Raw genomic sequence first — 49,158 nt, 5'->3', positions numbered from 1 at the left:
CCACCGGCTCAAGGGAACCTCCAAGTGATAAAAAAGATCCTGATCGCCAACCGTGGTGAGATTGCCGTACGCATCGTACGAGCCTGCGCCGAAATGGGCATTCGCTCGGTTGCGATTTTTTCCGACGCCGATCGCCATGCCTTGCATGTGAAGCGTGCGGACGAGGCCCACAGCGTCGGTGCCGAGCCACTGGCCGGCTACCTGAACCCGCGCAAGCTGGTGAACCTGGCCGTGGAAACCGGCTGCGATGCGCTGCACCCCGGCTACGGTTTCCTGTCGGAAAACGCCGAGCTGGCGGAAATCTGCGCTGAGCGCGGCATCAAATTCATCGGCCCGTCGGCGGAAGTCATCCGGCGCATGGGCGACAAGACCGAAGCGCGGCGCAGCATGATCAAGGCCGGCGTACCGGTGACGCCCGGCACCGAGGGCAACGTCTCCGGCATCGAAGAAGCCTTGGTTGAGGGCGACCGCATCGGTTACCCGGTAATGCTCAAGGCCACCTCCGGTGGTGGCGGTCGCGGTATCCGTCGCTGCAACAGCCGCGAAGAACTCGAACAGAATTTCCCCCGGGTCATCTCCGAAGCCACCAAGGCGTTCGGTTCGGCGGAAGTGTTTCTGGAAAAATGCATCGTCAATCCCAAGCACATCGAAGCGCAGATCCTTGGCGACAGCTTCGGCAACGTCGTGCATCTGTTCGAGCGTGACTGCTCGATCCAGCGCCGCAATCAGAAGCTGATCGAGATCGCGCCGAGTCCGCAGCTGACCCCGGAACAACGCGCCTACATCGGCGACCTGTCGGTTCGTGCGGCCAAGGCTGTGGGTTACGAGAATGCCGGCACCGTGGAGTTTTTGCTCGCCGAGGGCGAGGTGTACTTCATGGAAATGAACACGCGGGTGCAGGTGGAACACACCATCACCGAAGAAATCACCGGCATCGACATCGTCCGCGAACAGATTCGCATCGCTTCCGGCCTGCCACTGTCGGTAAAGCAGGAAGACATCCAGCACCGTGGCTTTGCGTTGCAGTTCCGTATCAACGCCGAAGACCCGAAGAACAACTTCCTGCCGAGCTTCGGCAAAATTACCCGTTACTACGCCCCCGGCGGCCCGGGCGTGCGCACCGACACGGCAATCTACACCGGCTACACCATTCCGCCGTTCTACGACTCGATGTGCCTGAAACTGGTGGTCTGGGCGCTGACTTGGGAAGAGGCGATGGACCGTGGTCTGCGGGCGCTGGACGACATGCGTCTGCAGGGCGTGAAGACCACCGCCGCGTACTACCAGGAAATCCTGCGCAACCCGGAATTCCGTAGCGGCCAGTTCAACACCAGCTTCGTTGAAAGCCACCCGGAACTGACCAACTACTCGATCAAGCGCAAACCCGAAGAGCTGGCCCTGGCCATCGCCGCCGCCATCGCCGCCCACGCAGGCCTATGAATGAAGCAGCTGCGAGCTTTCAGCTGCAAGCGGCAAGTAAAAGCACATTGGCTTTTTCTTGCTGCTCGTAGCTTGAAGCTTGCCGCTATGAGGAGATACCAATGACTAAGAAGATCTTCGTTACCGACACCATCCTGCGCGACGCTCACCAATCGCTGCTCGCCACCCGCATGCGCACCGAAGACATGCTGCCGATCTGCGACAAGCTCGACAAGGTCGGCTACTGGTCGCTGGAATGCTGGGGCGGCGCGACGTTCGACGCCTGTGTGCGCTTTCTCAAGGAAGACCCGTGGGAGCGCCTGCGCCAACTGCGTGCGGCGTTGCCCAACACCCGTCTGCAAATGCTCCTGCGCGGGCAGAATCTGCTCGGCTATCGCCATTACAGCGACGACGTGGTCAAAGCTTTCGTCGCCAAGGCAGCGGTGAACGGCATCGACGTGTTCCGCATTTTCGATGCGATGAACGATGTGCGTAACCTCCGCGTGGCCATCGAAGCGGTGAAGGCTGCCGGCAAACACGCACAGGGCACCATCGCCTATACCACCAGTCCGGTGCACACCATCGATGCTTTCGTCACCCAGGCCAAGCAAATGGAATCCATGGGTTGCGACTCGGTGGCGATCAAGGACATGGCCGGTCTGCTGACTCCATACGCCACCGGTGAACTGGTGCGCGCGTTGAAAGCCGAGCAGTCGCTGCCGGTGTTCATCCACTCCCACGACACCGCTGGCCTGGCCGCCATGTGCCAGCTCAAGGCGATCGAAAACGGTGCCGACCACATCGACACCGCGATCTCCAGCTTCGCCTCGGGCACCAGCCACCCGGGCACCGAATCAATGGTCGCTGCGCTCAAGGGCACCGAGTACGACACCGGCCTGAATCTGGAGCTGCTCCAGGAAATCGGCCTGTACTTCTATGCCGTGCGCAAGAAGTACCACCAGTTCGAAAGCGAATTCACCGCCGTCGATACCCGTGTGCAGGTCAACCAGGTGCCGGGCGGGATGATTTCCAACCTCGCCAACCAGTTGAAAGAGCAGGGCGCTCTGAACCGCATGAGCGAAGTGCTCGCAGAAATCCCGCGCGTGCGTGAAGACCTTGGCTTCCCGCCGCTGGTGACTCCAACCTCGCAGATCGTCGGCACCCAGGCATTTTTCAACGTACTGGCCGGCGAGCGCTACAAGACCATCACCAACGAAGTGAAGCTGTATCTGCAGGGCGGCTACGGCAAGGCACCGGGCGTGGTCAATGAAAAACTGCGCCGTCAGGCGATCGGCAGCGAAGACGTCATCGACGTGCGCCCGGCCGATCTGCTCAAGCCGGAAATGACCAAGCTGCGTGCCGATATCGGTGCACTGGCCAAGTCCGAAGAAGACGTACTGACCTTCGCCATGTTCCCGGACATCGGCCGCAAGTTCCTCGAAGAGCGTGCCGCCGGCACCCTCACGCCGGAAGTGCTGTTGCCAATCCCGGAAGCGGGCGCCGTTGCTTCGGCGGGCGGCGAAGGCGTGCCGACCGAGTTCGTCATCGACGTCCACGGCGAAACCTATCGCGTCGACATCACCGGTGTCGGCGTCAAGGCTGAAGGCAAGCGCCACTTCTATCTGTCCATCGACGGCATGCCGGAAGAAGTGGTGTTCGAGCCGCTCAACGAATTCGTTGGCGGCGGCAGCAGCAAACGCAAACAGGCCTCGGCACCAGGCCATGTCAGCACCACCATGCCGGGCAACATCGTCGATGTGCTGGTCAAGGAGGGCGACAGCGTCAAGGCTGGCCAGGCGGTACTGATCACCGAAGCGATGAAGATGGAAACCGAAGTCCAGGCCGCCATTGCCGGCAAGGTCACCGCGATTCATGTGGCCAAGGGCGACCGGGTCAACCCGGGCGAAATCCTCATCGAGATCGAAGGCTGAGATAACAGTCGCGATCCAACGCTTTAAACCTCGGGGGAGCATGTGCTCCCCTTTTTTTTGCCTGTGATTTTCCGACCTTGTCAGGTCATTGCCAGGGATCACATATGGGAGCGAGCCTGCTCGCGAATGCGCCAGGTCAGCCAATAGCATCTTTGCATGATCCACAGCTTTCGCGAGCAGGCTCGCTCCCACAGCAGGCGTGCTTGATCCGTCAGAACGCCATGCGCCATTGACCCGCTACGCCATACGTTCGGCTGTCATTACCTAGCTCACCCGTTAAGCCCACGCCCAGTGTGTGCGCCGCCGAAAGATCAAGGTCGAGCCCCGCATCCACCGCGAGGCTGTTCCGATCAAGTTCCGCCCCGGTCACTTCAAAGCGCTTGCCGCCCTTGCGCAGTTGCTGGCGGGTGCCACTGTCGATGTCACCGTAGGTATGTTTCCAGCCTGCGCTCAATCGCGGGGTCAAATGCATGCCGTTATCCAGCGTATTGACCTGCGCAACACGCAGACCGAAGGTGCTGCTGAAGTTGTCGCGGGTCTGGCCGTAGATTTTCAGTGCCGCGTCGCCGCCCTTTTCGTTGTAGCTGTCGCGCTGATAACGCTGATAGCCGAGGCTGGCGTAGGGCTCGAGGGTGACGCTATCCCGGCCCAGATTGAACCCGACTTCGGCGAATGCCTGTTGAGTATGGGCGTCGTAGTTGCCCTTGAGACGATCGCTGAAACCCTTGAACGCGACCCGCCGTGTGCTGCTGCCGTCATGGCTGGCGTAGGTCGCGCCGAGGCGCAGTGACAGCGGGCCATCCTGACGCATGGCGTAGGCGCCCAAGTGCCAGTTGTCGAGGTCGCCGTCGTACTGTCGGGCATCGAATTTCGTCTGCGATTTGCCGGCAATCAGGCCGACATGCCAGTGCTCGTCGAGTCGCCAGTCAGCGCCCACGACCAGCCCTTGCGTGGCATGTTGGAGGATGCCGTCAGCGTCGCGATCAACCTTGCCGCCGTGGCCCAGCGCCTGAATCCACACCCGCCCGGAGTCTTCGCTGCCTGCGGCCTGACGCGGTGAACTGCGCGAGCCGTCAGTAGAGCCGGAACGGTTGTCCAGTTGGCGCATCGCCGAGAGCATGCTCGTACTGACCGGCGTGATACTGCTCAGCGTGGCTTTGGCGAGGTTGGCATTGCTGCCTGCGGCAAGTTGATCGAGGGCGATGGGCGCGGTGGTTTTATCGCTGGTCAGCAGTGCGGCGACGGCCCTGTTGGTGCCGATATCGAAAGCTTGAGTGGAAGCCCCTCGATTATCCAAGCTCTGCGCAATCGAACGAGCACTGCGTGTTCGGGCCAGTTGTTCGAACCCTACATCGTTGCGCACGTAGTGCAGGTTCACCGCGCTTGGCTCATAGGAGAGCGTTGGTGTCATGTAGGCCAGATTGGTGGTGACCTCACCGAACTCGCCATCAATGACGTTTGCAGACAACAGCCGATACTCATTGGTACGAGCGTAGTCGCCCGGTACGCCATAAATCTCGACACGCGCACCTCCCAGGCTCGCGGTGCCCTGAACATGCACGGGATCTGAGCCGCGGTCGGCAGATACGGCGTAAGAAAACACAGCGTCCTCATGGAGCGTCAGATTGCCTTTGATATTAGGAGAGCCGTGTTGCTGGCTGGCAAGCAGGGTTCCTGCGACATATAGCCCCGTCACGTGTCCATAACCGCCAAAAACCGCTCCCGGGTCGACATCTACACCATTGATCGATGCGTAGTTGAGCAGCACGGCGTCGGCTTTGACGTCAGCATCACCCTCGAAAGCGTGACGCAGGGTCCACTGTCCACGTGCGATACGCATGGCTGAGAAATTGCGCGTCTCACCGATCTCGCCGCCTTCTACGGCATTGAACAGCAACCCGTTCGCACCTTTGCCACCGTCCAGGCGGCCGTCCCAACGGGCGCCCTTATTGATCACCAGCAGGTCATCTCCATCGCCCAGTTGCAGGGATACGCCGCCGATATTCTCGAGCGGGCTCGAGACAAAAGAGCGCTGCGTCGTGATCGCCAACATGTCGCGTTCAAACGGGTCGACAAGATCGAATTCCTCATCGCCGGTTTCCACCACTACGAACTCTGGAAACTCCAGCCCTTCATAAAAGGCCGGACTGAAATCCTCGATCGCAACCGTCGCGCGTACGGCATCGACCGAAGGCGCGTCAGAGGCCTGCGTGGGCGACGGAGAAGTGTGCTCCAGCGGGCCGATGAATTCCTTGATCGCAAACAAGTCATCAGGATCCACTTTCGGTGTGGGTGTTTTCTTCTTTCGAGGCTTGGCGGTTTTGTCTTCGCTGATCTGCGCAGAAACCTGGACGTCGGGCAGCTGTTCGATGGACGCCTCGGCAGATCCGATCGTCAGCGCGATCGCCAAAGCGAGGTGATGGGGACGGTATTTGTGTAGGGCAGGCATCGAGTTCAACCTCCTTGTATGAAAGGCTCAACTCTATTGCTGCCTTGAAAAAAACGATGTCGGTCGGTTCCTGATGCTGTGCAGGCTACATCGGATCGTTCTGTCGAAAATCCTCGCGGGATTTCGCAAACAGAGCTTTTACGCAGCATCGCCGGTTCTTTTTCCTACGGCTTGGTACTGTTGGCGCATTCTTATCGGAGTGAGGTCAGGCGCTTACCTGCATTATTTTGCATGCACCCTGCCAATGGCTAAGATAGAACTGCATTTTGTTGCAGATATCCTGCAACTGAAACTCCGCGAATGCACTATATTGCATTTATAGACAGTTTTCTGTCCTCCAGCTGCATTTAAATGCATACGGAATCAACATGTACAACCTGACACTCCAGATCTTCACCGCCGGGCAATGGCACGACGCGATGATTCTTGACTTCGATGATCCGGAAAAAGGCTTCGAAAGCCGCTGCAGTTTTGGCTATGAAGCGGACTATCTGGTGGAAAACATCGAGTTGATCGGGTCGCCTTTTTCCCAAGCCGTGAGTGCCCTGTATCCGCTGGATTGGGAAGGTCGGCGCGCGAAGACACCAGCCTTTGTCCACGACATCGCACCGGCGGGCGCAGCCAAGCGGTTTCTGCTCGCCCGCCTGGGTCAGGAAAGACCCGCCGAGATCAGCGCCGATCTGTTTCTGCTGGGTCGCAGTACACCGGCTCCCATTGGCAACATGCGAATAAAGGAATCGGCGGAAGCAGTCGATGAGAGGAAGCCGATCGGATTCAAGCGCGAGGAGGTCATTAGCCGCGACAACCGCTTTCTTGAATATGCCTACGAGCTGGGCGCGGCCATCGGTGGCGCGACGGGGGCAGGTGGGGAAGCTCCGAAGCTATTACTGGCAGAGAACAGCGCCGGGCTTCTGTATCCCGATGCGGTACTGGACGATGAAGAAGTGCGACAGCACTGGTTTGTGAAATTCGCCAGAAACAGGGGCGGGCAGACCGACCAGGACATCCTGCGCAGCGAATTCCATTACTACAAAGCGCTGCAAACATTGGGCATCGAAACGGTCGCGGCAGAAGGCCTGGCCTTGGAAGAGGCGAACAAACCGAGTTTGTGGATGCGGCGTTTTGATCGACAAGTGAAAGATGGGGCGGTGTCGCGCTTTGCCGTCGAATCGATTTATTCGCTGGCAGAAGTGACGACGCCAGGCAGCGCCATGAATCATCTGGAAGTGATCCGCATGCTCGCCGGGCTCTGGCGCAAAGCGGGTCAGGCCAGCCAGATTGCCGGCCTCGTCGCCGATTATCTGCGTCGCGACCTGATCAATAAAATCCTCGGAAACTCAGATAACCACGGTCGTAACACGGCGATCATCCGGCAAGAGAACGCTTTCCAGCTCGCGCCGATTTATGACCTCGCCCCGATGGTCATGGATGACGAAGGCGTGACTCGTACGACCAAATGGCCAAGAGAATTGGAGCGGGCGGGCGATGTCGATTGGCGAGGTGTCTGCCGCGTATTGGCCGATAGCGCAGATCCGCACGATTCGTTGGCGGGGCTGGATGCCTCGGCGCTGTTCGAAGGCCTGCGCGCGGATGCCCGCCGTCTGGCCGCACTGCCGGATATTCTTACGGCCAGCGGTTTGCCCGCCAGAACCATGAATCACCCAAGCGTTCATCTGAAAAATCTCGAGCAACGTTTGAAAGAGTGGGACCTGCAATGAGTCTGACCGTCCTCGAGCGCACGGCGCTCATCGAAAGCATTCAGCAATCACTGGCCGAAGGCACTCTGGAAATCGGTGACGCCGTGCGCCGTTTACGGGTCGAAGTCACCGGTCTGCATCAGTCCCAGTTCGCGAAGATGTGCAAGATTTCAGTGCGCACGCTGGTGCATATCGAACATGGCGAAGGCAATCAGACCCTGAAGTCGCTGAACGCGGTGTTCCGCCCGTTCGGCATGAAAATGGGCGTAGTGCGGATTCGCCGGGACACCATTTGAATGCACCTCAACTACGGCGCACATACGCCTTGCCGTAATGCCGCTCCATCCGTGCCTGAATCAGCTCCAGCCCGATCGACATCAGCCAGTAGATGATCGCCGCCGTGGTGAGCATTTCGATGTAGCGATAGCTTGAGCGCCCGTAGGACTGGGCGAGAAACATCACTTCCCAGACGCCCATTACCGAGATCAGCGACGAGTCCTTGAGCATCGAGATGAACTGGTTGGTGGTCGGCGGAATGATTGTGCGCATGGCCTGGGGCAGGGTGATGCGCCAGAAGATCACGCTTTCGCGCAGGCCAAGCGCCAAGGATGCTTCGCGTTGGCCGTGATCGACGCCGAGGATGCCGGCGCGGAAGATTTCGCTCAGGTAGGCGCCGTAATTCAGCGACAGGGCAATGATGCCGGCGACGATGGCGCCGGGGACGATGCCCAGTTGCGGCAAGCCGAGGTAGATCAGCAGGATCTGGATCAGCAGTGGCGTGCCGCGAAAGAACGAGGTGTAGAAACTGGCGATGCCAAATGCCACGGCGCTGTTCGACAGGCGCGCCAGCGCGGTGATGAAACCGAGCAGCGACGAGGCGATGATCGAGCATGCGCAGAGAAACAGCGTCAGCGCTGCGCCTTGCAGGAAGCCGTTCGGCGCCAGCTTCAGGCCAACGAGGTTGGGCAGCTTGTCGAGGATGATCGCGAACTTCAGGTCGAAGCTGAGGAAGAATCCGGCAAACAGGCAGAACAGCGCCGCCCACGTCAGGTACAGGCGCGTTCGGAAACCAAAGAGCTTTTGCAGGCGTGTTTCAGCCACCGGTTGCGGTGGCTGGGGCGGGGTCGGAAAGGAAGTCATTGGCTGATATCGGCGCCGATCCATTTCTGCGACAGCTTGCTCAGGGTGCCGTCCTGTTTCAGTTGGGCAAACACCTCGCGCACCTTGGCGTCCCACTGCGGATCACCCTTTTCGATGGCCACCGAGTTGGGTTCCGAGTACAGCGGTTCACCGGCCAGTTTGAAGCGCTGGTCCTGATTCAGGCGCGGCTGTGCGGTGACCAGATTGGTGAGGATCGCATCCAGGCGCACGCCGGCGCCCAGGCCCAGATCCTGGAAGGCGACGTTGTCGGTGTCGTACGGAGCGATCTGCACATCCTCGAACGGATACTCCAACTGCGTATCCTCGGCGCCTTCGATGACCAGGTTCTTGTTCAGATAACTTTCGTAGCTGGAGGCGCTGGTCAGGCCGACCTTTTTGCCGCTCAGGTCCTTGGCGCTGTGGATGCGCTCGTCCTTGGCGTTGACCACGATCACCGCTGGTGAGGCGTAGTACTCGACAGGGAAGTCGAACACTTCGGCGCGGGCCTTGCTCGGGGTCATCGAGCAGATGCAGATGTCGTAGCGCCCGCTCCAGCGGCCGGCGGCGATCACGTCCCAGGACGGCGTTTCCAGACGCAGTTTGACGCCAAGCTTGTCCGCCACCGCTTTGGCAACGTCGACATCGAAACCGTCGAGTTGATTCTGCTCATTGAGAAACGAGAAGGGCGGATAGCTTTCCATGAGCACGCCGACCAGCTCTTTTTTCTGTTCGACACGGTCCAGCGTCGCGCCGCCGAAGGCTTGGGTGGAGGCCAGAATGGTCAGGCCCAGGGCCAATAGCGGTTGGAATTTCACAGTCGCTTCCTGTTGAAAAAAGAGGTTGTTATTAACCGAGTGGTGCGTATTAAATAGTTATAAGAACGACTCTGATAGTGAGTTATTTTCATAAGCATATGAGTGAAAAGCATATGGGCGCAGCGAACAGGGTCATTCTCGATGGCGGCATGGGCCGCGAGTTGCAACGCGCCGGCGCGCCGTTTCGCCAACCGGAGTGGTCGGCACTGGCGCTGAGTGAAGCGCCGCAGGCGGTCGAGGCGGTGCATGCCGCGTACATCAACAGCGGCGCCGACGTGATCACCAGCAACAGTTACGCGGTGGTGCCGTTTCACATTGGCGAGGCGCGCTTTGCGGCTGAAGGCCAGGCGCTTGCGGCACTGGCGGGGGAGTTGGCACGGCGGGCGGTGCAGGCATCCGACAAGTCAGTGCGTGTTGCCGGTTCGTTGCCGCCGCTGTTTGGTTCGTATCGTCCGGATCTGTTCGAAGCGGATCGCGTGACCGAGCTGCTGACGCCGCTGGTCAATGGGCTGGCCCCGCATGTTGATCTGTGGCTGGCGGAAACCCAGAGTTCGATTATCGAGGCGCGGGCCATTCACGCCGGGTTGCCGAAGGACGGCAAACCGTTCTGGCTGTCGTTCACCCTCAAGGATGAAGACACCGATGAAGTGCCGCGCCTGCGCTCCGGTGAGCCGGTAGCCGAAGCGGCTGCGGTGGCGGCTGAACTCGGCGTCGAAACCCTGCTGTTCAACTGCAGTCAGCCCGAAGTGATTGGCGCGGCCATCGATGCGGCGCGCGCAACCTTTGAGCGTCTCGGCGTCACGATCAATATCGGCGCGTATGCCAACGCGTTTCCTCCGCAACCGAAAGAAGCCACGGCCAACGACGGGCTCGACCCGTTGCGTGACGATCTCGATCCGCCGGGGTATCTGCACTGGGCGCTGGACTGGCAACAGCGCGGCGCCAGTCATCTGGGTGGCTGCTGCGGGATCGGCCCGGAGCACATTGCGGTGCTGGCGCAAGAACTGCGTCGTTAAGAAAGAACCCGCCAATTGTGGGAGCGAGCCTGCTCGCGAAAGCGGTCAGTCAGTCAATATTTCAGTGACTGACACAGCGCCTTCGCGAGCAGGCTCGCTCCCACAGGGGCTTTGTGACGATCAGCTACGGCACTCGGCCAAGCCTTTCACCTGGCCATCAGGCGTCTGGTTTTCATCGCTCAGCCAGCGCTCGAATCCCGCACCGATCGCCGGCCATTCCGCATCCAGAATCGAATACCACGCGGTGTCGCGGTTCTGCCCCTTGACCACCATGTGCTGGCGAAACACCCCTTCGAAACTGAAGCCCAGACGCTCCGCCGCGTATTTGGAGCGGGCGTTGCCGTTGTTGCACTTCCATTCCAGGCGCCGGTAACCCAGCTCGAACGAATACTTGGCCAGCAGGTACACCGCCTCGGTGCTTTTCGGCGAGCGTTGCATTGGCGCACCGAAAGTGACGTGGCCGATTTCGATGCGGCCCTGCGCCGGGACGATCGACATCAGGCTGAGGATGCCTTGCACCTGACCAGTCGCGCGGTCGATGACGCTGAAGAAATATGGGTCGCTGTTGGCCGCATGATTGTTCAGCCAGTCGTTGAACGCGCTGCGCTCGGGAAACGGACCGTAAGGCAAGTAATCCCAGAGCTTCGGATCGGCACCCGGCCCTTCGAGGGCGGCGTAAAGCTCATCGCCATGGCGCGCAGGGTCGAGTTTTTCCAGACGAATGAAACGGCCCTCGAGCAGGGTGGCGGAGGGGGCGGGGACGCCTTTCCAGTCAGCGAGTGAAGCGGTCATGTGCGCGTCTCCTTACAGTGCCTTGCGAAATTGGATGAAGCCCGGGCGTTCAGCGATGCGCTCGTAGAGCTGGATCGCGGTGGCGTTGGTTTCATGGGTCAGCCAGTGGACTTTGCAGCAACCATCAGCCTTGGCGGTAGCGTAGACATGCTCGATCAACAGCCGACCGACACCGGTGCCACGGGCTTCCGGCAGCACCAGCAGATCCTGCAGATAGCAGGAATTTTCGATGCTCCAGTTCGAGCGATGATAGATGTAATGCACCATGCCCAACGCTTTGCCTTCAGCCCAGGCGAGGGCGGCGTGGGTCGGTTCATTCGGGTCGAGAAAGCGCTGCCAGGTGCTCTCGGTGACGGCGTCCGGCAGTTCCGTGTTGTAGAAGCGCAGGTACGCCTGCCACAGCGGCAGCCAAGCGGCTTGGTCGTTGGCGCTGACCGGGCGAATGTCGATCTGGGTCATGGTGATTTCCTTAGCGCATCAGGCGGGCGAGGGTTTGATCGTTGGCGTCGGGGCTGGCGGCAAGGCCTTCGCGCACCCCGGCAATATCTTCGGCGCTGCGGTTCTGGCTAAGCTTGCGTTTGCCTTCGAGGCGGTCGATGGGAATGGCGAAACCGACGATGGCTTTGAGCATGGTGTCGATGTAATCGGCTGGCGCATCGTCCACCGACCACGGCTGGGCACGGCCTGCCTCGTGACGGTCGGTGAGGGTACTGACGATGTCGAGCAAGCGGCCGCCATCGCTGAAGGTCTCGGCCTGACCGTAGGCGTGCACGGCGATGTAGTTCCAGGTCGGCACGACCTTGCCGTGCTCGGCTTTGCTCGGATACAAGCTTGGGCTGACGTAGGCGTCCGGGCCGGCGAAGATAAGCATGGCCTCGGCGCCGTCACGCAGGTCTTTCCACTGCGGATTGGCCTTGGCCAGATGGCCGTAGAGCGTGCCGTATTCGCCCTGTTCGCGATGCAGCAGCACCGGCACGTGGCTGGCTTGCAGGCCGCTTTCGCCGTGGCTGACCAGAATGGCCAGGCGCGTGGCAAGAATCAGTTCGTGCAGTTGGGACAAGTCTTCGATGGCAAAGGCGCGTGGCGTGTACATGGACAGATTTTCCTTGGCGAATGCCTGCATCCTAGGCAGGCTATTGGTCCGTTGTAAGAGCCATTGCTGAGCCATTTCATAGGTCCATTCGCCATGCCTGATCTGCCACCCTTGTCGATGCCCTTCAACCCGGCCGGTATCGAGCTTGATCGCCGTCAGGGTCTGAGCCGCCAGCTCTATCAGGCTCTGCGCCTGCGGGTGCTGGATGGACGTCTGGCCAGTGGCACGCGATTGCCGGCCAGCCGAGATCTGGCCTCGGCGCTGGACATTTCCCGCAACAGCGTGGTGCGCGCCTACGATCAGTTGTATGCCGAGGGCTTTATCGAAGGGCGCGTGGGCGACGGTACTTACGTGGCGCAATTGGCTCAGGCATCCACGCCTGAGAAAAAACTATCCACAAATTCATCCACAGGCTTGTCAACAGGCTTACCCACAGCCTTATCCACAAATTGGCTGGATTTACCTGTGAATTCATCCAGCAAAGTTATCCACAGCGACGGATTTTCCCTCATTGAAAAGCATCATTTGCCGCGACCACCGAGCGGTCCGCCGCGTGCTTTTCGGGTGGGTGTGCCGGCGTTCGATCTGTTTCCGTTCGAGGTCTGGGCCAAGCTCAACGCGGCTTTCTGGCGCAAACCGGATCTGCAGCAGCTGTGTTACGGCGACCCGGCCGGTGACGCGCGGCTGCGCGGCATGATTGCTGCGTATTTGCGCAGCTCGCGCGGCATGCAGTGCACGGCTGAGCAAATTGTGATCACCAGTGGCGCGCAGCAGGGCATCAGCCTTTGTGCACAGCTGCTGGTCGAGCCTGGGGACGGCGTGGCGATCGAGAATCCGGGCTATCGCGCGGCCGGACATGCCTTCGCTGTAGCGGGGGCGCAATTGCATGGGGTGGCGGTGGACAGCGACGGCATCGATTGCAGCGCCATGGCTCAGCTCAGCGATTGTCGGGTGGCTTACGTCACGCCGTCTCATCAGTACCCGACCGGTGTGGTGATGAGCCTGGCCCGGCGTCTGGAGTTGCTCGCCTGGGCCGAACGTGTCGGCGGCTGGATCGTCGAGGATGATTATGACGGCGAGTATCGCTACACCGGCGCACCGCTGGCACCGTTGGCGGCACTTGACCGTCAGGGGCGTGTGCTCTACGTCGGCACGTTTGGCAAAGTCGCTTTTCCGGCGTTACGCCTGGGTTATCTGGTGCTGCCGCCCGCGCTGGTCGAGGCGTTCGCGCAACGTCGCGCCGTCGATGTGCGGCACTCGGAGGTCAGCACGCAAGCGGTGATGGCCGAATTCATGGCCGCCGGGCATTTCCAGCGGCATATCCGCCGCATGCGCCGGGCTGCGCTGAGCCGACGCAACTGCCTGCTCGAAGGCTGGCCGACGGTCGCCGGCGTCGGTCAACTGCCCGCCGTGCCGGCCGGGCTGCACTTGACCGTCGCCGTGGACAGCATCGAGCGCGAGCAGCAATTGATCGCTCAGGCCGCTGAGGTCGATGTCGAAATCAACGGCCTGAGCAGCTACTGGCTTCCCGATTCGACTACGCCCATGGATAAGCGCGCCGGCCTGGTGTTGGGGTTCGCTGCTGTACCAGAGCCAGCAATCAAAGCGGCGCTGTCGCGTCTGCGGCAGGCTTGGCGAGATTGAAGAACAGCGTTTCGGCGCTGCGACTGGAAATTTCGCTGCGATGGATTTCGATCAGCCTCTGATTATCCACATCGGTTATTTCAGAGGTGCCTCCCAGGCGGTGCTGGGCAACTGTCTTCATGTGTCCACGCAAAAATGCGCCATCGGGCGCGTCGGCGCTGCTGTAATGGAAATGCGCATAGCAGAGGACCTTGTCGGTATGCGCATCACGAATCTGATACTCGTCGAGGAAGTCATTCTTATGGCGCCTCAGGCGCCGTCGGGTCAGGGTTTTCGAAATGTTCACTTCGCCCTTGTCCTTGAGCCACTCGACCCCGGCGGCTGTTGGTAGTTGTTGCTTGACCAGACGGATTCGCGTGCTGGTGCCCTTTTCCTCCAGCGTCGTAGCCGCAGCGTCGAGCTTGTGGTTGAGCGTTTCGGACGGTTCATGCAGAGCTGCGGTGAGGTTACTCACCGTCAACGCTTCATCGATGGCGGCACCGGCCTTGCGCAACAGGGCAGCGTGGTTGTGGTATTCCTCTTCGACTTCCACCGGAATGCGCGAGCCGCGTTTGAGGCGCGCCTCGATGCGCCGATGGAACGCCGCCAGCCCGTCGATTAAGGCCTGCCCTGCGCTGATGCTGTTGTTGAGGTTGGGCCGGGCTTTTGGCGACGGTGCCGGCCGTGCATTCTGTTCGACCCAGATACCTGGCGACTCCTCCTTGAATGTCGCGATGACTCTCGTCAGTGCTGTACTGACCTCGACCAGATCGGTGTCTTTGCCGTCGAGGCTTTTTTTCCGTTCGCCGACCAGGATGCCCTTGTTGCGCGTCTTGATGATCTGCCGATTCGAAGATGACGTTGAAGGTCTCGACGGACCGGCTTGCGGCACCAGTAAATGCCGGTAGCGCAACAGATCGGCGAGTCGATTGTCGGCGTTTTCCTTGAATGCGGCCACGCGCGCCTGCAACTGCTTGAGTCGCTCCGTGTGTATGTGTTCGGAATATTCACTCGCCAGGTCATCGAATCGCTTGTCCACGGAAGCAAACTGTTCGCTCACCTGGCTCAGGGCGTCGATGCGTATGCGCAGATCACTGAGGCTTTCATCGGCGCTCAGGTCCCGTGAACTCTGAACGTTCAGCGCAGCATCTTCGAACAGACCGGCCAGCGCTTGTTGTGCCTCGACATGAGCGGTGGAATCGCCGGGCTTGATGCAGGTGTACTGGCCGAGACTGATCTGCAGAGTCTTCAGATCATCCAGCGGGTAGGGCGCAAGGCTGATGTTGTATTTCTGCTTTACATCAAAGCCATCCGGTCCCAGCCTGGTGAGCTCCACCATGCAGGCTTCAGCCGACTCCATTTTCTCGATAATGGTTTGAGTGACATCGTTCAACTGTTCGAACGCAGAGGTGGCGGCCTGCGATTCGCTGCGCAGTTCGTCGTCGAGTATCGCCTGCACCGCCAGTACCCGCTGCTGGTAATCCGAAGCGTTATTACTCAGCCACTCCTGTCCCAGAAACAACTGCATGTCCAACCGCTCCGGCATTACCGTGCGGTAGTTGGGGATCGACTGCTTGCAGTTGAGTTTCTTGATCAGCTTTATGTTTGCGGCATATTCGTTGTGCTGTGAATCGAGCGTGGCAAGGTACTGCGCAAGCGCTTGCTCGCGTGCCTGCGCAGGGGCATCGTGCAGGCTGTTGCGGTCTGCATCGAGACGGCTCCCTTTGCTCTCCATCGTCAAATCGAACGCAGTAATCTGCTCGGCCAATGCGGCCACCTCCTTGGTTCTTATGCCTTGCGCGGCTTGGCGACCTTCCTCCAGTCCGCCGCCGCGCAGACGCAAGCGCAGATCGATTACCCACTGGCCGTTGGCGGTATAGGCCAGCCTGGGTCCGGCAGGTCGGGTGGGCTGACGCGTATCGACAATGTGCACATCGCCATGCGCGTTGCGCGCGACTTCGAACCAGCGTTCACCGACGCGGGCGTACCATTTGTCTGCGTGGGCGTAGAGGCCTCGCTGCGCACCCTCTCTGGTGGCAGCGCCAAGCCCTTTGGGCTTGGCGAGGTTGAACGTATCCAACAGCTTGGCGAGGGCCAACGGGGATCGTTTCAGCGCCGTGATGCTGTCAATCGATGTGCCATGGGCTTCGGTCAATTGCGGGCCGGTGATGTCCGGCTGGCGCAGCGCTTTGACGATTCTGGCGGCAGGTTTGCTCGTTGCTGTGTCCTCTTCGAGCGTTGTGGCCACGGGCGTCGATGGCGCATCACCCATTGCCGCACGATGGGCGAGCACCATGCCCAGCGCCAGGAGGATATCGGCGATGGCCGTCCAGGCGACTTTCGCCGATTGCTCGTTGGCGCCGTCGGTGATTTCCTGCAGATCATCCATGATCTGCCAGATCCACGCCGCTGTACCTACGCTGCGGCCCAGAAACGGCAGTGCGGCATTGAGCATCACCCAGCCACCCTGTTTCAGCGAGGCCCAGCGTGCTTCTGCATCGGAAACCGATTGCCGGTCGGCTTGGGTGACAAGCGCCTTGACGTTGCGTGCGTGCAGGGTGGCGAGGACATCGCTGGCGATCACCTGAGTGCCCAGCGCGACCGCGCCTGACATGTCCAGTGCTGTGGTCGGGTTGATCATCAGTTGCGGGATCGTCCACACCGACGGCAGCCTGGCGGTGAAGACGAACTGGCTGTAATTGAAGCGCACATCGTCCGGCAACCAGGCCAGTACCGAATCGCGCAGATGTCGCGAATGCTGGATCGCAAAGAGCAGATTGGCAAATCCCGGATATTGCAGCAGAGCCTTGTCGAACAACGGTCGATACAGCACGCACGGCCCTTTGTCGGCATCGCGCGGGCCTATGACATACATGTTGTCGACAGTGTCTGCGGTGGAGCGGCTGCGATGGGCCACGAACGCCAATGGGCGAATGACGATTTCCTCGCCATCGACGTAGCGTTCTGCGTCAGTCGTGGCCAATGCGGCAACCACGTATCGATAACCCGATTCGTCAATGCCGACTCTGCCCTGGATCTTGTGCTGCAACGCCAGCAATGGCAGCTCGACGCGTAGCTGACTGGTATAGAGCCTTTCCAACCGTGACGCTTGCACTGAGTCGTCTATCAGTACGGCCTTGAGATGCGCCGGGTAGGTCTTGCCGATGTCGACCGTGCTGACCAGCTTCTCCAGAAAAGTCGCGCTCATCCACTCGGGTACCGGGCTGCCATCCTTGTACCGCACAGTCTTGTTGCCCAAGGGCAGGCCGGCGAGATTTTGCAGGGCGAGCTCGGTCAGCGTCCATGTCTGAGTCTGAGTATTTCCCGGCAACACAAACGTGCCCCAGACCACGAGACTGGTGATGGTGATTTCGATGTTGTCGATGTCCAGGTCTTTGGCGTCGGGCTGCTCCTTGATAATCTGTTTGATCAGCGCTGCCCGAGTGAACGCCTGCAGGCTGGTGATTTCGTTCTGAAAGGATTTGCCGTTGTTCTCGTGCTGCAGCGTCGTCAGGTCCAGCAGGTGCCGGCTGTAACGTGTCTGATCGATGGGCAAGGCGTCGTTCAGCCAATCCGGAAGCATCGACTGTAAACGCTCGAAGTGCGCTTCGAGGCGCGGTGTCGGTTGTGCCGGTTTGCCGGCCGTGCCGGTATGCGGATAGACGCGTTTATCAGGGGAGTCCTGAAAAAAACTGATTTTGCCCAAGGCATCCGCTTCCAGGGAAATCAGGGTGCAGGCCTGCTGGTCGAAGAAATTGCCCTGGGGTTCGACCAGCCGCCACTTGAGATCTTCGCCCGAGGCGCTTGCGCCATATATCCGCAACAGAGCCTCGCCGAGTTCCTCCAGTGAATCGAAACGCTGAAAGCCCTGAGTAATCGCATGGGTGAGAATCAATGTACGGTCTGCGATGCTGCCGACCAACACTGCGGCGTCGAGCAGGGTCAAGTGGCTTTGCGTGTCGGCGTTCCCCCGATCGAGATCAACCAGATATGCCTTTGCCGAGTACGGGGCGGGGGCCAGGCGTTGTTGCGGGTCGGGCTGTTTGAAAATCGCCTGGGCCATGGCAATTTCATCGGCATCCCAGCCGACGCTGGCATCGACGTTCCAGAGGTTGCGCAGTGCCTCGGACAATTGCTGCCAGCGCGGTTGCCCGGGATAGGTGAACTCGTCCCAGTAGTCGACGTGCTGTTCCTTGTAGGCGATGAACAGCAGCGGTGCCAGTTCGTTGAGCAACAGGCCGATCGCATCGATCTTCACCGGCAGATGCGCAGGGGCGGGCACGCCGGGTTGCAGGGTCAGATAATGCTCGCCATCGAGGTACGTCACGGTGGTACCGGACAGGCCGAGCCGCACCAGGGCGTTGGTCAGCGATCCAGCCTGATACCCGTCGGGCAGTACTCGACCATCTACAATGGCCCAGGTGGGTTGCACGACCATCGCCAGGCGCGGGTCTATGTCGAGATTCGGATACAACGTCTTGAGGGCTTCGCGCAGCGTTTTTGATGCGACTTCTTGCAGCGAGGGGCCGGTAACCAGCTGAGTCACGATATCGACGGCACTGGCTTTGGGAATGGCGGTCATGTTGGTTTCCTGCTCTGTCGGGACGCCGCGAGGGCGGCGGAGCAGGGCAAGTTAAAAGGCGCGACAGCGACCCGTGCGGTAGATAAAGCTGCCAGGCAAAAAAAGACCCGCCTCGGCGGGTCTTCGGCAAACGAGCCGGTTTCAGGTCCCGGACTTGATTTTCGTCCAGGCCCGCGTGCGTGCGCGTTCGGCATCCCGAGGCAGCGGCTGCAAGGTGTAGAGCGTGCTCATTGCCGCATCGGTCGGGTACAGGTTCGGGTTGTTGCGAATGGCTGGATCGACTAGGCCGGTGGCGTCCTTGTTCGGGTTTGGATAACCGACAAAGTCGCTGACCGGGGCAATCACCGCCGGTTGCAGCAGATAGTTGATGAAGGTGTAGGCGTCTTCGGTGTTCTTCGCGCCCTTGGGAATCGCGAGCATGTCGAACCAGATCGGCGCACCTTCCTTCGGCAGACGCATATCGACCACCACGCCGTTCTTCGCTTCCTTGGCGCGGTTGGCCGCCTGCGAGAAACTGCCGGAATAACCGACGGCCACGCAGATGTCGCCGTTGGCAATGTCAGCCATGTACTTGGAGGAATGGAAATACGTCACGTAAGGGCGGATCTTCATCAGCAGCGCTTCGGCCTTGGCGTAATCCGCCGGCTTCTCGCTGTTGGGGTCGAGGCCGAGGTGTTGCAGAGCCAGCGGCAGAATCTCCGACGGCGAGTCGAGCAGGGCGACGCCGCACTGCTTGAGCTTGCTGATGTTTTCCTCTTTGAAGATCAGGTCCCAACTGTCCACGGGCGCGTTGTCGCCCAGGGCCGCCTTGATCCTGGCCGGGTTGAAACCAATCAGGATGGTGCCGTACATGTACGGCACGGCGAACTTGTTCCCCGGATCATTGGCCTCGATCAGCTTCATCAGTTTCGGATCAAGGTGATTCCAGTTCGGCAGTTTGCTGCGATCCAGCGGCTGGAACACCCCGGCCTCGATCTGCTTGGCGAGGAACACGTTGGACGGCACCACCACGTCATAGCCTGAGTTGCCGGTGAGCAGCTTGGCCTCGAGTGCTTCGTTGGTGTCGAAGATGTCGTAGATCAGTTTGGTCTGGCTGTTCTGTGCCTTGAAGTCGTCCAGTGCCTTGGGCGTGATGTAGTCGAACCAGTTGTAGACGCGCAGCGTGCGTTCTTCGGCGTGGGCGCCAGCGCTCAGCAGGGCTGCGCACAGCGCCGAGGCGATCAGTCGCTTTTTCATTGTTCGAAACCTTCCAGCACGTTCACCGCGTTGATGCCGATTTCCTCCACCGCGTAGCCACCTTCCATGACGAACAGGGTCGGCTTGCCGAGGGCGGCGATGCGTTTGCCCATGGCCAGATAATCCGGGCTGTCGAGTTTGAACTGCGAGATCGGGTCGTCCTTGAACGTGTCGACGCCGAGGGAGACGACGATGATGTCCGCGCCATAGCGATCGATCTCGTCGCAGGCCTGATCCAGCGCCGCGCTCCAGACATCCCAGCCGGAACCGGCCGGCAGCGGATAGTTGAAATTGAAACCTTCACCGGCACCTTCGCCACGCTCGTCGTCGTAGCCGAGGAAGAATGGAAACTCCGCTTCCGGGTGGCCGTGGATCGAAGTGAACAGGACGTCGCTGCGTTCGTAGAAAATCGACTGAGTGCCGTTGCCATGGTGGTAGTCGACGTCAAGAATCGCGACTTTCTTGTGGCCCTGATCGAGAAAGGCCTGAGCGGCGATGGCGGCGTTGTTGAGGTAGCAATAACCGCCCATCAAGTCGCTGGCGGCGTGATGTCCCGGCGGACGGCACAGGGCGAAGGCCGCGCGTGCGCCACGCTGGATTTCTTCTTGTGCAGTCAGGGCCACTTGCGCTGCGCTGTAGGCCGCTTGCCAGGTACCGGCGGTAATCGGCGCGCCGCCGTCGAAGCTGTAATAACCGAGCTGGCCATGCAGGCTGGTCGGTTTGATCGCACGCAGCGTGCGCGCCGGCCAGGTGTAGGGCAGCAAGTCGCCGTCAGTGTTGAACTCGGTCCAGCGCTGCCATGCACCTTTGAAAAACTCCAGATAGTCGCGGCTGTGAATGCGCGCGATCGGCTCCAGGCCGAAATCCTTCGGCGCTTCGACCGCACCGAGGTTTTGCTTGCGCACGCGTTGCAGCACATGGTCGGCACGCGACGGCATCTCGAAGCACGGCTTGAGCTGGCCATCGATGAGTTCGCAGCGGCCATGGTGCAAGTGGTGATCGTCTGAGTAGATCGTCAGCATTTGTTGTTCTCCGCAAGGCTGATTCGGTGGTCTTCAGTGTTGCGGCGCAACTTGAATCGGAGAACGTCGGGAGCGGCCAAAAGGGGATCGATATGGCCAAAACCTCTGACCGCAATTCGCCCCTTGTTCATGCAGGCTCATGCCTGGAGCAGCCATCAATGCGGTCGGAACTGACTCGGCGCCACGCCACTCCAGCGCACAAACGCATGGCGGAAACTCGCGGTCTCGCTGAAGCCCAGCGTCTCGGCGATCCGATAGATTGGCAACTGGTCTTCACACAACATCTGCTTGGCCCGTTCGAAGCGCAGTTCATCGAGCAGCTCCTGATAGCTGCTGCCCATGTCTTTCAAATGCCGACGCAGGGTGCGCGGTGAGCACTTCATCTGCTGTGCCAGACCTTCCAGTCCCGGCGCGGCATTCAATTGTGCGCTGAGCAACTGCCGAATCCGCCCCAGCCAGGCCTGACGTCCGGTGAATTCCAGATTCTGTTTGCGGCAGCGCTCGGCCATGGCCTGATGGGTGATCGCGTCGGCCAGCGGCAGCGGCTGATCGAGCCAGTGGCGGTCGAAGGCGAAGGCGTTGTCCTTGGCCGAAAAGTGCAGCGGCGAGTCGAAGGGTTCGGCGTAGCTGGCGCGATAGTCCGGCGCTGCATGTTCGAAACGCGTGGCGCGCAGCGGCAGCGGATGGCCGAGCAAGTCGTCGCAGATGACCTTCAGCGAAACCAGACAGAATTCGGCGTTGAACACCGCCATCGCCGGGCTTTCACGGTAATCAGCAGCGACGAACCACACCTGCTCGCCATCGTCTTCCAGGCTCAGTTCGAACAACGTGCCCAGCAGCGCCGGATAACGGATCGCCAGACGCAAAGCGTCACCGAAGGTGGCACAGGTCAGCAGGGCGTAACCGAGCATGCCGTAACAGGACACGTGCATGCGCCGGCCCAACTCAAGGCCGATGTCACGTTTGAGCGCGACCGCGTTGGTGCAGACCTGCATCTCTTGATGGGTGGTGATGCGCGTATCGGCACGCTGCAGATCCGCCGCCACGATGCCGCTGCCAGCCAGCAGCGCCTCACTCGACAGGCCTTCGGCCTTGAACGTGTTGAGGATCAGCGAGACCGCGTTGAGGGTGGTGAGGTGGGAGTGGAGCATGGGATCTTCCAGCCTGGAGGTGGCTGGAACGCAGCAAGTTGCATGCCGCAGGCCCTCACCCCAGCCCTCTCCCAGAGGGAGAGGGGGCCGAACGGGGGATATTGCAGAAATACACCGACGTGAGACACCGCCGCCGAATCCATAATCGACACTGTTTATCAGGTCGGTGTATAGCCCAAGACACTACGATCAGTTCCCTCTCCCTCTGGGAGAGGGTTAGGGTGAGGGGCAATCCAGCGCCGTGCTCAGATCAACTCACCACACAAATCCAGTTCGATCAATCGACGCACTTCAGCCGTTTCCAGCCCGGCCCCCAGCAAGCCATGCAACTTGCCGAACGCCGCCTCGCGCGTCATGCCGCCACCGGACAGCACGCCAACACCTCGCAAGCGGCTGCCAGCCTCGTAGACATCCAGCTCGACCCCACCTTCATGGCATTGCGTCACTGCAACCACCACCACGCCGTTATCCCGTGCGCGGCCAAGGCTGGCGAGGAACTCTGGATTGTCGCTCGGCCCGGTCCCGCTGCCGTAGCATTCCAGCACCAGACCTTGAATGCCGCTGTCGAGCAGGCCGTCGAGAACCTCGGCACTGATCCCGGGAAACAGCGGCAACACCGCCACTTTCGCCAGTTGCTTCGGCTGGTTGTAGTTCAGCGCGACTGGGATCGACGGCGCCTTCATACCACCGCCCTGACGCTCCAGGCGTTTGAACGGATGGCGGCCGAAGCTGCGCACTTTCGCGCAGCGGGTCGGCGCCAGCAGTTCGCCGTGGAAGTACAGGTGCACGCCCGGCGCCAGGCCCTGGCCGAGGGCGACCAGCGCGCCGCCGAGGTTTTCCCAGGCATCGCTGTCGGTCACGCCCGCCGGCAACATCGAGCCGGTGAAACACACGCGGGCATGCAGGCCGAGCAACTGAAAACTCATCGCCGCCGCGCTGTACGCCAGCGTGTCGGTGCCGTGCAGGATCAGCACGCTGTCGCAGCCTTGCACGTCCACTGCATCGACCACCGCTTCGCGCAGTTGCTGCCAGTAGGCCGGGGTCATGTTGGCGCTGTCGATCAGCGGCGACATTTCCCGAAACTGCCACTGCGGCACTACCAGCTCAGGCTGGCTGTGCAGATAGTCGCGCATCCGTGCTTCGAAACCGGACGCCGGGGCCAGCCCGTTGGCGCTGGCCTGCATGCCGATGGTGCCACCGGTGTAGAGCACCATGACGTGTTGAGCGGCGGGATAGGTCGACGAGCTCATAGGATTCTCCGAAACGATGAGGGCCTTGCAGGAGCGAGCAGGCTCGCTCCTGCAGGTTATTGCATCACAATAACTGACGGGCGCGGGGGATGCGCCCGTCATTCACCTGTCAGCGTTGCGCTGCAGGTACGCCTTGCGGCGCAGTTTCAGTCTGGCCCGCCGCTGCTGGCGGGTTCACCGGCCAGGCGTTGCGATCCAGATCCAGGTCGGCGAATTTGCTCGAATCAAACACTGGCTGTTTGACGCCGGCGCGACGCTGCTCATCGTAGTCGCGCATCACCCGCAGGCCGACCTTGAACAGCATGGCCAGGGCCACGAGGTTGACGAAGGCCAGACAGGTCATGGTGATGTCGGCGAAGGCGAACACCGTCGTCAGGTCCTGCATCGAACCCCACACCACCAGCGCCAGCACCAGGCCGCGGAACAGCATCAGCAGGGCGCGGTTGCGGCTGAGGAACTGCAAGCTGTTCTCGCCCAGGTAGTAGTTGTAGAGGATGCAGGTGAAGACGAACAGTGACAGCGCGACGCTGACGAACATGCGACCCCAGTCACCGACCACGGCAGCCAGCGAGTTCTGGGTCAGGACGATGCCGTCACCTTCGAAGCCCGGGGTATAGAAGCCCGACAGCAGGATCAGCAGCGCGGTGCAGGTGCAGATCACGAAGGTGTCGAGGAACACGCTGAAAGCCTGGACCACGCCCTGCGCGCCCGGGTGCTTGACGGCGGCCACAGCGGCAACGTTCGGCGCACTGCCCAGGCCCGCTTCGTTGGCGAACACGCCACGCTTCACACCCATGACAATGGCGCTGCCGAGCAGACCCGCAAAGGCCGGGTCGAGGCCGAAGGCGCTCTTGAAGATGGTTTCCAGCATGGCCGGTACGTGTTCGATCTGGGTGCCGATCACGTACAGGGTCACGCCGATATAGGCCAGGGTCTTGATCGGTACCAGCAGGTCGGAGACCGAAGCGATGCGCTTGATCCCGCCAATAAAGGTGATGGCCAGCAGCACCGCCAGGACGATACCGGTGTGTTGCGGGTTGAAGTCAAAGGCGTTCTGCAGCGAGTGGGTCACGGTGTAGGACTGCAGGCCGATGAAGGCGAAGCCGTAGGTGACCAGCAGCAGAACGGAGAAGACTATCGCCATGCCTTTGAGCTTGAGCCCGTGCTGGATGTAATACGCCGGGCCACCACGGTACAGGCCGTCCCCATCGGCGCGCTTGTAGACCTGGGCCAGGGTGCACTCGAAGAAGCTGCTGGACATACCGACCAGTGCGGTCACCCACATCCAGAACACCGCACCCGGACCACCGAGGGTCACGGCGATGCCGACACCGGCAATGTTGCCTGCACCGACGCGGCCGGCGAGGCTGAGCATCAAGGCCTGGAACGAGCTGAGTTGCCCGGCGCTGCCTTTGAGGCTGTCGCGGAACACCGCGAACATGTGGAAGAAATGACGCAGTTGAACGAAACGCGAGCGAATCGTGAAGTAGCTACCGAGCCCGACAATGAGCACGATCAGTACTTTCCCTGAGAGGAAGTCGTTGATGACTTCGAGCATGGATTTATCCTCGCTGTTTTTTGTGGGTGCAAATGCTGGATCGGAGAAACATCGTGTTACACCGGCATGCACGCGGCACGACGGGTGAGGCGAAGGTTTCGTACCGGATCCATATCGCGGGTTTTGTTATTAGTTCGGGTTTCGCATGGGTTATGGCCTCGTTACCGACGACCGCTCACGCGAAGAGGGGCGGCACTATACCGATCAGTGGCGCGCCCGTCTGCACGGTAGTGGTGCAAGCGACGAAACGAAGCTTTGAAACACTTGGCGTTTGTGGCGAGGGGATTTATCCCCGTTCGGCTGCGAAGCAGTCGTAAACCATTGCACGCGGTGTTTCTGGTACATCCTTATTGTTGGTATCGGGGCCGCTTCGCAGCCCAGCGGGGATAAATCCCCTCGCCACAAGGGCTCACCTGCATATTGTTCAGTCCTCTACGTTCGGGTTTCAGGATCAAACAGTTAAAAAAAAGGGCTCGGGGACAAAATCCCCAAGCCCTCAAAAGGTGAGAGGTGTCTAGTCCCTCGACCTGGTGAGCGGTGCTACAAGTTCGCGTCGGCTCAGGCTTTGAGCGGAACCAGACGCGGGGCAATCATGTTTTCCGGGCGCAGGATGTCGGCGAGCATGGCTTCGTCGAGCAGACCTTCTTCGCGCACCAGTTCCAGCACGCCGCGGCCGCTTTCAAGGGCGATACGGGCGATGCGGGTGGCGTTTTTGTAGCCGATGTACGGGTTCAGTGCGGTGACCAGACCGATCGAATGCTCGACCAGTTCGCGGCAGCGCGCTTCGTTGGCGGTGATGCCGACGATGCAGTGCTCGCGCAGCATGTCCATGGCGCGTTGCAGCAGGCGGATCGAATCGAGGATCTTGAAAGCGATCAGCGGCTCCATCACGTTCAGTTGCAGCTGGCCGCCTTCGGCTGCCATGGTCAGCGCCAAGTCGTTACCGATGACCTGGAACGCGACCTGGTTCACGGCTTCCGGGATCACCGGGTTGACCTTGCCGGGCATGATCGAGCTGCCTGGCTGACGCGCCGGCAGGTTGATTTCATTGATGCCGGTGCGTGGGCCGCTGGACAGCAGGCGCAGGTCGTTGCAGATCTTCGACAGCTTGACCGCGGTGCGCTTGAGCATGCCGGAGAACAGCACGAAGGCGCCCATGTCGGAGGTCGCTTCGATCAGGTCGGCAGCCGGTACCAGCGGTTGCCCGCTGATCAAAGCCAGACGTTGAACAGCCAGTGCCTGATAACGCGGGTCGGCGTTGATGCCGGTGCCGATCGCGGTGCCGCCGAGGTTGACTTCGGTCAGCAGTTCCGGGGCCAGCGTCTTCAGACGCGCGAGGTCTTCGCCCATGGTGGTGGCGAACGCGCGGAATTCTTGGCCGAGGGTCATCGGCACGGCGTCTTGCAGCTGGGTACGGCCCATTTTCAGGACGTGGTCGAACTCTTTGCCCTTGGCCGCGAACGCCTGAATCAGGCTGTCGAGGCTGGCCAGCAGCGCGTCGTGACCCAGCAGCAGACCCAGACGGATCGCCGTCGGGTAGGCGTCGTTGGTCGACTGCGCCATGTTCACGTCGTCGTTCGGGTGCAGGTACTGGTATTCGCCTTTCTCGTGACCCATCGCTTCCAGAGCAATGTTGGCGATCACTTCGTTGGCGTTCATGTTGGTAGAGGTGCCGGCGCCACCTTGAATCATGTCGACCACGAACTCTTCGTGGTAATCGCCGCGGATCAATCGCGCACAGGCTTCGCTGATGGCAGCGTGCTTGGCTTCGCTCAGGTGACCCAGCTCGCGGTTGGCGTCGGCGGCGGCCTGTTTGACCATCGCCAGGCCCACAACCAGTTTCGGGTAATGCGAAATCGGAACGCCCGAGAGGCGGAAGTTGTTCACCGCTCGCAGGGTCTGGATGCCGTAGTACGCATGGGCCGGTACTTCGAGGGCGCCAAGCAGGTCGGTTTCTGTGCGGAAAGATGCAGCGGAGGACATGATAGAAATCATCTCGATAAGGACCCGGTCTGTGCCGGAACGCTGCGAATGCTAGGCTTGTGGGGATTTTTGGGCCAATGCTGTTCAGCACTGCCCTATGCACATTCGGCATAATGCCCATGTGACGCCGCCTGTGCGGCAGACGTGTGACCTGTTTTGGTGCGTGTCCGGGAGGACGTGATGAATCTGGAAAGCAAATGGCTCGAGGACTTCAGTGCCCTGGCCGCCACCCGCAGTTTCTCGCAGGCGGCCGAACGGCGCTTCGTGACCCAGCCGGCGTTCAGTCGGCGGATCCGCAGCCTCGAAGCCGCGCTGGGGCTGACCCTGGTCAATCGCTCGCGCACGCCGGTCGAACTGACGGCGGCGGGGCAGTTGTTTCTGGTGACCGCGCGCACCGTGGTCGAACAGCTCGGCGAAGTGCTGCGCCATCTGCATCATCTGGAAGGCGGGCAGGGCGAGGTGATGCAGGTGGCGGCGGCACACTCGCTGGCGCTGGGCTTTTTCCCGCGCTGGATCGCCCAGTTGCGCAACGAAGGGCTGAACATCGCCACGCGGCTGGTGGCGACCAACGTTGGCGACGCCGTGCACGCTTTGCGTGAAGGTGGCTGCGATCTGATGCTGGCGTTCTACGACCCGGATTCGGCGATGCAGATGGACCCGGAAATCTTCCCGTCGCTGCATTTGGGCCAGACCGAAATGCTGCCGGTGTGCGCGGCAGATCTGGATGGCAAACCGCTGTTCGATCTGGAAGGCGAGGCGAGCGTGCCGTTGCTGGCGTACAGCGCCGGTGCGTTTCTTGGGCGTTCGGTGAATGGATTGTTGCGCCAGCGCCAGTTGCGCTTCACCACGATCTACGAAACCGCCATGGCCGACAGCCTGAAAAGCATGGCGCTGGAAGGCCTCGGCATTGCCTGGGTGCCGCAACTGAGCGTGCGCGCCGAACTGGCCCGCGGTGAACTGGTGGTGTGCGGCGGCCCGCAATGGCATGTGCCGCTGGAGATCCGCCTGTACCGCTGCGCCCTGGTGCGCAAGGCCAACGTGCGGTTGCTGTGGCGCAAGCTTGAAGGCGGCGCCGCACAAAGCGCTTGAAGCTGATGAAGATCGAATGTGGGAGCGAGCCTGCTCGCGAATGCGCAGTGTCAGGCCCTGAGGTATCGTCTGACACAACGCTTTCGCGAGCAGGCTCGCTCCCACAGGGGGATTTTTGCGCTGTTCTTTCGCTGACCTCAAGGTCAATAAAACCGGGCGTTTCGCTCATTTGACAGATGGTCGTTTCAGGGGCTGTTTATTGCTTTCTTTGCGGTATACTGCGCGGCCTTCGGCCGGCACGTCCGGCCATTTTTCGTACAATCAAGCCACGCAACCTGCGTGGCTTGTTGTTTTATGACGCGCCTGCGGGCGCTCCAGAGAGAAGAGGCGCGACGATGAGTGCACTGGTTGGCGTGATCATGGGCTCCAAGTCCGATTGGTCCACCCTTAGCCACACCGCCGATATGCTGGAAAAGCTCGGCATCCCGTACGAGGTCAAGGTGGTTTCCGCCCACCGCACCCCGGATCTGCTGTTCCAGTACGCCGAAGAGGCTGAAAGCCGCGGCATCGAGGTGATCATCGCCGGTGCCGGTGGCGCCGCCCACCTGCCAGGCATGTGTGCGGCCAAGACCCACCTGCCGGTGCTGGGCGTGCCGGTGCAGTCGGCCATGCTCTCGGGCGTCGATTCGCTGCTGTCGATCGTGCAGATGCCGGCGGGCATTCCGGTCGCCACCCTGGCCATCGGCAAGGCCGGCGCAATCAACGCCGCCCTGCTCTCGGCGAGCATCCTCGGCGCCAAGCACCCGCAATTTCATGCGGTACTGAAAACCTTCCGTGCCGAGCAGACAGACAGCGTCCTGGACAATCCAGACCCACGTATTGCCTGAGGTTGTTGAGATGAAGATCGGTGTAATCGGTGGCGGCCAGTTGGGTCGCATGTTGGCCCTGGCGGGGACTCCGCTGGGGATGAACTTCGCTTTTCTCGACCCTGCGCCGGACGCCTGTGCGGCCGCGCTGGGCGAACACCTGCGGGCCGATTACGGCGATCAGGATCATCTGCGCCAACTGGCCGATGAAGTCGATCTGGTGACCTTTGAATTCGAAAGCGTCCCGGCTGAAACCGTGGCGTTTCTTTCGCAATTCGTGCCGGTCTACCCGAGCGCCGAAGCCCTGCGCATCGCCCGTGATCGCTGGTTTGAAAAGAGCATGTTCAAGGACCTCGGCATTCCGACCCCGGCCTTCGCCGACATCCAGTCGCAAGCCGACCTGGACGCCGCCGTCGCTTCGATCGGTCTGCCGGCCGTGCTGAAAACCCGCACCCTGGGTTATGACGGCAAGGGCCAGAAAGTCCTGCGCAAGCCGGAAGATGTTGCCGGTACGTTCGCCGAACTGGGCAGCGTTGCCTGCCTGCTGGAGGGCTTCGTGCCATTCACCGGCGAAGTGTCGCTGATCGCCGTGCGTGCCCGCGATGGTGAAACGAAGTTCTATCCACTGGTGCACAACACCCACGACAGCGGCATCCTCAAGCTGTCGGTAGCCAGCACCGATCACCCGTTGCAGGCGCTGGCCGAAGATTATTCCAGCCGTGTGCTCAAGCACCTCGACTACGTCGGCGTGATGGCTTTCGAGTTCTTCGAAGTCGACGGTGGCCTGAAAGCCAACGAAATCGCCCCGCGCGTGCACAACTCCGGGCACTGGACCACCGAAGGTGCCGAGTGCAGCCAGTTCGAAAACCACCTGCGTGCCGTCGCCGGCCTGCCGCTGGGTTCGACCGCCAAGGTCGGTGAGAGCGCGATGCTCAACTTCATCGGCGTAGTGCCGCCGGTGGAAAAAGTCATCGCCATCGAAGACTGCCATTTGCATCACTACGGCAAAGCTTTCAAGGCCGGACGCAAGGTCGGCCATGCCAACCTGCGCTGCGCCGACATGGCCACGCTGCAAGCGCAGATCATCAAGGTCCAAGCGCTGATCGCCGAGTAAACCAGTTTCATGTGCCAGCGGCGGAACCATTCAGGGGCCGCCGTTCTCTCATGGCAGGATGCCAAAGTCTGTCTAGGCTTTGGCATATCTACCAAATCAGAGGGAAATGCCATGGGAATTATCGGAACCATCTTTATCGGCTTGATCGTCGGCCTGCTGGCTCGGTTCCTGAAACCGGGCGATGACAGCATGGGCTGGATCATGACCATCCTGCTCGGTATCGGCGGTTCGCTGGCGGCCACCTACGGCGGCCAGGCTCTGGGCATCTATCAGGCGGGCGAGGGCGCGGGTTTCCTCGGCGCACTGGTCGGCGCTGTCGTGTTGCTGGTGATCTACGGTCTGATCAAAAAGAACTGATCGAAAGCGACAAAGCCCTCTCGGCCATCACGGCCGGGAGGGCTAGAATGCGCGGCGACTCACCGTCCATTCCTTTGCCTGCCGAGCACCTTCATGCGCCGTCTTCTGTTGACTCTCCTCTTGCTGGGCAGCAGTCTCGCCCACGCCGGCGAACTGCCGGAAACCGACTGGCTGGAACTGATGCCCAAGTCGGATCAAAAGGCCCTCGAGGCCATGCCGGAAATCGACCACAACTCCCCCGAAGCCACCGGCACCTTCACCGAGAAGGGCGGGATGAAGCAGGCCAAAGGTCTGCCGGCGGTGATGTATTCGACGAAAACCGTGGCGTCGATGAATGACAAACACATCCGCATCGGTGGTTACCCGGTGCCGCTGGAGTCCGATGCCAAGGGCCGCAGCACGTTGTTCTTCCTCGTGCCGTATCCGGGCGCCTGCATCCACGTACCGCCACCGCCGCCCAATCAACTGGTGCTGGTGCGATATCCGAAGGGTTTGAAGCTGGACGATATCTACACTCCGCTGTGGGTGACCGGCACGCTGAAAATCGAGAAGGTCAGCAATGACCTCGCTGATGCGGCGTATGCGCTGGAGGCGGAGAAGGTGCGGGTGGTGCAGGAGGCTGATCTGTAGGACCGATACAAAACAACTGTGGGAGCGAGCTTGCTCGCGAATGCTGTCTCTCAGTCACATTGATGTTGACTGATACGACGCTTTCGCGAGCAAGCTCGCTCCCACAGTTTTATCGGGTGTTGCTTAGAGCGGTTTGCTGGCCACGCTGACACCCATGGTATGGCTCGCCCCCGGCGCCAGGGTCACCAGATCATCCATCACATTCGCCGTTTCGATGCACAGCATGCGCTGCCAGCCATCGTTGTCCATGTCCGGCAGGGCGGCGGCGCGGTCGATCCATGGGTTCCAGATCACCGCCGTGCGCGAGCCGGTGGAGGTCAGCACGATGCGTCGTTCCCAGGTCGGATCAATGATGCTCAATTGCGGCGGAACGTCGAGGTAGATGCGGTCGGTCTCGCCGGCGAAATGCAGATCGCCGCTCTGGCTGGCCGTGTTCCAGTCGTCCAGGGTCTCGATGTAATTCAGCCCGGCCACGCCGTCGACATGCACATTACGCACGTCACTCACGGCGAAATAGGTGTGCAGCGCCTGACTCAGCGTGACGCTGTCAGTACCCCGGTTATGGCTGGTCAGGCTGTAATGCAGTTGATCCGCCAGATGCAGGGTCAGGGTCAGATCGACCTCGTGGGGCCAGCCCGGCAGGCCACCTTCCGGGTAGGGCAGCTTGAATTCGACCTTGATGCCGTCAGCTTCTGATTCGATGTTGCCCAACTCCCAGTCCATCGCCCGCACCAGACCGTGCGCGGGGGCCGGCTGCTCGCCGGTGTACATGGCCTGCACGCTGCTCGGATTGCGTTCGAATTTGCCGAACCACGGCCAGCACACCGGCACGCCGGCGCGGATGCTTTTGCCGGTCTTGAACTCGGCCTTGTCGTTGAGCCAGATGATCGGCGGCTGGCCGTCGATCTGATAACTGAGGATGTGCGCGCCTTGCTGGGCCACCAGCACTTCGGCCTTGCCGTGGCGGATGCGCCAGCAGTTCAGTTCATCCTGTTTCACGGCTTCAACGTTGGGCGTGTTCATGGGCAACTCTCGATCAGACACTGGGGACGACTATCGACCGCAAAACGGCCGCGAGGTTTAACGCGCGCGTGGCGGCACCGAACGGGTGCGACCGCTGCCGTCGATGGCGACGAAAACGAAAACCGCTTCGGTGACCTTGCGCCATTCGCTGGAGAGTGGGTCATCGCTCCACACTTCGACCATCATCTGGATCGAGCTGCGGCCGATTTCCAGGGTCTGGGTATAAAAGGACAACTGCGCGCCGACGGCGACCGGGACGAGAAACGCCATGCGGTCGATGGCGACAGTGGCAACGCGGCCACCGGCCACCCGGCTGGCCATGGCAGTGCCGGCCAGATCCATCTGCGCGACCAGCCAGCCGCCGAAAATATCGCCAAAGCCGTTGGTTTCGCGCGGGAGTGCGGTGATTTGCAGGGCGAGGTCGCCCTGTGGGATCGGATCTTCTTGTTCGAGCTCTATCATGCCGAGGGGCCTCTGACCCGTGACTCTTCGTGGGTATTGCGGGTGGTAGCCGTCTTCAAGAAAAACGATTCAACACCGAACACACTGCGTTCGTCACGTTTTCCATCAGGCGCCTAAAGGGAAACTCTGCGAAAAAGGCTAAATCCCGAGCAAAGGACGGGCCAACAACGTTTTCGCACAGCAACCTCTTACAAATCCTGCGCAGGTGGCGAGTATATCGGTCGATAGACCCCGCGACGACCACCCGGTTCTGATTTCGACCGTCAATTACGCGCCTCTATGTGCTTTTTCGAACAATTTGCTATGGTGCCGAACCTGTCCGAGCCACCGCCAGCGTTGTTGTGGCGACAGATTCGACTATAAGAGAAGCCCTTGCCATGACCACAGCGCCTTCGAGCCTCGCGCAGCCCGAGCAACCCGCACGACCGTTGACCCGCAATGACTACAAGACTCTGTCGCTGTCCGCCCTCGGCGGGGCGCTGGAGTTCTACGATTTCATCATCTTCGTCTTCTTCGCCACCGTCGTCGGCAAGCTGTTCTTCCCGGCCGACATGCCCGAGTGGCTGCGGTTGATGCAGACGTTCGGCATCTTTGCTGCCGGCTATCTGGCGCGCCCTTTGGGCGGCATCGTCATGGCGCACTTCGGTGACCTGCTGGGGCGCAAGAAGATGTTCACCCTGAGCATTTTCATGATGGCCGTGCCGACGCTGATCATGGGCCTGCTGCCGACCTACGCGCAGATCGGCATCTGGGCGCCGATCCTGTTGCTGCTGATGCGGGTGATCCAGGGCGCGGCGATTGGCGGCGAAGTGCCGGGGGCGTGGGTCTTCGTTTCCGAACACGTACCGCAAAAGCACATCGGTTATGCCTGCGGCACGCTCACCAGTGGCCTGACTGCCGGCATCCTCCTCGGCTCGCTGGTCGCCACGGCGATCAACAGCATTTATACGCCAGCCGAAGTGTCGGATTACGCCTGGCGGATCCCGTTCCTGCTCGGCGGCGTGTTCGGCCTGTTCTCGGTGTATCTGCGCCGCTGGCTGCACGAGACACCGGTGTTCGCCGAACTGCAATTGCGCAAGGCACTGGCCGAAGAAGTGCCGTTGCGCGCGGTGCTGCGGGATCATCGCGGCGCCATCGCCATTTCGATGCTGCTGACCTGGCTGCTGTCGGCCGGCGTCGTCGTAGTGATCCTGATGACCCCGACCGTGCTGCAAACGGTCTACCACTTTTCGCCGACCACGGCGCTGCAAGCCAACAGCCTGGCCATCGTCTTCCTCAGCCTCGGCTGCATTGGCGCCGGCGCGCTGGCCGATCGCTTCGGCGCCGGTCGCGTCTTCGTCTTTGGCTGCCTGGGCCTGCTGATCAGCTCCTGGACCTTCTACCACAGCCTCGCCGACCACCCGGACTGGCTGTTCCCGCTGTACGCATTGACCGGTTTGCTGGTCGGCACCATCGGCGCGGTGCCGTACGTGATGGTGAAGGCGTTCCCGCCGGTGGTTCGCTTCAGTGGCTTGTCGTTCTCGTACAACGTCGCGTACGCGATCTTCGGTGGCTTGACGCCGATGGTGGTGAGCCTGCTGCTGAAAGAAAGCGCGATGGGGCCTGCCTACTATGTGGCAGTGCTGTGCGGGATGGGGATTGTGGTAGGTGCGTGGCTGTGGAAGAAGGGGCGCTAAAGCCCAGGGTCTACTCCACCAATACCGGCCACTTCGCGAGCAGGCTCGCTCCCACAGTTGGAATGCATTTCAATTGTGGGAGCGAGCCTGCTCGCGAATGGGGACGCCACAAATCATCCAGCAAAACCCGATGCTGGCCTTTCATCCAATTGTCATATTTCAGCCATAGAGTGTTCACATGGCCTGCTGATACTTGGCCCCGACTTAACACACCCTATCTGCTAGGAGTAAGGCATGAAACTGAAGCGTTTGATGGCGGCAATGACTTTTGTCGCTGCTGGCGTTGCGACTGCCAACGCGTTCGCCGCTGTTGACCCTGCTATCCCGAGCTACACCAAGACCACTGGTGTGTCGGGCAACCTGTCCAGCGTCGGTTCCGATACCCTGGCCAACCTCATGACCCTGTGGGCTGAGAACTACAAAAAAGAATACCCGAACGTCAACATCCAGATTCAGGCTGCCGGTTCTTCCACCGCGCCACCTGCACTCACCGAAGGCACCGCCAACCTGGGCCCGATGAGCCGCAAGATGAAAGACAACGAGCTGCAGGCTTTCGAACAGAAGTACGGCTACAAGCCGACGGCAATCCCGGTTGCCGTGGATGCCCTGGCGGTGTTCGTGCACAAGGACAACCCGATCAAGCACCTGACCATGGCTCAGGTCGATGCGATCTTCTCCTCGACGCGTCTGTGCGGTGCCAAAGCTGACGTCAAGACCTGGGGCGACCTGGGCGTAACCGGTGACCTGGCCAACAAGCCAGTCCAGCTGTTCGGCCGTAACTCGGTGTCCGGCACCTACGGCTACTTCAAGGAAGAAGCCCTGTGCAAAGGCGACTACAAGCCGAACGTCAACGAACAACCAGGTTCGGCGTCGGTGGTGCAGTCGATCAGCAGCTCGCTTAACGGCGTCGGCTACTCGGGCATCGGCTACAAGACCGCCAGCGTGAAAACCGTCGCCCTGGCCAAGAAAGAAGGCGGCGAGTTCATCGAAGACACCGAAGAAAACGCCCTGAACGGCAAGTATCCGCTGTCGCGCTTCCTCTACGTTTACGTCAACAAAGCCCCGAACAAGCCTCTGGCCCCGCTGGAAGCCGAGTTCGTGAAACTGGTGCTGTCGAAGCAGGGCCAGGAAGTGGTAGTGAAAGACGGCTACATCCCGCTGCCAGCCAAGGTTGCCGCCAAGGCACTGGCTGACCTCGGTCTGCAGGAAGGCGGCGCTGTCGCCAAGAAGTAACACCCTGAGGCCGGCCTGAAGCCGGACTCCTGTGGGAGCGAGCCTGCTCGCGAAGGGGTGGTCACATGCAGCATCGATGTGACTGACCCGACGCCTTGGCGAGCAGAAGCGCTCCTGCAACCACCAAATTTTCGACTCCGCTGCCGGACTTCCGGCTGGCGGATTTGCTGCGTCACTGCACTGTCATCTTTCTGTCATACAGGATCGCTAGGGTGTGCGCATGAATGATCTGGCCAATTCCCCAATGACTACGTCTTCCCCTCCCAAGCGCATTGATTTCAATACGCCTGAACTGCAACGCAAGCGCCGCATCCGCGCGCTCAAGGATCGCTTCACCCGTTGGTACGTCCTCGTCGGCGGCCTGGCGGTGCTCGCGGCCATCACCCTGATCTTCTTCTTCCTCGCTTACGTTGTAGCGCCGTTGTTTCAAGGTGCCGACCTGACCGCGAAAGACTCGATCACCCCGGCCTGGATGCAGGACGCGGGCAAGCCGCTGATGATCTCGCTCGAAGAGCAGAATCAGGTGGCCATGCGTGTATCCGACAAGGGCCAGGCGCTGTTCTTCGATCTCGACAGTGGCGCTGAATTGAGGCGTGTCGATCTGCCGCTGCCTGCGGGCGCTACCGTGACGTCTATTGGCGAAGACCAGCCGGGTCATCCGCTGGTGGCCGTGGGGCTGTCCAATGGTCAGGCGCTGGTGTTCCGTCATACCTATAAAGTCAGCTACCCCGATGGCAAGAAAACCATCAGCCCGGCCATCGAATATCCCTATGGCGAGGCACCGATCGCGCTGAACGAAAGCGGCGGCGCGCTGGAGCATGTCAGCCTCAACGCCACCGACTCGACGCTGATGCTGGTCGGCTCTACTGGGTCGCAACTCAACGTGCTTTCGCTGACCAGCGAAGAAAACATGATGACCGGCGAAGTCACCAACGAGCAGACGCGCATCGATCTGCCGCAGATGACCGAGCCGGTGAAAAACATCTTCGTCGACCCGCGCCAGCAGTGGCTTTACGTGGTCAACGGGCGAGCTCAGGCCGACGTGTTCAGCCTGCGCGACAAGAGCCTCAACGGGCGCTACAAACTGCTGGAAAATGCCGACGCCCAAGTCACCGCCACCGCGCAGCTGGTCGGCGGTATCTCGCTGATCGTCGGCGATTCCAAGGGCGGTCTGGCCCAGTGGTTCATGGCCCGCGATACCGATGGCGAGCAGCGTCTGAAGCAGATCCGCACCTTCCAGATGGGCACCACGCCGATCGTTGAAATCGCTGCCGAAGAGCGCCGCAAAGGCTTCCTCGCCCTTGATGCCAGCGGCAAGCTCGGCGTGTTCCACAGTACTGCACACCGCACGTTGCTGGTCGATCAGGTGGTTGAAGGCCAGGGCCTGTTCGGTCTGTCGCCGCGCGCCAACCGAGTGATCGTCGAAGCCGGCGGCAAGCTGCAGCCGTTGCTGCTCGACAATCCTCACCCGGAAGTATCGTGGAGCGCGCTGTGGAGCAAGGTCTGGTACGAGAACTACGACGAGCCTAAGTACGTCTGGCAGTCGACCGCCGCCAACACCGATTTCGAACCGAAACTGAGCCTCTCGCCGCTGACCTTCGGCACTCTGAAGGCCGCGTTCTACGCCATGCTGCTGGCCGCGCCACTGGCCGTCGCTGCGGCGATCTACACCGCGTACTTCATGGCCCCGGGCATGCGCCGCAAGGTCAAACCGGTGATCGAGCTGATGGAAGCGATGCCGACGGTGATCCTCGGTTTCTTCGCCGGTCTGTTCTTGGCTCCATATGTAGAAGGGCATCTGCCGGGCATCTTCAGCCTGCTGATGTTGCTGCCGATCGGCATTCTGGTCGCCGGCTTCACCTTCAGCCGCCTGCCTGAATCGATCCGCCTGAAAGTCCCGGACGGTTGGGAAAGTGCGCTGCTGATTCCGGTGATCCTGTTTGTGGGCTGGCTGTCGCTGTACATGAGTCCGTTCATGGAGAACTGGTTCTTCGGTGGCGACATGCGCATGTGGATCTCCCACGACCTGGGCATCACCTACGACCAGCGCAACGCTCTGGTGGTCGGTCTGGCCATGGGGTTCGCGGTGATCCCGAACATCTACTCGATCGCCGAAGACGCCGTGTTCAGCGTGCCGCGCGGCCTGACCCTGGGTTCCCTGGCCCTGGGTGCCACGCCATGGCAGACCATGACCCGCGTGGTGATCCTGACCGCCAGCCCGGGGATTTTTTCGGCGCTGATGATCGGCATGGGCCGTGCGGTCGGCGAAACCATGATCGTGCTGATGGCCACCGGCAACACCCCGGTGATGGAGATGAACCTGTTCGAAGGCCTGCGCACCCTGGCCGCCAACGTCGCGGTGGAAATGCCCGAGTCGGAGGTCGGTGGCAGCCACTACCGCGTGCTGTTCCTCTCGGCGCTGGTGCTGCTGCTGTTCACCTTCGTCATGAACACCCTGGCAGAACTGATTCGTCAGCGTCTGCGCAAGAAATACTCGTCGCTTTAAGCAAAGGTAGAAGTCTGTGAAACAGAACTCCCTGAAAGGATGGTTCAAGAGCGGCGCCCCGGGCGTCTGGATCAGCGGTGGCGCGGTGTCCATCGCGGTCATCATGACCATTGGCCTGTTGGCGGTGATTGCCGTGCGCGGTCTCGGTCACTTCTGGCCGGCGGACCTGATCCACGCTCACTACGACGTACCGGGCCAGGCCAATCACCTAGTGATCGGCGAAGTGGTGCAGAAAGAAGAAGTGCCGCGCGCACGTCTGAAGAGCGCCGGTCTGCCGGTGCCGGACGAAGGTCCGGAATTCATGACCCGCGAGCTGATCAAGGTCGGCAACCGTGACCTGAACGGCAACGACTTCACCTGGATCGTCGGCGAGTGGCTGACCAAGCAGACCACACCGCCAGAATTGATGGCGATCGAGCGTCGCGAGTGGGGCAACTTCTACGGCTATCTGGTCAACGTCAAACAGGATGGCAAGGTCATCGCCGAGGGCGAGGCCGCATGGCCTGAACTGCAAGCGCGCATCGATCGGGTGAACGATCTCGCGGCTCAACTGAAGACGCTGGAAAAAACCGACATCGGCGCAATTAACGCCGGTCTTGAACGCATCCGACTGCATGGGCGCAAGCTCGAGCTGGAAGGCAAGCTCGACGCCACCGCACAAGCGGACATGGAATCCGAGCGCGCCGAGCTGGACGCGCGCTACAAGGACATCGAAGCACGTCTGTCTGATTTGCATGCTCAGTTCAACCGCGACGCCTTGACCGCCCGTGACGCCAACGGCAAGGAAATCGAAATCGGTCTGGGCAAAGTCGTGCATGCCTACCAGCCAAACGGCATGAGCACCTTGACCAAGGTTGGTTTCTACTTCAGCAAGATCTGGGAATTCCTCTCCGACGACCCGCGTGAAGCGAACACCGAGGGCGGGATCTTCCCGGCGATCTTCGGCACCGTGATGATGACCCTGATCATGGCGATGATCGTTACACCGTTCGGCGTGCTGGCAGCGGTGTACCTGCGCGAATACGCCAAGCAGAACACCCTGACCCGTGTGATTCGCATTGCGGTGAACAACCTCGCTGGCGTACCGGCGATCGTTTACGGCGTGTTCGGTCTGGGCTTCTTCGTTTACGTGCTGGGTGGCTCGGTCGACCGCTTGTTCTTCCCTGAAGCTCTGCCGGCGCCGACGTTCGGTACGCCGGGCCTGCTCTGGGCTTCGCTGACTCTGGCGCTGCTGGCTGTGCCGGTGGTGATCGTGGCGACCGAAGAAGGTCTGGCACGGATTCCGCGTACCGTGCGTGAAGGTTCGCTGGCCCTCGGTGCGACCAAAGCGGAAACGCTGTGGAAAATCGTTATCCCGATGGCCAGCCCGGCCATGATGACCGGGATGATCCTCGCCGTGGCCCGCGCCGCCGGTGAAGTGGCGCCGCTGATGCTGGTGGGTGTGGTGAAACTGGCGCCGTCGCTGCCGGTGGACGGCAACTACCCGTACCTGCACCTGGACCAGAAGATCATGCACCTGGGCTTCCACATCTATGACGTCGGCTTCCAGAGCCCCAACGTCGAAGCAGCCCGCCCGCTGGTGTACGCCACCGCGCTGCTGCTGGTGCTGGTGATCGCGACGCTGAACCTGTCGGCGGTGTATATCCGCAACCACCTGCGCGAAAAATACAAAGCACTGGATAGCTAAAGCCATTAGCCACAAGCGGCAAGCTACAAGCCGCTTTTGCTCAAACTTGCAGCTTGCAGCCAGAAGCTTGCAGCTACGAACGGAGTGAGAACCCCATGCAGCACGAAACACACAGCCACGGCATCAACATGTCTGCCCTGGGCCGCGACAAGCAGAGCCTGGACCTGGCGCAGGAAACCGTTGCCATCGAAGTGCCGGGCCTGAGCCTGTACTACGGCGAGAAACAGGCACTGTTCGACGTCAGCATGAACATCCCGAAACAGCGCGTGACCGCGTTCATCGGCCCGTCGGGCTGCGGTAAGTCGACGCTGCTGCGTACCTTCAACCGGATGAACGATCTGGTCGACGGCTGCCGTGTCGAGGGCGCGATCAACCTGTACGGCAACAACATCTATCGCAAGGGCGAAGATGTTGCCGAGCTGCGTCGTCGCGTCGGCATGGTGTTCCAGAAACCCAACCCGTTCCCGAAGACCATCTACGAAAACGTGGTCTATGGCCTGCGCATCCAGGGCATCAACAAGAAGCGCATCCTCGACGAAGCCGTTGAATGGGCGTTGAAAGGCGCGGCATTGTGGGACGAGGTCAAAGACCGTCTGCACGACTCGGCCCTCGGTCTGTCCGGCGGTCAGCAACAGCGTCTGGTGATCGCGCGCACCATCGCGGTCGAGCCGGAAGTGCTGCTGCTCGACGAACCGTGCTCGGCTCTCGACCCGATCTCGACGCTGAAAGTCGAAGAGCTGATCTATGAGCTGAAGTCCAAGTTCACCATCGTCATCGTTACCCACAACATGCAACAGGCGGCACGGGTGTCCGACTACACCGCGTTCATGTACATGGGCAAACTGGTGGAATTCGGCGACACCGATACCCTGTTCACCAATCCGGCGAAGAAGCAGACCGAAGACTACATCACCGGTCGCTATGGCTGATTGGGGCAGCTGCAAGCCGCAAGCTACAAGCGGCAAGAAAGATGCGGTGCGATATCAGGACTTACACATAACTGCTTGAAGCTTGCAGCTTGAAGCTTGCAACTTTCGCGGAGCGAACAATGATTTCCAAAGAAGGCCTTACCCATCACATTTCCGCGCAGTTCAACGCTGAACTGGAGGAAGTGCGCAGCCACCTCCTTGCCATGGGCGGGCTGGTCGAGAAGCAGGTCAACGACGCGGTCACGGCGCTGATCGAGGCCGATTCCGGCCTGGCTCAGCAGGTGCGTGAGATCGACGACCAGATCAACCAGATGGAACGCAACATCGACGAAGAATGCCTGCGCATTCTCGCCCGTCGTCAGCCAGCGGCGTCGGACCTGCGCTTGATCATCAGCATTTCCAAGTCGGTGATCGACCTTGAGCGTATCGGCGACGAAGCCACCAAGATCGCCCGTCGTGCCATCCAGTTGTGCGAAGAAGGTGAAGCGCCGCGTGGTTACGTCGAGGTCCGTCACATTGGCGACCAGGTACGCAACATGGTGCGCGATGCGCTGGACGCCTTCGCCCGTTTCGACGCCGATCTGGCGTTGTCGGTGGCGCAGTACGACAAGATCATCGACCGCGAATACAAAACCGCCTTGCGTGAGCTGGCCACCTACATGATGGAAGATCCGCGCTCGATCTCGCGGGTGTTGAGCATCATCTGGGTCCTGCGTTCGCTGGAGCGCATCGGCGATCATGCGCGCAACATCTCCGAACTGGTGATCTACCTGGTGCGCGGCACCGACGTGCGCCACATGGGCCTCAAGCGCATGAAGGAAGAAGTTGAAGGCACAAGCACTGAAACCGCTAATGTTCCGGGCGAAGCTGACGATAAGTAAGATTGCCTGAGAAAAGCGCCCGGCCCTCTGGCCGGGCGTTTTTGTTTGCGCTTTACACAAGGCAGATCGAATTAAAAAGCAGCACCCGCGAACGAAAAGTCCCGGCGTGACTGAAGAGTTTTGGCAATGTGCCATCAGCCAGCGTTATGCTTGCCGGGATTTTAATAGGGGTGTTGGATGAGCAAGATCAGTGTGTTGGTCGTGGACGATGCTTCGTTCATTCGTGACCTGGTGAAAAAGTGCCTGCGTAATTACTTCCCGGGAATCCGCACCGAGGACGCCATCAACGGCAAAAAGGCCCAGGCCATGCTGGCCAAAGAGGCTTTTGACCTGGTGCTGTGTGACTGGGAGATGCCGGAAATGTCCGGCCTCGAACTGCTGACCTGGTGCCGCGAGCAGGACAACCTCAAGACCATGCCGTTCGTCATGGTCACCAGCCGTGGTGACAAGGAAAACGTCGTGCAGGCGATTCAGGCCGGCGTATCCGGTTACGTCAGCAAGCCGTTCACCAACGAGCAGCTGCTGACCAAGGTCAAGCAGGCACTGAACAAGGTCGGCAAGCTCGACACCTTGATGAACAGCGCGCCGACCAAACTGAATTCGGCATTCGGCAACGATTCCCTGAGCGCACTGACCGGCGGCAAGCCGGCCGTGGTCGGCGGCGCTGCGGCCAGGCCTGCCGCTGCTGCCCCCGCTCCAGCCGCTGCACCGTCGCGCGGTTTGCTCAACAGCCCGCCAGTTCAGGCGCCCGGTGCATCCAAGGCGCCGGTGGGCGGTCGTGGTCAGGGCCAATTGCGCCTGCCGAGCGGTACTCAGCAATGCGTGATCAAGGCCTTGAGCATCAAGGAAGCCCTGCTGGTAGTGAAGCGCACCGAAACCCTGCCGCAGATCCTCGACAGCGCCGTGCTCGATCTGGAGCAGGGTGACAACGCCGAGATCGCGCGCCTCAACGGTTACCTGCACGCCATCGTCGCCCACGAGCAGAAAGCTGACAGCGACTGGCTGCAACTGACCTTCCGCTTTGTCGACCAGGATGCGCAGAAGCTCGACTACATCTCGCGCCTGATCGCCCGGGGCACTGCGCAGAAGCATTTCGTACCCGGCGCGTAACCGCAGCGGCCCAAAAAGATCGCAGCCTTCGGCAGCTCCTACAGGGGAACGCATTCTCATGTAGGAGCTGCCGAAGGCTGCGATCTTTTGCTTTGTGTGCTGGCTAATTTGAAACATCTGTCGACTAGCCTGGTCTGTCTCAGCTGCTAGGCTGATTCCCAGGCCTTCCTTCGACAGACTTTTGCCCATGCTCGCGCGCCTGCTGTTTTTCTGCGGTCTCTGCCTGGCTTCCCAGCTGGCGATGGCCATGACCATCTACAAATCCACCGACGCCAACGGCGTGGTCTCGTACAGCGACCGCCCGAGCAAAGGCGCGAAAGTGTTCGTGTTTCAGGACCGCATGGTCGAGCGCCTCGACCGCCAGGTGTACCTGGACATCAAGAAGCAGAAGGGCGTCGACGTAGTGTTTGCGCGCAACGATCTGTACGCGCCGGTCGAGGTTGCCCTGGCCTTCATCGGCACGAGCAATGTGCGTGGCGCGCCGTCGCGAGCGATCCGTCGTGTGCTGCCACCGCGCAGCAACACGCGGCTGGCGCTGCTGACGGCGATCAGTCGTGACCAGCCGCTGGTGTATTCGCCGCAGTTCCAGTATTCGCTGGGCGACCCCGCAGGCACCGCGCAGAGCTATCGCTATCCGCTGCCCTGGCGTGGCGGGCCGTTTCGCCTGAGTCAGGGCGCCAACGGCCAGTACAGCCACTATGGGCCGAAGAACCGCTACGCCATGGACATCGCCATGCCGGTGGGCACGCCGATCATCGCCGCGCGAGCGGGAGTGGTAGTCAAGACCGAGAACTCCCAGAGCGGGCGCGGTACCGATGCCTCCGGCAATTTCGTCCGGGTGCTGCACGACGACGGCACCATGGGCGTGTACCTGCATTTGAAACAGGGTTCGGTGAGCGTGCGCGAAGGCCAGCGGGTCAAGGTCGGCAGCCCGCTGGCGCTGTCGGGCAACACCGGCAACAGCAGCGGCCCGCACCTGCATTTCGTGGTGCAGCGCAATACCGGCGAAGGGCTGGTGTCGATTCCCTATCAGTTCAACCAGCCGCTGGGGGCGTTGCCCAACTTTGCGTTGGGCAAGCAGTAGGCGCGATAGGGTGTTGAGGGTTTTTGTGGCGAGGGGATTTATCCCCGTTGGGCCGCGAAGCGGCCCCAAATATTGCAACTCTGTACTAACTGACTGCATTCAATGGTTTTGGGACGGCTGCGCCGTCCAACGGGGATAAATCCCCTCGCCACAAGAGCCCCCCAAACTCCCATCAATCCAGCATCAACACCTTGGCCAAAACAATCTTCGGCCCTTTCATCTTCTTGATGATGATGCGCAGGCCTTCGACTTCCAGCACTTCTTCCTCTTCCGGCACCCGTTTCAGGGTTTCGTAAACGAGCCCGGCGAGGGTTTCCGCTTCGATGTGATCAAGATCGATGCCGAGCAGACGCTCGACCTTGAACAACGGCGTATCGCCACGCACCAGCAACTTGCCCGGCTGATAGGCGAGGATGCCGCGCTCAGCCTTGCGGTGTTCGTCCTGAATGTCGCCGACCAGCACTTCCAGCACGTCTTCCATGGTCAGGTAGCCGATGATGTTGCCGTCAGCCTCCTCGACCACGGCGAAGTGCGAGCCACCTTTGCGGAACTGCTCCAGCAGTTGCGACAGCGGCATGTGCCGCGATACGCGCTCCAGCGGGCGGGTCAGCTCGGCCAGGTTGAACGACTCGGGAATGTGGTCCAGCGCGGCCAGTTCCAGCAGCAGATCCTTGATGTGCAGCAGGCCGACGAACTCCTGGCGCTCGCTGTCGTACACCGGATAACGGCTGAACTTGTGGCGACGGAACATCGCCAGGATTTCCTTCAGCGGCGCATTGAATTCCAGGGTGATCAGGTCTTCGCGGGAATTGGCCCAGTCGACCACTTCCAGCTCGCCCATTTCCACCGCCGAAGCCAACACGCGCATGCCCTGATCGCTGGGATCCTGGCCACGGCTGGAGTGCAGGATCAGTTTCAGTTCTTCGCGGCTGTAATGGTGTTCATGGTGCGGGCCGGGTTCACCTTGCCCGGCGATACGCAGAATCGCGTTGGCGCTGGCATTGAGCAGGTAAATCGCCGGGTACATCGCCCAGTAGAACAGGTACAGCGGCACCGCCGTCCACAGCGACAGCAGCTCGGGTTTGCGGATCGCCCACGACTTGGGCGCCAGCTCGCCGACCACGATGTGCAGGTACGAAATGATGAAGAACGCGGTGAAGAACGACACGCCTTTGATGATCTCGGGCGAGTCGACGCCGACCGCGCTCAGCAGCGGTTCGAGAATGTGCGCGAACGCCGGCTCACCGACCCAGCCCAGGCCAAGGGAGGCGAGGGTGATGCCGAGCTGGCACGCCGACAGGTAGGCATCGAGCTGACTGTGCACGGTGCGCAGGATGTGTCCGCGCCAGCCGTGTTGTTCAGCGATGGCCTCGACCCGGGTCGAGCGCAGTTTGACCATGGCGAATTCCGCCGCAACGAAAAAGCCGTTGAGCAAAACCAGGATCAGAGCAAAAAGAATCATGCCGAAGTCGGCAAAAATGGTAGCGAGGGACAAGCCAGGGGAAGGGTCCATGATGGAGTTTTGCGGGTTCCGTGTGATTCGAAAGTAGGGAGAAACAGCGCCTGAAAGGCAGGCACAAGTCAGCCAATGTAGCGGCTGACCGTGCGATTGCCTAGTGGCGTGTGCCGGGCGGCATCACTCGGTGGCGCTGATCGCCCGTGCGCTGGCCACCTGGGCCGGGGCGAAATGGCAGGTGAAGGTGCTGCCGTGACCGGGCACGCTGCTGATCTCCATGCGTGCGCGGTGGCGCAGCAGCACGTGCTTGACGATGGCCAGGCCGAGGCCGGTGCCGCCGGTGTTGGAGTTGCGGCTGGAATCGACGCGGTAGAAACGTTCGGTCAGGCGCGGCAGATGTTTGCTGTCGATGCCGATGCCGGAATCCTGCACGCTCAGGTGCGCGCCCTGATCGTCGCCCCACCAGCGAATGCGGATGTTGCCCTCGGCCGGGGTGTACTTGACCGCGTTGAACACCAGATTGGAGAACGCACTGCGCAACTCCGCTTCGCTGCCCTTGAGCAGCACCCCGGCATTGGCCTCGAGGCTGATGCGCTGGTTCTTCGCCCCGGACAACTGCTGCGCATCGCTGGTAATCGATTGCAGCAATGTGTCGATCTGCACTGGCTGGTTGTCCGACGGATAGTCGGTGGCTTCCAGCTTGGCCAGCAGCAACAGGTCGTTGAGCAGTGTCTGCATGCGCCCGCCCTGTTGCTGCATCTGTTGCAGGGCTCGGCTCCAGCGCGGGTTCACTTCTTCGACATTGTCGAGCAGGGTTTCCAGATAGCCGCAGATCACCGTCAGCGGTGTGCGCAGCTCGTGGGAGACGTTGGCGATGAAGTCCTTGCGCATCTGTTCCAGCTGATGAATGCGCGTCACGTCGCGGACCAGCATCAGGTGTTCATTGTTGCCGTAGCGGGTCAGGTACAGCTGAATGCGCACGCGATCGTTGGTCGGCGAAGGGATTTCCAATGGCTCGGCGAAGCTGTCCTGCTCGAAGTATTCCTTGAAGCGCGGATGGCGCACCAGGTTGGTCACCGGTTGGCCGCTGTCCTGCGGAGTCTTCAGACCGAGCAGGGTTTCGGCGGCACGGTTCCACCATTCGAGATTGCCGTCGCTGTCGAGCATGATGACCGCGTCTTTCAGCGCGGCGGTGGATTCCTGCACCCGGTCGATCACCGCTTGCAGACGCCCGCGCACCCGTTGGTCGCGGCGTTGCAGGTGATAGATGCTGTCGAACACCTCGCCCCACAGACCATAGCCATCGGGCGGTGCTTCGTCGGGTTGATGCTGGCGCAGCCATTCGTGCAGACGCAGCAATTGCTTGAGCGTCCAGGCCAGATAAAGTCCCAGACCCGCCGCGAGGCTCCAGCCGTAATAGCCGGTGATCAGGCCGATCACCAGGCAGGCGGTGACCAGCAACAGCATGTGGCGAATCAGGGTGCCATGCCAGTTTTGATTCACAGAGGCGTCCTTAGCCGCAGCTTCAAGTTTCAAGCCGCAAGCTCCAAGCTAAAACGGATCGGCTTTCACTTGCCGCTTGTAGCTGGAAACTTGCAGCTGCTTTTACGCTTTTGTGGAGAACCGATAACCGGTGCCGCGCACGGTTTGTACCAGATTTTCGTAAGCGTCGCCGAGGGCCTTGCGCAGGCGGCGGATGTGCACGTCGACGGTGCGCTCTTCGACATAGACGTTGCCGCCCCAGACCTGGTCGAGCAACTGGCCACGGGTGTAGGCGCGTTCCTGATGGGTCATGAAGAATTGCAGCAGGCGGTATTCGGTCGGGCCCATCTCGGCGGGTTTGCCGTCGATGGTCACGCGATGGCTGATCGGGTCGAGCAGCAGGCCGCCGACTTCGATCGGCGCTTCGCCATCGGTCGGTCCGGCGCGGCGCAGCACAGCCTTGAGGCGGGCGACCAGTTCACGCGGCGAAAACGGTTTGGTGATGTAGTCGTCGGCGCCGACTTCCAGGCCCTGAATCTTGTTGTCCTCTTCGCCCTTGGCGGTGAGCATGATGATCGGGATGTCCCCGGTCAGCTCGTCACGCTTGAGGCGCCGGGCCAGTTCGATGCCCGAGGTGCCGGGCAGCATCCAGTCGAGCAGGATCAGGTCCGGTTTGCGGTCGACAATGATGGCGTGAGCCTGCTGCGAGTTCTCTGCCTCGAGGCAGTCATAGCCGGCCATTTCCAACGCCACGGCGATCATTTCGCGAATGGGCGCTTCGTCGTCGACGATCAGAATGCTCCTGCCAACCATGCCTTAATCCTCTTGTCATTTAACTGTCTTGCGCCGCATTAGATAACGGAATTATTGCAGTCGTGTGACAGTATTTCAGGCCGGCAACATTTGCACCTATCCTCGACTAAGCTCTAAGTCCGAATCCTGACAACCACAAAAGAAGGTTTCCATGACTCAGATGACTGCTTCGTTCAAAGCCCTGCTGCTGGCCGCCGCCCTGACATTGCCGGGGCTGGCCATGGCGGCCGATCCGGCGATGGAGAAGGACGGCATGTACACCGACCACAAGGGCATGACCCTGTACACCTTCGCCAAGGACTCCGCTGGCAAGTCCGCGTGCAATGACAAGTGCGCGGCAAACTGGCCGCCGCTAATGGCGACAGCGAATGACAAGTCGATGGGGGACTGGACGGTAATCACTCGTGATGATGGCAGCAAGCAGTGGGCCTACCAGGGCATGCCGCTGTACACCTTCGTGATGGACAAAAAGGCCGGCGACATGACCGGCGACGGCAAAATGGACGGCGCGTGGAAAGTCGCCAAGGCCAAGTAACCACGACGCACAAAACTGTGGGAGCGAGCCTGCTCGCGAAAAGCGGTGTGTCAGCTATTGCAGAGGTGACTGACATGACGCCTTCGCGAGCAGGCTCGCTCCCACAGGTGTCATGCATCAGCGCAGTGCGTAATCCAGCACGATCCCGACAAAGATCGCCAACCCTGCCCAATGGTTGTGCAAGAAGGCCTGGAAGCAACGCATGCGGTCCTTGCTGCGCGTGTACCAGAACTCCCACGCATAACATCCCGCAGCCACCAGCAAACCGAGGTGGAACCAGGTCCCCAGCTCGAACTTCGACCCGGCCAGAATCAGGCAGGCCAGCGACAATGCCTGCAAGCTGAGGATGATCACCCGATCCGCCTCGCCAAACAGAATCGCCGTGGATTTCACGCCGATCTTCAGGTCGTCATCGCGATCGGTCATTGCGTAATAAGTGTCATAACCCACCGTCCACAGCAGATTGGCGATCCACAGCAACCACGCCGCTGCTGGCAACTCGCCGGTCTCAGCGGTAAAGGCCATTGGCATGCCCCAGGAAAACGCCGCCCCCAGCACCACTTGCGGGTAGTAGGTGTAGCGCTTCATGAACGGATACGTGAATGCCAGCGCCAGACCGCCCAGCGACAGCCAGATCGTCGGTGCGTTGGTGCACAGCACCAGCAGAAAACTGATGCCCATCAGCACGGCAAAGAACATCAGCGCTTCCTTCGAGCTGATGCGGCCAGCAGCGAGCGGCCGTTGCGCGGTGCGTTTGACGTGGCCGTCGACCTTGCGGTCAGCCCAGTCGTTGATCACGCAACCACCGGCGCGGGTCAGCACTACGCCAAGAACAAAAATCACCACGTTGGCCAGCGACGGCGAACCCTTGCCGGCAATCCACAGCGCCCACAGCGTTGGCCACAGCAGCAGGTAAATGCCAATCGGCTTGTCCATGCGCGTCAACTGAACGAAATCCCAGGCGCGCGGGTTCAGACGGTTGAGGGACTTGAGCAGGCTCTGATACATCAGCAGTTCTCCGGATGGGCGCGGGCGGCGTCCCACAGGCTCGGCAGGAAGATTTCCGCGACCAGCACACTCAGCGCGCCACGGTCGAAACGCGAACGCCGGCCCCACAATTCAGGGGCTTGCACCGCTGGCGGGAGCCATTGTTCGGGGTAGCGGCAGACTTCAATGGCGCGGCGCTGGAACGCCTGATCGCAAAACAGCAATTCGCCCAGCGAGCGGCTGCCCAGTTCATCCATGTGCAAACCATCACCTTGCAGGGCCGCCCGCGAGGCAACGCTGCGGGCAAACACCCAGGCCTCGCCGTGGCCGCGCAAATACACCTCACGCACCCAGCCTTCGCTGCCCTCGGCCAGCTCCAGTGCCGCGCATTCATCAGCGCGCAAGGTGTCCCAGCCTTCGAACAGCGGCGACACGCTGAAGCCGTCCTCGGACAAACGGGTCAAGCGGCGGGTCAGCGAACCTTCGTCGAACAACCAGTCGAGGGTCAACAGATCGGGGCGGGGCGTCAGGCGGTCTTGGG

General features: G+C 60.9%; 40 protein-coding genes. 20 read left to right on the top strand and 20 right to left on the bottom strand.

What is annotated here, in order from left to right; genetic code table 11:
- The first annotated feature begins 24 nt into the window (after positions 1-24).
- The gene (locus tag D8U71_RS25235) at positions 25-1,440 is read left to right on the top strand and encodes an acetyl-CoA carboxylase biotin carboxylase subunit (protein ID WP_024014853.1); all 1,416 of its coding nucleotides are present in this window, start codon (positions 25-27) and stop codon (positions 1,438-1,440) included.
- Positions 1,441-1,541: 101 nt separating this feature from the next.
- Complete coding sequence (gene oadA, locus D8U71_RS25230) at positions 1,542-3,350, top strand: sodium-extruding oxaloacetate decarboxylase subunit alpha (RefSeq protein ID WP_130888962.1); 1,809 nt, start codon at positions 1,542-1,544, stop codon at positions 3,348-3,350.
- 211 nt (positions 3,351-3,561) lie between these two features.
- Here the strand turns inward: oadA and D8U71_RS25225 are convergent, their stop codons facing one another.
- Entirely contained in the window at positions 3,562-5,760 is a 2,199-nt protein-coding gene (locus D8U71_RS25225; protein WP_241664258.1) for an autotransporter outer membrane beta-barrel domain-containing protein, read from the bottom strand.
- 407 nt (positions 5,761-6,167) lie between these two features.
- On the opposite strand from D8U71_RS25225, the gene D8U71_RS25220 reads away from it, so the two are divergent.
- A complete protein-coding gene (locus D8U71_RS25220) occupies positions 6,168-7,517 on the top strand; it encodes a HipA domain-containing protein (RefSeq protein WP_125927733.1) in 1,350 nt (449 codons plus the stop codon).
- Positions 7,514-7,792 (top strand): helix-turn-helix transcriptional regulator, encoded by a 279-nt coding sequence (locus tag D8U71_RS25215; RefSeq protein ID WP_071171374.1) that lies wholly within the window; start codon positions 7,514-7,516, stop codon positions 7,790-7,792. The genes D8U71_RS25220 and D8U71_RS25215 overlap by 4 nt, the downstream gene beginning before the upstream one ends.
- Positions 7,793-7,799: 7 nt before the next feature.
- On the opposite strand, the gene D8U71_RS25210 is transcribed toward D8U71_RS25215, so the two are convergent.
- On the bottom strand, positions 7,800-8,636 hold the full coding sequence (locus D8U71_RS25210; RefSeq protein ID WP_041476583.1) for an amino acid ABC transporter permease: 837 nt from the start codon (positions 8,634-8,636) through the stop codon (positions 7,800-7,802).
- A complete protein-coding gene (locus tag D8U71_RS25205) occupies positions 8,633-9,451 on the bottom strand; it encodes an ABC transporter substrate-binding protein (protein ID WP_130888961.1) in 819 nt (272 codons plus the stop codon). Before D8U71_RS25205 ends, D8U71_RS25210 begins: the two co-directional genes overlap by 4 nt.
- 113 nt (positions 9,452-9,564) lie before the next feature.
- Here D8U71_RS25205 and D8U71_RS25200 point away from each other — a divergent pair, with 113 nt between their 5' ends.
- On the top strand, positions 9,565-10,467 hold the full coding sequence (locus tag D8U71_RS25200) for a homocysteine S-methyltransferase family protein (protein ID WP_130888960.1): 903 nt from the start codon (positions 9,565-9,567) through the stop codon (positions 10,465-10,467).
- Between the two features lie 120 nt (positions 10,468-10,587).
- On the opposite strand, the gene D8U71_RS25195 is transcribed toward D8U71_RS25200, so the two are convergent.
- The 3 genes from D8U71_RS25195 to D8U71_RS25185 are packed head-to-tail and all read right to left on the bottom strand — an operon-like array spanning position 10,588 to position 12,352.
- Complete coding sequence (locus tag D8U71_RS25195; RefSeq protein ID WP_130888959.1) at positions 10,588-11,259, bottom strand: GNAT family protein; 672 nt, start codon at positions 11,257-11,259, stop codon at positions 10,588-10,590.
- A gap of 12 nt (positions 11,260-11,271) precedes the next feature.
- Entirely contained in the window at positions 11,272-11,718 is a 447-nt protein-coding gene (locus D8U71_RS25190) for a GNAT family N-acetyltransferase (RefSeq protein WP_130888958.1), read from the bottom strand.
- A gap of 10 nt (positions 11,719-11,728) precedes the next feature.
- Positions 11,729-12,352 carry an FMN-binding negative transcriptional regulator gene (locus tag D8U71_RS25185; protein ID WP_130888957.1) on the bottom strand — a complete coding sequence of 208 codons (624 nt, stop codon included), beginning with the start codon at positions 12,350-12,352 and terminating at the stop codon, positions 11,729-11,731.
- Between the two features lie 93 nt (positions 12,353-12,445).
- Here D8U71_RS25185 and D8U71_RS25180 point away from each other — a divergent pair, with 93 nt between their 5' ends.
- Positions 12,446-13,996 carry a PLP-dependent aminotransferase family protein gene (locus tag D8U71_RS25180; RefSeq protein ID WP_130888956.1) on the top strand — a complete coding sequence of 517 codons (1,551 nt, stop codon included), beginning with the start codon at positions 12,446-12,448 and terminating at the stop codon, positions 13,994-13,996.
- Here the strand turns inward: D8U71_RS25180 and D8U71_RS25175 are convergent.
- From D8U71_RS25175 to aspA, 7 genes are all read right to left on the bottom strand, one after another.
- Positions 13,953-18,557, bottom strand: a complete 4,605-nt coding sequence (locus D8U71_RS25175; protein ID WP_130888955.1) for a DUF6543 domain-containing protein — start codon at positions 18,555-18,557, stop codon at positions 13,953-13,955. The genes D8U71_RS25180 and D8U71_RS25175 overlap by 44 nt on opposite strands.
- A 141-nt stretch (positions 18,558-18,698) precedes the next feature.
- Positions 18,699-19,793, bottom strand: a complete 1,095-nt coding sequence (locus tag D8U71_RS25170) for a polyamine ABC transporter substrate-binding protein (protein ID WP_130888954.1) — start codon at positions 19,791-19,793, stop codon at positions 18,699-18,701.
- On the bottom strand, positions 19,790-20,815 hold the full coding sequence (locus D8U71_RS25165; RefSeq protein ID WP_130888953.1) for a histone deacetylase family protein: 1,026 nt from the start codon (positions 20,813-20,815) through the stop codon (positions 19,790-19,792). The genes D8U71_RS25170 and D8U71_RS25165 overlap by 4 nt, the downstream gene beginning before the upstream one ends.
- 155 nt (positions 20,816-20,970) lie before the next feature.
- Positions 20,971-21,966, bottom strand: coding sequence for an AraC family transcriptional regulator (locus tag D8U71_RS25160; protein WP_024014840.1), 996 nt, complete (start codon positions 21,964-21,966; stop codon positions 20,971-20,973).
- A 245-nt stretch (positions 21,967-22,211) separates the two neighbouring features.
- A complete protein-coding gene (locus D8U71_RS25155) occupies positions 22,212-23,216 on the bottom strand; it encodes an asparaginase (protein ID WP_130888952.1) in 1,005 nt (334 codons plus the stop codon).
- A 109-nt stretch (positions 23,217-23,325) separates the two neighbouring features.
- Positions 23,326-24,774: an alanine/glycine:cation symporter family protein gene (locus D8U71_RS25150; RefSeq protein ID WP_016772471.1), complete on the bottom strand. Its 1,449-nt coding sequence runs from the start codon at positions 24,772-24,774 to the stop codon at positions 23,326-23,328.
- Between the two features lie 558 nt (positions 24,775-25,332).
- Complete coding sequence (aspA, locus tag D8U71_RS25140; RefSeq protein WP_016772472.1) at positions 25,333-26,757, bottom strand: aspartate ammonia-lyase; 1,425 nt, start codon at positions 26,755-26,757, stop codon at positions 25,333-25,335.
- A gap of 180 nt (positions 26,758-26,937) precedes the next feature.
- Here aspA and D8U71_RS25135 point away from each other — a divergent pair, with 180 nt between their 5' ends.
- From D8U71_RS25135 to D8U71_RS25115, 5 genes are all read left to right on the top strand, one after another.
- Entirely contained in the window at positions 26,938-27,846 is a 909-nt protein-coding gene (locus D8U71_RS25135) for a LysR substrate-binding domain-containing protein (protein ID WP_024014837.1), read from the top strand.
- A gap of 335 nt (positions 27,847-28,181) precedes the next feature.
- Complete coding sequence (gene purE, locus D8U71_RS25130) at positions 28,182-28,673, top strand: 5-(carboxyamino)imidazole ribonucleotide mutase (protein WP_007920220.1); 492 nt, start codon at positions 28,182-28,184, stop codon at positions 28,671-28,673.
- A 10-nt stretch (positions 28,674-28,683) separates the two neighbouring features.
- A complete protein-coding gene (locus D8U71_RS25125) occupies positions 28,684-29,766 on the top strand; it encodes a 5-(carboxyamino)imidazole ribonucleotide synthase (RefSeq protein ID WP_073470876.1) in 1,083 nt (360 codons plus the stop codon).
- A gap of 111 nt (positions 29,767-29,877) precedes the next feature.
- Positions 29,878-30,123: a GlsB/YeaQ/YmgE family stress response membrane protein gene (locus D8U71_RS25120; protein ID WP_016772475.1), complete on the top strand. Its 246-nt coding sequence runs from the start codon at positions 29,878-29,880 to the stop codon at positions 30,121-30,123.
- Positions 30,124-30,216: 93 nt separating this feature from the next.
- Positions 30,217-30,753, top strand: coding sequence for a DUF3299 domain-containing protein (locus tag D8U71_RS25115; RefSeq protein ID WP_130888951.1), 537 nt, complete (start codon positions 30,217-30,219; stop codon positions 30,751-30,753).
- A 123-nt stretch (positions 30,754-30,876) separates the two neighbouring features.
- On the opposite strand, the gene D8U71_RS25110 is transcribed toward D8U71_RS25115, so the two are convergent.
- Together D8U71_RS25110 and D8U71_RS25105 are read right to left on the bottom strand one after the other, a co-directional pair.
- A complete protein-coding gene (locus D8U71_RS25110) occupies positions 30,877-31,776 on the bottom strand; it encodes a D-hexose-6-phosphate mutarotase (protein WP_130888950.1) in 900 nt (299 codons plus the stop codon).
- A 57-nt stretch (positions 31,777-31,833) separates the two neighbouring features.
- The gene (locus tag D8U71_RS25105) at positions 31,834-32,238 is read right to left on the bottom strand and encodes an acyl-CoA thioesterase (protein WP_003229628.1); all 405 of its coding nucleotides are present in this window, start codon (positions 32,236-32,238) and stop codon (positions 31,834-31,836) included.
- A 377-nt stretch (positions 32,239-32,615) separates the two neighbouring features.
- Between D8U71_RS25105 and D8U71_RS25100 the strand changes: the two genes are divergently transcribed.
- The 8 genes from D8U71_RS25100 (at position 32,616) to D8U71_RS25065 (ending at position 43,344) form a co-directional block, all read left to right on the top strand.
- Positions 32,616-33,914, top strand: a complete 1,299-nt coding sequence (locus D8U71_RS25100; RefSeq protein WP_073470879.1) for an MFS transporter — start codon at positions 32,616-32,618, stop codon at positions 33,912-33,914.
- A 234-nt stretch (positions 33,915-34,148) separates the two neighbouring features.
- Positions 34,149-35,147, top strand: a complete 999-nt coding sequence (locus D8U71_RS25095; protein ID WP_016772480.1) for a phosphate ABC transporter substrate-binding protein PstS — start codon at positions 34,149-34,151, stop codon at positions 35,145-35,147.
- Between the two features lie 220 nt (positions 35,148-35,367).
- On the top strand, positions 35,368-37,653 hold the full coding sequence (locus D8U71_RS25090) for an ABC transporter permease subunit (RefSeq protein WP_024014834.1): 2,286 nt from the start codon (positions 35,368-35,370) through the stop codon (positions 37,651-37,653).
- Positions 37,654-37,669: 16 nt separating this feature from the next.
- A complete protein-coding gene (gene pstA, locus D8U71_RS25085; protein ID WP_016772481.1) occupies positions 37,670-39,340 on the top strand; it encodes a phosphate ABC transporter permease PstA in 1,671 nt (556 codons plus the stop codon).
- Positions 39,341-39,435: 95 nt separating this feature from the next.
- Positions 39,436-40,269 carry a phosphate ABC transporter ATP-binding protein PstB gene (gene pstB, locus D8U71_RS25080; RefSeq protein WP_016772482.1) on the top strand — a complete coding sequence of 278 codons (834 nt, stop codon included), beginning with the start codon at positions 39,436-39,438 and terminating at the stop codon, positions 40,267-40,269.
- Positions 40,270-40,388: 119 nt separating this feature from the next.
- Positions 40,389-41,150 (top strand): phosphate signaling complex protein PhoU, encoded by a 762-nt coding sequence (phoU, locus tag D8U71_RS25075; protein ID WP_039757305.1) that lies wholly within the window; start codon positions 40,389-40,391, stop codon positions 41,148-41,150.
- 177 nt (positions 41,151-41,327) lie between these two features.
- Complete coding sequence (locus D8U71_RS25070; RefSeq protein ID WP_130888949.1) at positions 41,328-42,260, top strand: response regulator; 933 nt, start codon at positions 41,328-41,330, stop codon at positions 42,258-42,260.
- Positions 42,261-42,447: 187 nt separating this feature from the next.
- Positions 42,448-43,344, top strand: coding sequence for a M23 family metallopeptidase (locus D8U71_RS25065; RefSeq protein WP_016772485.1), 897 nt, complete (start codon positions 42,448-42,450; stop codon positions 43,342-43,344).
- A 172-nt stretch (positions 43,345-43,516) separates the two neighbouring features.
- Here D8U71_RS25065 and D8U71_RS25060 read toward each other — a convergent pair whose 3' ends face one another.
- From D8U71_RS25060 to phoB, 3 genes are all read right to left on the bottom strand, one after another.
- Complete coding sequence (locus tag D8U71_RS25060) at positions 43,517-44,857, bottom strand: hemolysin family protein (RefSeq protein ID WP_016772486.1); 1,341 nt, start codon at positions 44,855-44,857, stop codon at positions 43,517-43,519.
- A gap of 123 nt (positions 44,858-44,980) precedes the next feature.
- Complete coding sequence (phoR, locus tag D8U71_RS25055; protein ID WP_221264854.1) at positions 44,981-46,267, bottom strand: phosphate regulon sensor histidine kinase PhoR; 1,287 nt, start codon at positions 46,265-46,267, stop codon at positions 44,981-44,983.
- A gap of 138 nt (positions 46,268-46,405) precedes the next feature.
- Positions 46,406-47,095: a phosphate regulon transcriptional regulator PhoB gene (gene phoB, locus D8U71_RS25050; protein WP_007896474.1), complete on the bottom strand. Its 690-nt coding sequence runs from the start codon at positions 47,093-47,095 to the stop codon at positions 46,406-46,408.
- 151 nt (positions 47,096-47,246) lie between these two features.
- Between phoB and D8U71_RS25045 the strand changes: the two genes are divergently transcribed.
- A complete protein-coding gene (locus D8U71_RS25045) occupies positions 47,247-47,630 on the top strand; it encodes a hypothetical protein (RefSeq protein ID WP_073470882.1) in 384 nt (127 codons plus the stop codon).
- A gap of 117 nt (positions 47,631-47,747) precedes the next feature.
- On the opposite strand, the gene ubiA is transcribed toward D8U71_RS25045, so the two are convergent.
- Both ubiA and D8U71_RS25035 read right to left on the bottom strand, forming a co-directional pair.
- On the bottom strand, positions 47,748-48,638 hold the full coding sequence (gene ubiA, locus D8U71_RS25040) for a 4-hydroxybenzoate octaprenyltransferase (protein ID WP_130888948.1): 891 nt from the start codon (positions 48,636-48,638) through the stop codon (positions 47,748-47,750).
- On the bottom strand, positions 48,638-49,147 hold the full coding sequence (locus tag D8U71_RS25035) for a chorismate lyase (protein ID WP_130888963.1): 510 nt from the start codon (positions 49,145-49,147) through the stop codon (positions 48,638-48,640). Before D8U71_RS25035 ends, ubiA begins: the two co-directional genes overlap by 1 nt.
- Between the last annotated feature and the right edge of the window lie 11 nt (positions 49,148-49,158).

The organism is Pseudomonas sp. Sample_21 (genome assembly GCF_004307525.1).
GTDB classification, from domain to species: Bacteria; Pseudomonadota; Gammaproteobacteria; order Pseudomonadales; family Pseudomonadaceae; genus Aquipseudomonas; species Aquipseudomonas atacamensis.
Note: the sequence above shows the minus strand (reverse complement) of the source record. Positions and strands in the feature narration are given on the sequence as shown.

Bases quoted from the DNA above. Each gene is read 5' to 3' on its own strand.
- oadA (WP_130888962.1), top strand. From the start codon at position 1,542: ATGACTAAGAAGATCTTCGTTACCGACACCATCCTGCGCGACGCTCAC.
- D8U71_RS25220 (WP_125927733.1), top strand. From the start codon at position 6,168: ATGTACAACCTGACACTCCAGATCTTCACCGCCGGGCAATGGCACGAC.
- D8U71_RS25215 (WP_071171374.1), top strand. From the start codon at position 7,514: ATGAGTCTGACCGTCCTCGAGCGCACGGCGCTCATCGAAAGCATTCAG.
- D8U71_RS25210 (WP_041476583.1), bottom strand. From the start codon at position 8,636: ATGACTTCCTTTCCGACCCCGCCCCAGCCACCGCAACCGGTGGCTGAA.
- D8U71_RS25200 (WP_130888960.1), top strand. From the start codon at position 9,565: ATGGGCGCAGCGAACAGGGTCATTCTCGATGGCGGCATGGGCCGCGAG.
- D8U71_RS25195 (WP_130888959.1), bottom strand. From the start codon at position 11,259: ATGACCGCTTCACTCGCTGACTGGAAAGGCGTCCCCGCCCCCTCCGCC.
- D8U71_RS25190 (WP_130888958.1), bottom strand. From the start codon at position 11,718: ATGACCCAGATCGACATTCGCCCGGTCAGCGCCAACGACCAAGCCGCT.
- D8U71_RS25185 (WP_130888957.1), bottom strand. From the start codon at position 12,352: ATGTACACGCCACGCGCCTTTGCCATCGAAGACTTGTCCCAACTGCAC.
- D8U71_RS25180 (WP_130888956.1), top strand. From the start codon at position 12,446: ATGCCTGATCTGCCACCCTTGTCGATGCCCTTCAACCCGGCCGGTATC.
- D8U71_RS25175 (WP_130888955.1), bottom strand. From the start codon at position 18,557: ATGACCGCCATTCCCAAAGCCAGTGCCGTCGATATCGTGACTCAGCTG.
- D8U71_RS25170 (WP_130888954.1), bottom strand. From the start codon at position 19,793: ATGAAAAAGCGACTGATCGCCTCGGCGCTGTGCGCAGCCCTGCTGAGC.
- D8U71_RS25165 (WP_130888953.1), bottom strand. From the start codon at position 20,815: ATGCTGACGATCTACTCAGACGATCACCACTTGCACCATGGCCGCTGC.
- D8U71_RS25160 (WP_024014840.1), bottom strand. From the start codon at position 21,966: ATGCTCCACTCCCACCTCACCACCCTCAACGCGGTCTCGCTGATCCTC.
- D8U71_RS25155 (WP_130888952.1), bottom strand. From the start codon at position 23,216: ATGAGCTCGTCGACCTATCCCGCCGCTCAACACGTCATGGTGCTCTAC.
- D8U71_RS25150 (WP_016772471.1), bottom strand. From the start codon at position 24,774: ATGCTCGAAGTCATCAACGACTTCCTCTCAGGGAAAGTACTGATCGTG.
- aspA (WP_016772472.1), bottom strand. From the start codon at position 26,757: ATGTCCTCCGCTGCATCTTTCCGCACAGAAACCGACCTGCTTGGCGCC.
- D8U71_RS25135 (WP_024014837.1), top strand. From the start codon at position 26,938: ATGAATCTGGAAAGCAAATGGCTCGAGGACTTCAGTGCCCTGGCCGCC.
- purE (WP_007920220.1), top strand. From the start codon at position 28,182: ATGAGTGCACTGGTTGGCGTGATCATGGGCTCCAAGTCCGATTGGTCC.
- D8U71_RS25125 (WP_073470876.1), top strand. From the start codon at position 28,684: ATGAAGATCGGTGTAATCGGTGGCGGCCAGTTGGGTCGCATGTTGGCC.
- D8U71_RS25120 (WP_016772475.1), top strand. From the start codon at position 29,878: ATGGGAATTATCGGAACCATCTTTATCGGCTTGATCGTCGGCCTGCTG.
- D8U71_RS25115 (WP_130888951.1), top strand. From the start codon at position 30,217: ATGCGCCGTCTTCTGTTGACTCTCCTCTTGCTGGGCAGCAGTCTCGCC.
- D8U71_RS25110 (WP_130888950.1), bottom strand. From the start codon at position 31,776: ATGAACACGCCCAACGTTGAAGCCGTGAAACAGGATGAACTGAACTGC.
- D8U71_RS25105 (WP_003229628.1), bottom strand. From the start codon at position 32,238: ATGATAGAGCTCGAACAAGAAGATCCGATCCCACAGGGCGACCTCGCC.
- D8U71_RS25100 (WP_073470879.1), top strand. From the start codon at position 32,616: ATGACCACAGCGCCTTCGAGCCTCGCGCAGCCCGAGCAACCCGCACGA.
- D8U71_RS25095 (WP_016772480.1), top strand. From the start codon at position 34,149: ATGAAACTGAAGCGTTTGATGGCGGCAATGACTTTTGTCGCTGCTGGC.
- D8U71_RS25090 (WP_024014834.1), top strand. From the start codon at position 35,368: ATGAATGATCTGGCCAATTCCCCAATGACTACGTCTTCCCCTCCCAAG.
- pstB (WP_016772482.1), top strand. From the start codon at position 39,436: ATGCAGCACGAAACACACAGCCACGGCATCAACATGTCTGCCCTGGGC.
- phoU (WP_039757305.1), top strand. From the start codon at position 40,389: ATGATTTCCAAAGAAGGCCTTACCCATCACATTTCCGCGCAGTTCAAC.
- D8U71_RS25070 (WP_130888949.1), top strand. From the start codon at position 41,328: ATGAGCAAGATCAGTGTGTTGGTCGTGGACGATGCTTCGTTCATTCGT.
- D8U71_RS25065 (WP_016772485.1), top strand. From the start codon at position 42,448: ATGCTCGCGCGCCTGCTGTTTTTCTGCGGTCTCTGCCTGGCTTCCCAG.
- D8U71_RS25060 (WP_016772486.1), bottom strand. From the start codon at position 44,857: ATGGACCCTTCCCCTGGCTTGTCCCTCGCTACCATTTTTGCCGACTTC.
- phoR (WP_221264854.1), bottom strand. From the start codon at position 46,267: ATGCTGTTGCTGGTCACCGCCTGCCTGGTGATCGGCCTGATCACCGGC.
- phoB (WP_007896474.1), bottom strand. From the start codon at position 47,095: ATGGTTGGCAGGAGCATTCTGATCGTCGACGACGAAGCGCCCATTCGC.
- D8U71_RS25045 (WP_073470882.1), top strand. From the start codon at position 47,247: ATGACTCAGATGACTGCTTCGTTCAAAGCCCTGCTGCTGGCCGCCGCC.
- ubiA (WP_130888948.1), bottom strand. From the start codon at position 48,638: ATGTATCAGAGCCTGCTCAAGTCCCTCAACCGTCTGAACCCGCGCGCC.